At 41.4% G+C, this 57,671-nt stretch carries 58 protein-coding genes, 2 pseudogenes and 1 riboswitch (1 of these 61 running past the window's edge); of the genes and pseudogenes, 21 read left to right on the forward strand and 39 right to left on the reverse strand.

All coding sequences use genetic code 11. The features are described 5' to 3' along the window. Window positions 1-184 precede the first annotated feature (184 nt). The 10 genes and pseudogenes from V7K98_RS12105 to arsH all read left to right on the forward strand — a co-directional run. Window positions 185-580: pseudogene (locus V7K98_RS12105) on the forward strand (glycine--tRNA ligase subunit alpha); the annotation flags it as partial. Between the two features lie 603 nt (window positions 581-1,183). Continuing rightward, on the forward strand, window positions 1,184-3,001 hold the full coding sequence (gene ltrA / locus V7K98_RS12110; protein WP_335022016.1) for a group II intron reverse transcriptase/maturase: 1,818 nt from the start codon (window positions 1,184-1,186) through the stop codon (window positions 2,999-3,001). 82 nt (window positions 3,002-3,083) lie between these two features. Further along, window positions 3,084-3,599 (forward strand): annotated as a pseudogene (locus tag V7K98_RS12115) (glycine--tRNA ligase subunit alpha); the annotation flags it as partial. Between the two features lie 235 nt (window positions 3,600-3,834). Then, window positions 3,835-5,433 (forward strand): bifunctional pantoate--beta-alanine ligase/(d)CMP kinase, encoded by a 1,599-nt coding sequence (locus tag V7K98_RS12120; protein WP_335022020.1) that lies wholly within the window; start codon window positions 3,835-3,837, stop codon window positions 5,431-5,433. Window positions 5,434-5,725: 292 nt separating this feature from the next. Beyond that, a riboswitch (adenosylcobalamin-variant (AdoCbl-variant) riboswitch) is annotated at window positions 5,726-5,818 on the forward strand. Between the two features lie 5 nt (window positions 5,819-5,823). Further along, on the forward strand, window positions 5,824-7,455 hold the full coding sequence (cobG, locus tag V7K98_RS12125; protein ID WP_335022022.1) for a precorrin-3B synthase: 1,632 nt from the start codon (window positions 5,824-5,826) through the stop codon (window positions 7,453-7,455). 55 nt (window positions 7,456-7,510) lie between these two features. Further along, a complete protein-coding gene (locus V7K98_RS12130) occupies window positions 7,511-8,137 on the forward strand; it encodes a precorrin-8X methylmutase (RefSeq protein ID WP_335022024.1) in 627 nt (208 codons plus the stop codon). Window positions 8,138-8,139: 2 nt separating this feature from the next. Continuing rightward, entirely contained in the window at window positions 8,140-8,844 is a 705-nt protein-coding gene (locus V7K98_RS12135; protein ID WP_335022026.1) for a precorrin-2 C(20)-methyltransferase, read from the forward strand. 114 nt (window positions 8,845-8,958) lie between these two features. Then, entirely contained in the window at window positions 8,959-9,285 is a 327-nt protein-coding gene (locus V7K98_RS12140; protein ID WP_335022028.1) for an ArsR/SmtB family transcription factor, read from the forward strand. A 152-nt stretch (window positions 9,286-9,437) separates the two neighbouring features. Next, window positions 9,438-9,848 (forward strand): arsenate reductase, glutathione/glutaredoxin type, encoded by a 411-nt coding sequence (gene arsC / locus V7K98_RS12145; RefSeq protein ID WP_335022030.1) that lies wholly within the window; start codon window positions 9,438-9,440, stop codon window positions 9,846-9,848. A gap of 223 nt (window positions 9,849-10,071) precedes the next feature. Then, on the forward strand, window positions 10,072-10,707 hold the full coding sequence (gene arsH / locus V7K98_RS12150) for an arsenical resistance protein ArsH (RefSeq protein WP_335022032.1): 636 nt from the start codon (window positions 10,072-10,074) through the stop codon (window positions 10,705-10,707). 107 nt (window positions 10,708-10,814) lie between these two features. Here the strand turns inward: arsH and V7K98_RS12155 are convergent, their stop codons facing one another. From V7K98_RS12155 to V7K98_RS12175, 5 genes are all read right to left on the reverse strand, one after another. Next, on the reverse strand, window positions 10,815-11,501 hold the full coding sequence (locus V7K98_RS12155) for a PHP domain-containing protein (RefSeq protein ID WP_335022034.1): 687 nt from the start codon (window positions 11,499-11,501) through the stop codon (window positions 10,815-10,817). A gap of 483 nt (window positions 11,502-11,984) precedes the next feature. Next, the gene (locus tag V7K98_RS12160) at window positions 11,985-13,121 is read right to left on the reverse strand and encodes an AIR synthase related protein (protein WP_335022036.1); all 1,137 of its coding nucleotides are present in this window, start codon (window positions 13,119-13,121) and stop codon (window positions 11,985-11,987) included. A gap of 396 nt (window positions 13,122-13,517) precedes the next feature. Beyond that, complete coding sequence (locus V7K98_RS12165) at window positions 13,518-13,724, reverse strand: hypothetical protein (RefSeq protein WP_335022038.1); 207 nt, start codon at window positions 13,722-13,724, stop codon at window positions 13,518-13,520. A gap of 301 nt (window positions 13,725-14,025) precedes the next feature. Further along, window positions 14,026-16,146 carry a cytochrome-c peroxidase gene (locus tag V7K98_RS12170; protein ID WP_335022040.1) on the reverse strand — a complete coding sequence of 707 codons (2,121 nt, stop codon included), beginning with the start codon at window positions 16,144-16,146 and terminating at the stop codon, window positions 14,026-14,028. Between the two features lie 478 nt (window positions 16,147-16,624). After that, window positions 16,625-17,227, reverse strand: coding sequence for a superoxide dismutase (locus V7K98_RS12175; protein ID WP_335022042.1), 603 nt, complete (start codon window positions 17,225-17,227; stop codon window positions 16,625-16,627). A 418-nt stretch (window positions 17,228-17,645) separates the two neighbouring features. Between V7K98_RS12175 and V7K98_RS12180 the strand changes: the two genes are divergently transcribed. Further along, entirely contained in the window at window positions 17,646-18,221 is a 576-nt protein-coding gene (locus V7K98_RS12180) for a WD40 repeat domain-containing protein (protein ID WP_335022044.1), read from the forward strand. 287 nt (window positions 18,222-18,508) lie between these two features. Here the strand turns inward: V7K98_RS12180 and V7K98_RS12185 are convergent, their stop codons facing one another. From V7K98_RS12185 to V7K98_RS12200, 4 genes are all read right to left on the reverse strand, one after another. After that, entirely contained in the window at window positions 18,509-19,726 is a 1,218-nt protein-coding gene (locus V7K98_RS12185; protein WP_335022046.1) for an ABC transporter permease, read from the reverse strand. 10 nt (window positions 19,727-19,736) lie between these two features. Continuing rightward, window positions 19,737-21,206, reverse strand: a complete 1,470-nt coding sequence (locus V7K98_RS12190) for an efflux RND transporter periplasmic adaptor subunit (RefSeq protein WP_335022048.1) — start codon at window positions 21,204-21,206, stop codon at window positions 19,737-19,739. Between the two features lie 627 nt (window positions 21,207-21,833). Beyond that, window positions 21,834-22,412 (reverse strand): response regulator, encoded by a 579-nt coding sequence (locus tag V7K98_RS12195; protein WP_335022050.1) that lies wholly within the window; start codon window positions 22,410-22,412, stop codon window positions 21,834-21,836. 793 nt (window positions 22,413-23,205) lie between these two features. Further along, window positions 23,206-25,518, reverse strand: a complete 2,313-nt coding sequence (locus V7K98_RS12200) for an NACHT domain-containing protein (protein WP_335022052.1) — start codon at window positions 25,516-25,518, stop codon at window positions 23,206-23,208. Window positions 25,519-26,006: 488 nt separating this feature from the next. Between V7K98_RS12200 and V7K98_RS12205 the strand changes: the two genes are divergently transcribed. Further along, complete coding sequence (locus V7K98_RS12205) at window positions 26,007-26,411, forward strand: DUF3775 domain-containing protein (protein ID WP_335022054.1); 405 nt, start codon at window positions 26,007-26,009, stop codon at window positions 26,409-26,411. On the opposite strand, the gene V7K98_RS12210 is transcribed toward V7K98_RS12205, so the two are convergent. The 7 genes from V7K98_RS12210 to V7K98_RS12240 form a co-directional block, all read right to left on the reverse strand. Then, window positions 26,375-26,623: a DUF1816 domain-containing protein gene (locus V7K98_RS12210; RefSeq protein WP_335022056.1), complete on the reverse strand. Its 249-nt coding sequence runs from the start codon at window positions 26,621-26,623 to the stop codon at window positions 26,375-26,377. The two genes, V7K98_RS12205 and V7K98_RS12210, sit on opposite strands and share 37 nt — an antisense overlap. A gap of 876 nt (window positions 26,624-27,499) precedes the next feature. Then, window positions 27,500-27,871 carry a fasciclin domain-containing protein gene (locus tag V7K98_RS12215; RefSeq protein WP_335022058.1) on the reverse strand — a complete coding sequence of 124 codons (372 nt, stop codon included), beginning with the start codon at window positions 27,869-27,871 and terminating at the stop codon, window positions 27,500-27,502. Window positions 27,872-28,217: 346 nt separating this feature from the next. Continuing rightward, entirely contained in the window at window positions 28,218-28,820 is a 603-nt protein-coding gene (locus tag V7K98_RS12220; protein WP_335022060.1) for a hypothetical protein, read from the reverse strand. A gap of 45 nt (window positions 28,821-28,865) precedes the next feature. Then, a complete protein-coding gene (locus V7K98_RS12225; RefSeq protein WP_335022062.1) occupies window positions 28,866-29,891 on the reverse strand; it encodes a glucokinase in 1,026 nt (341 codons plus the stop codon). An 84-nt stretch (window positions 29,892-29,975) separates the two neighbouring features. Then, a complete protein-coding gene (locus V7K98_RS12230) occupies window positions 29,976-30,623 on the reverse strand; it encodes a histidine phosphatase family protein (protein WP_335022064.1) in 648 nt (215 codons plus the stop codon). Between the two features lie 713 nt (window positions 30,624-31,336). Continuing rightward, complete coding sequence (locus V7K98_RS12235) at window positions 31,337-31,900, reverse strand: Uma2 family endonuclease (protein ID WP_335022066.1); 564 nt, start codon at window positions 31,898-31,900, stop codon at window positions 31,337-31,339. Between the two features lie 105 nt (window positions 31,901-32,005). After that, the gene (locus V7K98_RS12240) at window positions 32,006-32,737 is read right to left on the reverse strand and encodes an ABC transporter ATP-binding protein (RefSeq protein WP_335022068.1); all 732 of its coding nucleotides are present in this window, start codon (window positions 32,735-32,737) and stop codon (window positions 32,006-32,008) included. Between the two features lie 161 nt (window positions 32,738-32,898). Here V7K98_RS12240 and V7K98_RS12245 point away from each other — a divergent pair, with 161 nt between their 5' ends. After that, on the forward strand, window positions 32,899-33,774 hold the full coding sequence (locus tag V7K98_RS12245; RefSeq protein ID WP_335022070.1) for a DUF4351 domain-containing protein: 876 nt from the start codon (window positions 32,899-32,901) through the stop codon (window positions 33,772-33,774). A 59-nt stretch (window positions 33,775-33,833) separates the two neighbouring features. Further along, window positions 33,834-34,703: an Rpn family recombination-promoting nuclease/putative transposase gene (locus tag V7K98_RS12250; protein WP_335022071.1), complete on the forward strand. Its 870-nt coding sequence runs from the start codon at window positions 33,834-33,836 to the stop codon at window positions 34,701-34,703. Window positions 34,704-34,726: 23 nt separating this feature from the next. On the opposite strand, the gene V7K98_RS12255 is transcribed toward V7K98_RS12250, so the two are convergent. From V7K98_RS12255 to V7K98_RS12360, 22 genes are all read right to left on the reverse strand, one after another. Next, window positions 34,727-35,491: an ABC transporter ATP-binding protein gene (locus tag V7K98_RS12255; protein ID WP_335022073.1), complete on the reverse strand. Its 765-nt coding sequence runs from the start codon at window positions 35,489-35,491 to the stop codon at window positions 34,727-34,729. 28 nt (window positions 35,492-35,519) lie between these two features. Continuing rightward, complete coding sequence (locus V7K98_RS12260) at window positions 35,520-36,482, reverse strand: branched-chain amino acid ABC transporter permease (RefSeq protein ID WP_335022075.1); 963 nt, start codon at window positions 36,480-36,482, stop codon at window positions 35,520-35,522. Between the two features lie 39 nt (window positions 36,483-36,521). After that, window positions 36,522-37,124, reverse strand: a complete 603-nt coding sequence (locus tag V7K98_RS12265) for a Uma2 family endonuclease (RefSeq protein WP_335022077.1) — start codon at window positions 37,122-37,124, stop codon at window positions 36,522-36,524. Window positions 37,125-37,138: 14 nt separating this feature from the next. Next, window positions 37,139-38,089: a branched-chain amino acid ABC transporter permease gene (locus tag V7K98_RS12270; RefSeq protein ID WP_335022079.1), complete on the reverse strand. Its 951-nt coding sequence runs from the start codon at window positions 38,087-38,089 to the stop codon at window positions 37,139-37,141. 7 nt (window positions 38,090-38,096) lie between these two features. Further along, on the reverse strand, window positions 38,097-39,344 hold the full coding sequence (locus tag V7K98_RS12275) for an ABC transporter substrate-binding protein (RefSeq protein WP_335022081.1): 1,248 nt from the start codon (window positions 39,342-39,344) through the stop codon (window positions 38,097-38,099). Window positions 39,345-39,632: 288 nt separating this feature from the next. Then, window positions 39,633-40,421 (reverse strand): WecB/TagA/CpsF family glycosyltransferase, encoded by a 789-nt coding sequence (locus V7K98_RS12280; protein ID WP_335022083.1) that lies wholly within the window; start codon window positions 40,419-40,421, stop codon window positions 39,633-39,635. Window positions 40,422-40,434: 13 nt separating this feature from the next. After that, a complete protein-coding gene (locus V7K98_RS12285) occupies window positions 40,435-41,508 on the reverse strand; it encodes a glycosyltransferase family 4 protein (protein WP_335022085.1) in 1,074 nt (357 codons plus the stop codon). A 574-nt stretch (window positions 41,509-42,082) separates the two neighbouring features. Continuing rightward, window positions 42,083-42,409 (reverse strand): DUF6464 family protein, encoded by a 327-nt coding sequence (locus V7K98_RS12290; RefSeq protein WP_335022087.1) that lies wholly within the window; start codon window positions 42,407-42,409, stop codon window positions 42,083-42,085. Window positions 42,410-42,635: 226 nt separating this feature from the next. Next, entirely contained in the window at window positions 42,636-43,142 is a 507-nt protein-coding gene (locus V7K98_RS12295; protein ID WP_335022089.1) for a hypothetical protein, read from the reverse strand. A 1,120-nt stretch (window positions 43,143-44,262) separates the two neighbouring features. Then, complete coding sequence (locus V7K98_RS12300) at window positions 44,263-44,553, reverse strand: hypothetical protein (RefSeq protein WP_335022091.1); 291 nt, start codon at window positions 44,551-44,553, stop codon at window positions 44,263-44,265. Then, the gene (locus V7K98_RS12305; RefSeq protein ID WP_335022093.1) at window positions 44,553-45,005 is read right to left on the reverse strand and encodes a hypothetical protein; all 453 of its coding nucleotides are present in this window, start codon (window positions 45,003-45,005) and stop codon (window positions 44,553-44,555) included. The genes V7K98_RS12300 and V7K98_RS12305 overlap by 1 nt, the downstream gene beginning before the upstream one ends. Then, window positions 45,002-45,253: a hypothetical protein gene (locus V7K98_RS12310; RefSeq protein ID WP_335022095.1), complete on the reverse strand. Its 252-nt coding sequence runs from the start codon at window positions 45,251-45,253 to the stop codon at window positions 45,002-45,004. The genes V7K98_RS12305 and V7K98_RS12310 overlap by 4 nt, the downstream gene beginning before the upstream one ends. Window positions 45,254-45,255: 2 nt before the next feature. Then, a complete protein-coding gene (locus V7K98_RS12315) occupies window positions 45,256-45,852 on the reverse strand; it encodes a hypothetical protein (RefSeq protein WP_335022097.1) in 597 nt (198 codons plus the stop codon). Between the two features lie 102 nt (window positions 45,853-45,954). Then, entirely contained in the window at window positions 45,955-46,824 is an 870-nt protein-coding gene (locus tag V7K98_RS12320; RefSeq protein WP_335022099.1) for a hypothetical protein, read from the reverse strand. Beyond that, window positions 46,825-49,383, reverse strand: coding sequence for a hypothetical protein (locus V7K98_RS12325; RefSeq protein ID WP_335022101.1), 2,559 nt, complete (start codon window positions 49,381-49,383; stop codon window positions 46,825-46,827). Continuing rightward, complete coding sequence (locus V7K98_RS12330; protein ID WP_335022103.1) at window positions 49,384-49,821, reverse strand: hypothetical protein; 438 nt, start codon at window positions 49,819-49,821, stop codon at window positions 49,384-49,386. After that, window positions 49,821-50,177, reverse strand: coding sequence for a hypothetical protein (locus V7K98_RS12335; protein ID WP_335022105.1), 357 nt, complete (start codon window positions 50,175-50,177; stop codon window positions 49,821-49,823). Before V7K98_RS12335 ends, V7K98_RS12330 begins: the two co-directional genes overlap by 1 nt. 369 nt (window positions 50,178-50,546) lie before the next feature. Further along, the gene (locus V7K98_RS12340; RefSeq protein WP_335022107.1) at window positions 50,547-53,507 is read right to left on the reverse strand and encodes a phage/plasmid primase, P4 family; all 2,961 of its coding nucleotides are present in this window, start codon (window positions 53,505-53,507) and stop codon (window positions 50,547-50,549) included. Between the two features lie 127 nt (window positions 53,508-53,634). Then, window positions 53,635-53,922, reverse strand: a complete 288-nt coding sequence (locus V7K98_RS12345) for a hypothetical protein (protein WP_335022109.1) — start codon at window positions 53,920-53,922, stop codon at window positions 53,635-53,637. A gap of 129 nt (window positions 53,923-54,051) precedes the next feature. Next, window positions 54,052-54,342, reverse strand: a complete 291-nt coding sequence (locus tag V7K98_RS12350) for a hypothetical protein (RefSeq protein WP_335022112.1) — start codon at window positions 54,340-54,342, stop codon at window positions 54,052-54,054. A gap of 5 nt (window positions 54,343-54,347) precedes the next feature. Beyond that, window positions 54,348-54,632, reverse strand: coding sequence for a hypothetical protein (locus tag V7K98_RS12355; RefSeq protein WP_335022114.1), 285 nt, complete (start codon window positions 54,630-54,632; stop codon window positions 54,348-54,350). Then, the gene (locus V7K98_RS12360; protein ID WP_335022115.1) at window positions 54,613-54,837 is read right to left on the reverse strand and encodes a hypothetical protein; all 225 of its coding nucleotides are present in this window, start codon (window positions 54,835-54,837) and stop codon (window positions 54,613-54,615) included. The genes V7K98_RS12355 and V7K98_RS12360 overlap by 20 nt, the downstream gene beginning before the upstream one ends. 97 nt (window positions 54,838-54,934) lie before the next feature. Between V7K98_RS12360 and V7K98_RS12365 the strand changes: the two genes are divergently transcribed. Next, window positions 54,935-55,252, forward strand: a complete 318-nt coding sequence (locus V7K98_RS12365; RefSeq protein WP_335022117.1) for a KGK domain-containing protein — start codon at window positions 54,935-54,937, stop codon at window positions 55,250-55,252. Window positions 55,253-55,330: 78 nt separating this feature from the next. Here V7K98_RS12365 and V7K98_RS12370 read toward each other — a convergent pair whose 3' ends face one another. Then, a complete protein-coding gene (locus V7K98_RS12370; RefSeq protein ID WP_335022119.1) occupies window positions 55,331-55,720 on the reverse strand; it encodes a hypothetical protein in 390 nt (129 codons plus the stop codon). 313 nt (window positions 55,721-56,033) lie between these two features. Between V7K98_RS12370 and V7K98_RS12375 the strand changes: the two genes are divergently transcribed. From V7K98_RS12375 to V7K98_RS12400, 6 genes are all read left to right on the forward strand, one after another. Then, window positions 56,034-56,384: a hypothetical protein gene (locus V7K98_RS12375; RefSeq protein ID WP_335022121.1), complete on the forward strand. Its 351-nt coding sequence runs from the start codon at window positions 56,034-56,036 to the stop codon at window positions 56,382-56,384. A gap of 6 nt (window positions 56,385-56,390) precedes the next feature. Beyond that, window positions 56,391-56,756, forward strand: coding sequence for a hypothetical protein (locus V7K98_RS12380; RefSeq protein WP_335022123.1), 366 nt, complete (start codon window positions 56,391-56,393; stop codon window positions 56,754-56,756). Window positions 56,757-56,835: 79 nt separating this feature from the next. Then, window positions 56,836-57,039 carry a hypothetical protein gene (locus tag V7K98_RS12385; protein WP_335022125.1) on the forward strand — a complete coding sequence of 68 codons (204 nt, stop codon included), beginning with the start codon at window positions 56,836-56,838 and terminating at the stop codon, window positions 57,037-57,039. Continuing rightward, the gene (locus tag V7K98_RS12390; protein WP_335022127.1) at window positions 57,039-57,161 is read left to right on the forward strand and encodes a hypothetical protein; all 123 of its coding nucleotides are present in this window, start codon (window positions 57,039-57,041) and stop codon (window positions 57,159-57,161) included. Before V7K98_RS12385 ends, V7K98_RS12390 begins: the two co-directional genes overlap by 1 nt. Further along, on the forward strand, window positions 57,151-57,513 hold the full coding sequence (locus V7K98_RS12395) for a hypothetical protein (RefSeq protein ID WP_335022129.1): 363 nt from the start codon (window positions 57,151-57,153) through the stop codon (window positions 57,511-57,513). Before V7K98_RS12390 ends, V7K98_RS12395 begins: the two co-directional genes overlap by 11 nt. Further along, window positions 57,510-57,671 carry the beginning of a hypothetical protein gene (locus V7K98_RS12400; protein ID WP_335022130.1) on the forward strand. The gene runs 1,083 nt beyond the window's last position, so 162 of the gene's 1,245 nt are visible here — the first part of the coding sequence; the start codon lies at window positions 57,510-57,512; the stop codon falls past the right edge of the window. The genes V7K98_RS12395 and V7K98_RS12400 overlap by 4 nt, the downstream gene beginning before the upstream one ends.

Here is a 57,671-nt window from a genome sequence, read left to right on the forward strand (position 1 = left end):
TTAAAGCGTCGCTTTTCAACGCTTCGCTTCAGGCACTTATTCAATATACCGAACACATCTCCTCATGTCAACTATTTTTCCAAAATTATTTTGGAATACTTTTTTGTCCCCCTCTAACTCCCCACAATCCAGGGTTCTAGGCAACAATTGTTTATGCACTGTGTTGAGTAAGAAAGGGGGAAACGTGAATTTTCAATCCGTTATAGCTTTATTGCATCAGTTTTGGGGCGATCGCGGTTGTCTTATTGCCCAGCCTTACGATATTGAGAAGGGGGCAGGTACTAAGAATCCCCAGACATTTTTAAGAGCATTAGGACCTGAACCGTGGGCTGTTGCTTATGTTGAACCGTGTCGTCGCCCGACGGATGGGCGGTACGGTGAAAATCCTAACCGTTTCCAACACTATTATCAGTACCAAGTTCTGATTAAGCCTTCGCCAGATAATATCCAGGAGATTTATCTTGATTCGCTAAGGGCTTTAGGTGTTCGTCCTGAAGATCACGATATTCGGTTTGTAGAGGATAACTGGGAAGATGCGACGGTGGGAGCTTGGGGCACTGGATGGGAAGTATGGTTAGATGTGCGATTCGTTGGCTAGAAACCAAATCCCATAAGGATTTAGAGGATTAGCCGCAAGGTAAAAACCTTGACAACTGAATGACCATGTAGGTGAGAGAAAATATCCTAGAACACTCAATTCCTACCCCGTAGGTGCAACGGTGAAAGCATCGCCCCCAGGTTCGAGACTAGCCATCAAAGCCTGAAGCGGGGTGAAAAGGTGTTAATACTGACAGCCTAAGTCGGTAAGCATCGAGCAAAGTACCCATGAGTAAAGCCTCGGCTTAAAGATGCGTTTGAATCGTCGTTAGTACTAACCAGCGAAATAAGGCTTAATGCGCTGGAGCCAAAAGGCAAAGGATATTGGAGTTGGCAAGTATCTAATTGACCAACAAGCACTTCCACAAAACCCGGCGAACAGCATCACTCTAAAGGTACATAGTATGGTCATTCGGAACGAAGTAACCACTCGTATGCTCTCAGGTGGTCGAATCCCTGAGTAGGTGCTAATCGTATGCAGCGAGTAGGAGAGATTAAGTCAGAAGCGAATGTCTGGGGTAATGCCCAGAATATGCAGACAGACTTACGGTGATTTGGATGATAAAGTTTCAAGTAGTGAGTATATATGTCTAATACACAGTCTCAACAACTGATGGTGGAATGGCACTCTATTAACTGGCGTAAGCTAGAGCGTAGCGTGTATAAGCTCCAAAAGAGAATTTATCAAGCCTCTGCCCGTGGTGATGTAAAAGCATATCGCAGACTCCAAAAGACGCTGATGAAGTCTTGGTCAGCAAGAGCTTTAGCGGTTCGTAGAGTTACCCAGGATAACCAAGGGAAAAAGACGGCAGGCATAGATGGCGTTAAGTCGTTGACTCCGAATCTTCGTCTAGAACTTACTGGAAACTTGAACCTGAGTTCAAAGGTTAGCTCAACTAGGCAGGTATGGATTCCTAAGCCGGGAACGGAAGAGAAGCGACCTTTGGGCATACTTACAATGAAAGACCGAGCCTTGCAAGCACTTGTCAAACTGGCATTAGAGCCAGAATGGGAAGCGCGATTTGAACCCAACTCATACGGGTTCAGACCAGGACGCTCATGCCAAGATGCAGTAGAGGCAATATTTAAAGCAATCTGTCGGAAACCAAAATTCGTGCTAGATGCCGATATTGCCAAATGTTTTGACTGCATCAACCAGGAAACACTGCTCAAAAAATTAAATACATTCCCCACCATTCGACGAAAAGTTCGAGATTGGCTAAAAGTGGGAGTGATGGATAACAAGCAGTTGTTCCCAACATCTGTTAGCGAAGCGGGCGCGCGTACTCGCGCGACGGGTATGCCACAAGGAGGGGTAATTTCCCCACTATTGGCAAATATTGCCCTACATGGTATGGAAGAACGGATTAAACAATACGCTGAAACGCTCCCTCGTAAAATCGGTTACGAGAAAACGGAGAATAGTAGCAACTTAAGTTTAATTCGCTATGCCGATGATTTTGTGATTCTCCACGAAAACATAACCGTAGTCCAAAGATGTAAAGAGATTATCTCTGAATGGTTACAAGGCATGGGTTTGGAATTAAAACCTAGCAAAACGAGAATTACTCACACCCTTAACAAGTATGAGCAAGAAAAACCAGGGTTTGATTTCCTTGGCTTTTCGATACAACAATTCCCCGTAGGAAAATATCACTCGAAGCAGGGTTTTAAAACAATCATCACGCCAAGCAAACAGAAGCAAAAGGTACATTACGAACAAATTGCTAGGGTTATCGTAGACCATAATGCAGCACCGCAAGCGGCGCTAATCAGTCATTTAAATCCAATCATTAAGGGATGGGTTAACTACTACGCAACTGTGGTAAGTAAGGTAGCTTACTCAGATATCGATGACCTCACGTACCAAAAGCTAAGAGCTTGGGCAAAACGCCGCCACCCCAACAAGAACGGGGAATGGGTGTCAAGTAAATATTGGCATCGCATTGGCAGCAATAACTGGGTATTCGCAACCAAGAAGTCTGGCTCAACCCCACTTCGGTTACTTAAACATACCGACACTCCAATAGTGCGGCATGTGAAAGTCAAAGGCGAATCGTCTCCATACGACGATAACTTGGTTTACTGGAGTTCAAGAATGGGTAAAAACCCTGAAACGCCTAGTAAGGTGTCCAAACTCCTGAAAAAGCAAAAAGGAAAATGCACCCACTGCGATTTATTTTTCAGTGAAAACGATGTGCTAGAAGTTGACGATAAAATTCCAACATCGAAAGGTAGTAAGGATTTATCGGATAATTTGCAACTTATGCACAGACATTGCCACGACACAAAAACTGCCAATGATGGGAGTTCCGGCGCAAAATCCGGCTGTAATAGTGCCGAGCCTAAGCCCACCAAAATACTTGAAAAAGTTGAGGATAAATGGGTAATGAGGTATGCATGACAAGCACCAAGTTACTGAGGAGCCGTGTGAAGGGAAACGTTCATGCACGGTTTTGAAGACCAACGGGGTTGGCGACAATCTCGTTGAGTTTAATGGAATGGAAATTACTCAATTTACTTACTTCCAGCAGTGTGGAGGAATTGATTGCCGCCCTGTGTCGATTGAGATTACTTATGGTTTAGAGCGGCTGACAATGTATCTCCAGCAAGTGGAAGCAATTACTAAGATTCATTGGACGGACAATATTACTTATGGTGATATTTTTCTGCAAAATGAGATTGAGCAGAGTACATACAATTTTGAAGCGTCTAATCCTGAATTATTGCTGACGCTGTTTAATTTGTATGAGCAGGAAGCTACTCAGTTAACGGAGAAGGGTTTGGTGTTACCCAGTTTGGATTATGTAATGAAGTGTTCGCACACGTTCAATTTGCTGGATGCTAGAGGTGTAATTTCGGTGACGGAGAGAACTCGATATATTGGCAGGATTCGGCATTTGGCTAGGAAGGTTGCTCATTTATATGTTGAACAAAGGGAGAAGTTAGGTTTTCCGTTGCTCAAAGATTTGAAACCAGTCATACCTGGGCGAATGGAATGATACTGTTGGCGAATTGATGAGGGGTAAAGCTCATATAGGCAGAGTAGGCGCTCGTAAATTAGGATAAATTAGTGGGAGCAAGAGCAGCAAAGCGAGATAAGCCAGTAGAAGCCCAATTCCCAATCCTCAATTCCCAGTTCATTATCACAAAAATACCCCTAGTTCAATGAACTCTTCCCTCTATTTCAGATATAAACTAACGGGGGAGGGATCGATAAGAACTAGGGGTATTTTTGTGCGCCTGCTGACAACAGTCGCAGCTTTACGCTGCTATTTAACTAAACACTGCTCAGAAAAAGCGGTTACTGAGGATTTAAGACTAGATGAGATGACTGGCTGGTATCAAACGGCAGTCGGTCTAGTGCCAACGATGGGGAATTTGCATCAAGGTCATTTAAGCTTGATTCAACGGGCGCGGCAAGAAAATTCTACGGTGATTGTGAGTATTTTTGTCAATCCCCTGCAATTTGCTCCCAACGAGGATTATCAACGCTACCCCCGCACTTTAGAGCAAGACCAACAACTTTGCAAACAAGCTGGGGTAGATGCCATTTTTGCACCGAGTCCTGAAGAGATGGCAGTTCCCCAGAAGAGTATACAAGAATCAAAGGTTACACAAGTTATACCACCATCTGCTATGATGACAGGCTTGTGTGGTCGTTCTCGGCTGGGTCACTTTCAAGGTGTCGCTACGATTGTTGCCAAGCTTTTCAACTTGGTACAGCCTGACCGTGCCTACTTTGGTCAAAAGGATGGTCAGCAACTGGCAATTATTAAACGCTTAGTAGCTGACTTAAATTTGCCAGTAGAAATTGTTGGTTGTCCAATAGTGCGAGAAGTTTCGGGTCTTGCGTTCAGTTCTCGTAATCAATATTTGACTGCAACGGCAAAAGAGCAAGCGGCTGTATTATATCGCGGCTTGCAACGGGCTGAAGCTGCTTTCATTGCAGGCGATCGCAATAGCAACAAGTTGATAGCAGTGGTACAGCAAGAAGTGGCAATGGTCAGCACAATTTTAGTGGAATATATTGAATTAGTTGAACCGACTACGTTGATGTCTTTAGAAAAAGTTGAGGAGGAAGGAATGTTGGCGATCGCAGCTTGTCTTAATTCTACACGTTTGATTGACAATATCATATTGCGCGATCGCCAACCCATTATCGCCATTGATGGCCCAGCCGGTGCTGGAAAATCTACAGTGGCGCGGCAAGTGGCAGCAAATTTGGGTTTAGTCTATTTAGATACTGGAGCAATGTACCGTGCTGTCACTTGGTTAGTATTGGAAAAAGGGATTGCTATTGATGATGAGTGTGCGATCGCGGAATTAACTAACCTGTGTAAAATTGAACTTACTCCTAATCAGGATTTACAATCATCGGTGCGGGTTTGGATTAATGGTACTGATGTTACCCAGGTAATTCGCACTGTTGAGGTAACATCTCTTGTATCTGCGATCGCAGCCCAAAGCGCTGTCCGTCAGGCACTGGTTAAACAACAGCAAAGCTGGGGTAAAAAAGGTGGTTTAGTCGCTGAAGGGCGAGACATTGGTACTCACGTGTTCCCCGATGCCGAAGTGAAAATCTTTTTAACCGCTTCTGTAAGTGAACGCGCCCGTCGCCGCCAGGAAGACTTTAACAAACAAGGTCAATCCGAAATCAATCTAGAGCAGCTAGAACGGGATATCGCCGAACGTGACTGGAAAGATAGTACACGCAAAGTTTCACCTTTGCAAAAAGCAGTAGATGCGATCGAAGTTCAAACCGATGGTTTGGATGTATCTGAAGTCACAGCACAAATTGTTGACTATTACCAGCAGCGTTTATCTCAGTGGTGATTACCGCTATTCACTGTTAGCTTTTTAGTTTCAAAGGGTGGTGGGTGAGTTCATTATTCACTTACCATCCTAAAGAACGATTAGTAGCAGAAAATGACCATATTTCCCCCAAGGGTTTTAATGATCGAATTAACTGTAACTCTACCAGAAGATGGTGTCTATTATCTGTTAGCTAACACTTTTGATGCAGGAGAATCCGCTAGTTACAGCTTACGAGCAGTGATATCTCAGAAGTAATTTATAGCAGAATAAAGTTGTCAATTAAATTTTCTGACTACCTTCTCGTGCTAAATTGTTAAAGATTGGAGTTGGGAAACTCCGGTGAAATTCCGGGACTGTGCCGCAGCTGTGATGGGATCACCCAAGTCAGAATGCCAACTCTCAATCAAGATGTCTTCAAGACACACTCACCATCTACTCCCTGCGTTGCACGGGGAAGGAGTTCTAAGTTTGCTTTCTGGATTTGCCACTTGTCCTGGCTTATTTTACGCTACACCCGCCGCCGATGGTATATTATCTCGCATTAGAATACCAGGTGGAATTATTAGTAGTCAGCAATGCTGTGCGATCGCAGATATAGCAGACCAGCATGGTGGCGGTTATGTGGATGTGACTAATCGAGCTAACCTGCAAGTTCGTGAAATCAGCACGGGAATAAATGCTAAAGTTTTGAAGCATTTACAGGATATGGGATTAGGTTCTCACAATTCTTTTGTAGACCATATCCGTAATATTATGACCAGCCCAACTGCTGGTATCGACTCGCAAGAATTAATCGACACTCGCCCTTTTGTCCAAAGTTGGGATAATTATATTGCTGCACATCCAACGCTTTCGGGACTGTCGGCAAAATTTAGCGTTTGCTTTGATGGTGGTGGAATAATTCGGGTGTGCGATCGCTTGAATGATATCCTATTTGCTGCTGTCTTAGTCAATGCTGATGTTTACTTTCGCCTCTATCTCAGTCTCGGCGCAAAGGGCCAACCGCCTAGCGATACGGGAATTTTATTAACACCAGAGCAATGTTTACCCATCTTGGCAGCTTTAACAGAGGTCTATCTAGCTCATACTAATACTAGAAATAAGCCTCGGCTACGTCTCTTAGAGTTATTGAATACTTTGGGTTGTGATAATTATCTCCAAGAAGTTCAGCAGCATTTACCTTTTTCTCTTTTATCCAGTGAAACAGGAAAAAACCTAACTCCCCGGACTCCTTCCCTGCAAGGTAAGGGGGACGAATTCTCACATCTCCTTGTAGGAGAGGGGTTGGGTGAGCGATCAGATAAGAAATATCAGCATATTGGCATCCATCCCCAACGTCAGCAAGGGTTATTTTACATTGGTGTCGTCTTACCTTTAGGACGATTGGAGAGTAGACAGATGAAGGGTTTGGCAGATTTAGCAGCAAAATATGGTAGCGGTACTCTTCGGTTAACCCCCTGGCAAAATTTGCTGCTAACAGATATTCCTCAGCAATGGGTTGGTGATGTTGAAAGTGAAATTGCTTTTTTGGGATTAGATTCTTCTGCAATTAACATAAAAAGTGCATTAGTTGCCTGTTCTGGAAACAGGGGTTGTGTCTCTTCTGCTACGGACACTAAAAGTCATGCCTTGGCATTAGCAGAGTATCTTGAAACTCGCGTTACTCTAGATTGTCCTGTTAATATCCACTTCACTGGCTGCGAAAAATCCTGCGCCCAGCATAGCAAGAGTGACATTACTCTACTTGGTGTCAACATTGAGACTGACAGTGGAAGTGTGGAGGGATATCACGTTTATGTTGGTGACAGCAAGCAGAAATTCCGACGGGAAATATATCAATATGTGAATTTTACTGAACTACCTGCATTAATAGAGCGGATGCTAGATGTATATAAAATTCAACGCTTAAATCTGAATGAATCCTTTAGAGAATTTAGCGATCGTACATCGATCGCTAAATTACAACAGTTATTTAACATTATTCCTAAATCATTTGTGAACAATAAGATTCCCAACTTTTTAGAGAAGTCAGCAATCTGAGCTTTTCGATTTTCATCGGTCAATCCAAAATTTAAAATCCCAAATCCCAAATTGAATGCCCGACTACATCCGAGATGCCAACGAAATTTACCGTAATTCTTTTGCAATTATCCGGTCAGAAGCAAACCTAGATGGGCTACCCCCGGATGTAGCAAAAGTTGCCGTGCGTCTCATTCATGCCTGTGGGATGACGGATATTGTTACTGACTTGGGATATTCACCAACAGCAGTGCAATCCGCAAGGGCAGCACTAGCAGGAGGAGCTACAATTCTATGCGATTGCAGAATGGTTGCCGATGGCATTACCAGGCGACGGTTATCTGCAAACAATCAAGTTATCTGTACCCTCAACGAGCCGGAAGTTCCAGACATTGCCCAAGGTTTGGGTACTACAAGGTCGGCGGCAGCATTGGAACTATGGCGATCGCATCTGGAAGGATCAGTAATCGCAATTGGTAATGCACCCACAGCACTATTTAGACTCTTAGAAATGCTCGATGAAGGAGTTAAGAAGCCTGCGATTATCTTAGGCTTTCCAGTTGGATTTGTCGGTGCAGCCGAATCAAAAGCAGCATTGGCAGCAGATAGCAGGGATGTACCATTTTTAACATTACATGGTCGGCGCGGTGGAAGTGCGATCGCAGCAGCAGCAGTTAATGCCCTAGCAACCGAGGAAGAATGAATATGAAAACCAAAGGTCGTCTTTATGGAATTGGTGTCGGCCCCGGCGATCCAGAACTATTGACTCTGAAAGCGCTACGGCTATTACGTGCCGCTCCTGTGGTAGCTTATCAATCAGCCACAGATAAACAAAGTTTCGCTAGAGCGATCGTGGCGCAATATCTTCCTGGCAATCAAATCGAGGTATTATTTCACCTTCCCCGCGCTTTGGAGCCGGAAAAGGCCAAGTCTATTTATGATCGGGAAATTGAACCAATCGCCGAACATTTAGCAGCAGGTCGAGATGTCGTGGTGCTATGTGAGGGAGATCCATTTTTCTATGGTTCCTTCATGTACTTGTTCACACGATTATCTGACCAGTATGAAACAGAAGTTGTCCCTGGAGTTTCTTCGCTGATGGCTTGTCCGGTAGCCTTGGGTGTGCCTTTCACCTACTACACTGATATTCTTACCGTACTACCTGCACCATTGCCACCAGAAGAACTGACTACACATCTACTGATGACTGATGCAGCAGCAATTATGAAGCTAGGTCGTCACTTTACCAAAGTACGAGATATCCTGCATAAATTAGGGCTAGCATCACGGGCAAGATATATTGAGCGGGCATCAACATCACAGCAACGCATCATACCCCTGGATGAAGTTGATCCAGATAAAGTACCCTATTTCTCAATGATTGTGATCCCAACCAAAAATCGACTATAAAATTGTGACATCCTCAACCCACTAAATCGCCGTATTGATTAGGCTGTTTTGGTGAATGTATGGTTTAACCTATGATTTCGACTTTACCATAAAGAAATACTTCAAAAAAAATTGATGCCTTTAAATAGCACCTTCACTCCTGATGCGATCGCTGCTGGCTTTCATGCCCTGTCTGATCCCCTACGAATTCAGGTCTTAGAACTTCTGCGCTCTCAAGAACTATGTGTATGTGACCTGTGCGACCACCTGGGAACCACTCAGTCTAAACTATCTTTTCACCTCAAAACCCTGAAAGAAGCTGGTTTAGTTCGCGCTCGTCAAGAAGGACGCTGGATTTATTACAGTCTCAATCTGACCCAATTTGTTGCTTTAGAGCAGTATTTAGCAGAATTCCGCCGCTTTAGCCCAATATTAGCTATTCGTCCCCCCTGCGAAACTTAAAAATTCATCAATTTTTTTTATAATGTTTTGTTTATTTTTAGATAGATACGTATTGATAAATCAACTTTTTTTGAAATGATAGGAATATACTCTTGATACAACCCAACGAATTTTAGAATAAATTTAGTCAAATTACTCTGAGGAGTTGAACTATGAAACGTGTAATGTTTGTCTGTAAAAAGAATTCTGCTCGTTCCCAAATGGCAGAAGGTTTTGCCAAAACTCTTGGTCAAGGAAAGATTGAAGTGATTAGTTCAGGATTAGAAGCAAGTCAGGTCAGACCAGAAGCGATCGCCACTATGAAAGAAATTGGTATCGACATTACCGATCAACACTCCAAACCCCTAAGTGATTTCAAAGCACAAGACTTTGATGTAGTAATTTCTTTGTGTGGCTGTGGCGTAAATTTACCGCCAGAGTGGGTTACACGGGAAGTATTTGAAGACTGGCAGTTAGACGATCCAGCAGAACAACCGGAAATTTTTCCTAGAGTCCGCGATGAGATCAAAGAACGGGTGACTCAACTAATTGAGGCTGTAAATAAAGATTTTATACCTGCCTGATCGAGATTGTAACGTTAAAGCGCTTTTCAAGTAATTTCACTACACAAATCCCGATCTCAGTTGTGGCCTAAATATCTGAAAAATTCTGTAAATCAAATCCTACTACTAATCTGTCCATAAATAATTGATGGATAAATTTCCTGTAGATACGGCAATTTATCGCGTCTCTCTAACGAACCAGTGAGAAGCGACGAAATTTCTTGGAAATCCCTAAGCAATTACCATGACGACATTTGATCATCCCCCCAGAATTTTGTTTTTGTATGGCTCCCTGCGTGAACGTTCCTATAGTCACCTTTTAGCAGAAGAAGCAGCACGCATCATTGAAGAATTTGGCGCAGAGGTGAAGTTTTTCGATCCACGCGAATTACCAATCTACGGTAGCGTACCTGACACCCACCCAAAGGTGCAGGAGTTGCGCGAATTAAGCGTATGGTCGGAAGGACAGGTATGGTCTAGCCCAGAACTGCACGGTCAGATTTCTGGCATTATGAAAAATCAGATCGACTGGATTCCGCTTACTATCGGAGCCGTTCGCCCAACTCAAGGCAGAACCTTAGCTGTCATGCAAGTAAGTGGTGGATCTCAGTCTTTCAATGCCGTCAACACATTAAGAATTCTTGGGCGCTGGATGCGGATGTTCACCATCCCCAATCAATCCTCAGTGGCTAAAGCATATCAAGAGTTTAACGAAGACGGCACAATGAAAGATTCGCCCTACCGCGATCGCGTTGTCGATGTAATGGAAGAACTTTACAAATTTACTTTACTATTGCGTGACAAAGTTGATTATCTCACAGACCGCTATAGTGAACGTAAGGAAAAAGTTGCCAAAGAGACAATCAAAATAGCTTCTTAATCTGTTGAAGTTAACTCTAATAAAACAAATTGATTATTAGACATCTCGAAAAAAAAGATAACCTCCTGGCAGATTGAACCAGGAGATTTAAAAAAATTGATTCATCTTTACAAGCGTTGTAGCAAGCTCAAACCGTGGCTGTCAGTACCACAGGTATTGAGAAGAAAGTATTCATCAGCCAACTTTTGCACTTGTTCTGATTCCAATATGCTGGGTTGCCAAGGCTTAGGGTTATTGTAGGCGTAAAAAGTTTCCACACCATCGATCCCTTTTTGGGATGCAGCTGGAATTAGCTCAAAATGCGATCGCTTATAACGGGCTGGATGAGCCAGAACAGCTAATCCCCCAGCTGCATGAATAGCGGCAATCACGTTACTTGCCTGATATTCTTGGCCTGTAGTCGGCCTTCTTTGCAGATAGGGTTTCATACTAGGGTGTTCTGGAGCAAAAGCATAAGCCAAAATGTGAACTTCTGTATCCAGAAGGTTGGCATTGATTTCCACGCCACTCCACAGGTAAGGAGTTGTTGCACCAGAATTACTCCACTTCCAATCTTCTAACCAAGCAAGGGCTGCTTGATAGCCGATAATACCATGATGGTCAGTGATCGCTAACCCTTTTAGTCCAATTGCGATCGCCTGCTCCATCAATGCACTTGGCTGCAACCTGCCATCCGAGTAGATAGTGTGCATGTGAAAGTTGAATAACCTTGGGCAACTATATGCATCAATGTTCTGGAATACTTGCTTCAAAAGTTCTGCCGAAGCAGTAGTCCGGGCCAAATTTACAGCCATAACCCCCTCTGAATAAAAATATATACTTTTAACACACTAAAACGCCCCATTTACAGATGAGAAATTTCCAACACTGTAAATTAGTATTGGTGGCTACTTTCTCAGCTTTCTCAGAAAATTTTTCAATATGTTAAGACTACGTTAGCAAATCTTAACCTCAGTAGTCATGGGTAATTTGCACTACTTTAAATGTAAGTAGTAAAAAATATTGCATATTAAATTTTATAAGTACGCCTATAATATTTTTACTAAATGGCTAATTTTCAAAGAATTAGGAGATTAATTGTCTTTAATCAGCTTAAGACTAAAGATGTATTGTGTATCAAAAAAAGCAATTATCTAGATAATTACACTAATTTTATTTAATCTAGTAATGACTTTAGCGTAAGCGTAATCCGCCGCAGGCATCGCATGAGTAACTTTACAATAGTTGTAAGAAAACTAGCGATGTCTACGATGGGCTATGCCTACGCTTGCGGCTGATTATACTCCTCGAGCAATCCCAAAAGAATCTCCCTTCAACGTCACCCCAAGCGGTTCTACCACTACCTCACGGCTAAGGGACGCTTCAACCCTTCCTGCAATCATAGCCGTTAGCTGATGTTCTCTTGCGAGAATGACAATCCTTTCTGCATCCTGCTCCGACTCTGTATAAAATGCAAACCCGGCTCCGTAATTGAACACAGAAAGCATCGTCTCTGCGCCGCCCTCTAGATGACCCTCAACAAACGTAAATATCTCCGGCACTGGGAGCATCCTTTCGATAACATACCGGAGCGGCTTCACAGACCGCATCAGCTTCTGCCAACCATGACCGGTGATATTCTCCATCGCGGTAGGGCGAATTCCCTCGGCAAGCAGCGCCTGTACAAGGGGCGTGTAGAGATACGACGCAGCATTCATCGCTTCCCAAAACTCCTGCCCACTCGGAAGTTTTGTTCTATACCCATCAGGAAGAGACTCAGCAAGCTTTCGCAGTGGAGTAAAGCCGTTTTCATGGGGGCCAGAACTCTCAACAAGAACAATAATATTTCCGGCATCCAAACGTGAGCTATCAATGGGAGCGACACCAGGCGGCATAACACCAAAAACCGAACCAGCAATGTCGAGCCGACCTGGAATCATCTTAGTTTTTAGTTGAGGAGTTTCCCCTGAGAGATAGACACACCCCACTCGTTTGCAACCCTCAACTACTCCATCCAGAAAGCCATCAAGAAAAGCGGGAGTAAAAATCGTTTCAGGAGTACTTGATGGTAGATAAAGACCAAGAAGTAGAGTCTGCATCCCTGATGTTGCCGCATCGTTTGTCAGACATGAGATGATCTTGATACCGATGTTCCACCAGAATCGCCGAAGTTCTTCTTCGGAAAGGTCATCAGGGCGGGTATCGTCTGCGGTTCCTAGTCCTTCGGGGACAAGTGTTAGAGAAAGTTCTGGAGCGCCCACTTGAATAAATGGAGCGAGGTTGAAGCTGAAAGCGTTAGCACTTGCTCCAAGACCCGATGAGGGGACAGTACCATAGGCGCTTGCAAAGGTAAGTGTGCGTTTTGCAGCATCGATGAAGCGTCTTTTTGCGGCATCGAGAGTATCGTAATCGACTTGATCGAGAGCTTGAGCCATCAGGTTGCGTTTTAAGTTAGGAGTTAGGAGTTAGGAGTTAGGAGTTTGGAAAACTCATATAGGTGCGGTTCTCGTTTACGTGAGGTACATCCGTAGGGGCACGGCAGTGCCCATTGGTGTCAACTTAACGTGAAAGCCAGTCTATAAGCAGCTTTTAGAGATTGTCTCGTTATCTCGTTCCCAGTCTCCGACTGGGAATGTCTAATGTGAGGCTCTGCCGCCAATAGCAGTATTTCCAGCAAGAGGCTGTAAACTAGGTTTGAAAAGGGTTTGAGTTTAAGTTGATACCTATGGGCAGTACTATGGCCCTGGGTTTCGTGATGTAATGTTGTACTGCATCTGAATGGGAACCGCTATAACTCCTAACTCCTAACTCCTAACTCCTAACTCCTAACTTTAAAATACCTCATCTTCAATACCGCGCCACCATTCCCCCAAATTCATCAAGTCTTTGTGAATATCTTCTAATTCTTTGGTGTAGACATCGTTTGCAAGGGTGACTCGACGCTCTTGCAATTTCTTGAGGCGCAGTTGTACCAATAGCCAAGGTTTGGTGATGCTATTAGTTGCCTCAATATATTGCGCTAGCTCTTTGCTATCCATATATTTTGATTTTAATCTTACTACTTTTAAGATACAAGGAAACAGGATTTATCCTGCCCTCACCAACAACTACTGCGACTCAAACGAGCAAGAGTTTAAGTCACTGTGCAAAATCTCAGATTTGGTGGCTTGCAATTGGGGACTGACAAATAAAAAACATCCCACAATATGGATTATTTTTTGTCAGTCCCTTAATTGAGGGTCAAGGAGGCACTTTAGAGCAAGAAAAAGTCATCAGGCAAAGTAATTGTCAACTAAGAGAGTGTTGACCAGACCATCATCGGAATGCAAGTTACCTTTGCTACGGAGTCGGAAGTAAGTTGGAAGGCGGAGTGCTGCGACCATTACGACCAACAGATGGGATCTCAAGAAGCTCATCTGTAGCTTTTCCGGTGCCATCATTGGTAACGGAGGTTTCATTTCCTGGATGTCCATTATGAACAAACAGCTGCGGATGGTCGAAGGGCGCTTTCTCATAACGAACTCGCTCGTCAGTGAGTGCTTTCAGAAAAGCTACTAGGTCATCTTTATCCTGATCGCTCAGTTTAAGGTTCTCGATATCCGCATCTAGATTGGCAATGTTCTGCTCATGAAAGTCACCACCACGATTGTAAAACTCAACCACTTGCTTGAGGGTTAACTTCCCACCATTGTGAAAGTACGGGGCGGTTAGTTCTACGTTGCGAAGTGTGGGCACCTTGAAGGCTCCATCTGCGGCTATTCTCTGGTTGGGGCTGACTGTGATATTGGGTGTTGTGCCGAGAAGCTGCTGGAATTTCCCTAGTTGAGCTACTCGTGACTCCGAAAGCGGATTACCAAAGGGGTCTTTACCACCCACACCTAAGTCGTCTGTAGTGGGTCTGACACCAATGTTGTAAAAGCCGTTGTCATAGACGGCTTGTTGTCCATCCCCCATTATCATGTATTCGAGTCGTTGATCCTGAACGTTTTTCACGGAAGCGTTGGTGAATTCTGCCCCACCGTGACAGTTGATGCATTTGGCAGCTCCCTCGAAAAGCTGTTTACCCCTCACTTGCTCAGGAGTTAAGGCGTTTTGGTTGCCATCAAAGTACTGATCTATAGGCGCATTGTCAGATACTAGTGTGGACTCGTACAGTTGAATCGCTAGCCCAAAGAAAAGCGAAAAGTTGTACTCCATCAAGGTGTATGTCTTCTTGTTTGAATCGAGAATACTTCCCAAACCCAAGAGGACGGGTTGCCGACTACCGTTATTTTTATCAACCTGAATTGACCATGTGGAATTCCACCACTGTGGATCGAAGGCAGCCTGAATTAGCTGTTTATAGCTCTGATTCAGACCTTTTCCATCAAACGATCTATAAATACCCAAAACACTGTCGTCAACAGCGACGTTCTGTTGTCCGAGTGCTTTCAGATTAGGGGAAAGTAATTTTTGACCCATATCTCTCGGAAGCTTTAAGCCTGTGGGAAGGCTTTTGAAGATATCTATGATGCCACCTAATAGGCTTGGTGTTCCACCAACCGCTTTGTTACCGACATCATCAAACGTGCGGCCATCAGCAGACATCTCAAAGGAGCTAAGTGGTGGCCCGACTGCTTGAGAAGCTAGAGATGAATTCTTAAGCTGAATGCTGACTTCTTGTGGTGGAAATAGAGGAATTGGTACTTTGTAAAGTTTAGCGTTGGGATCTCTTTTGCCAAACGGATTAACCCCATTGAAGTAGTTCTGAGCTCGTCCATCCCAGAAGTTGCGGAAATTGTACACCGCATTGACCGTGGTTGGTGTGTTGCGTGGCTCGACCCGACGGGTTTTGACACCTCCCACGTTGAAGACTGGATCGTTGAGTTGAGTCACATTGTCTTGAGGATTACCAGAAGTGATACTCAAGAACTTGGTGTTGAAGACTCCTTCAGAAGAGGCGATATCGTTGATGTCAGAAATAACAGCAGAGTTACGGTTGTTTACATCTGCCAGTTTGTGGAATGGAAAATCTGTCGGCTTCAGCGTGTAGTTTGGCCCTCCGAGACTGAAAGTATTATCAGGATTCGGATTACCACTTGCATCCACACGCAAAATCCCTGGATTCAGCTGGTTTTTAATTCTGCTGTCTACTCCGGCTTTGAAATGACAAGTAGCACACGATGTCCTACCATCGCTGCCAATCTGCATATCCCAGAAAAGAGCCTTTCCTAGAGCGATCGCTTTGCTCTTATCTTTGACATAGCCTGTATAGTCTGGCCCCGGTATCGGCACGGTTTTTAGCGAAGCTAGTGGCTGAGAGGGTGGCGTTATCTGTGCCGATACGGTGTGTCCTGCTAGCACTGCGATCGCAACTAGTGCTGCGATCGCCACACCACTTTTCATTCTCCTTGACAACCTTGATGCCAGATCAGTAAGTCTGGCTAAGACAGCAACCACAAATGTGGTGCCAATTTGCATTTTTCTCATGTGTTCACATCAGCATTGTTATTCGTTGTCAAGGGTTAAAGCATTATTGCTCCACCTACTACTCGGATTTTTTTGTATTTCATGACACATCGTTGATTATCAAATTTTTAGGCTTCAATAAATTCTTTTTTACCAATTCTTTATTAAGTAGCTCACTATAACTTTATATTCTGTCCAGAAAGCCTCTGCTCTATATGCCTAGCCAATAAAAAACAGCGATGATGCTAATGATCGCTGCTGAGAGTATTTACTATTAACTAATTATTTTTAATTTATATATTTAGTAAAATTTATTGTCACAACCAGTTCTAATAAACAGTTTTTTAGTTAGGATTAAAAAAAATAATTATCAGTTATTACTAATAACTGATAATTATTTTAAAACTCCTAGTTGATTAAGCTTCAATAAGCTTGGGTAACACGAATGTTCAACCCAACCTACGGTTATCCTTAACCCAAGCGTATTGGATTAAGCTTGAGCCAAGTTTTCAGCAGCAAAGTCCCAGTTAACTAAGTTATCTAGGAAATTCTTGATGAACGCTGGACGGGCATTTTTGTAGTCAATGTAGTAAGCGTGTTCCCAAACATCCAAGGTTAGGAGTGCCTTTTTACCATGAGCTAGAGGGTTTTCTGCATTTGGTGTTTTGATCACCTTCAGCGTACCACCATCATCAATCAGCCAAGACCAGCCACTGCCGAATTGAGTTGTAGCCGCATTAGAAAACTCTTCTTTGAATTTGTCGAAGCTACCAAAATCTTTATCAATCTTGGCTGCGAGATCGCCGGTGGGTGCGCCACCACCATTTGGTTTCAAGGAATTCCAGAAAAAGGTGTGGTTCCAAACTTGAGCAGCGTTGTTGAAGATTCCCGCCTTAGAGGAGTCTTGGAAGGAAGTTTTGATTACTTCTTCCAGAGACTTATCAGCAAGTTCTGTACCTTCAGTCAGCTTGTTGAGGTTGTCTACATAAGCTTTGTGATGCTTACCGTAGTGATACTCGAAAGTTTCAGCTTTCATGCCATAAGGCTCTAAAGCATTAATATCGAAGGGTAGTGGGGCCTGTACAAATGCCATTGTGTCAAATCCTCTCTTTACCAGTTTCCAGTTTTAAGCTATTGCAGAAGCTTGGGAAATTAACAGCTTTTATTTTTGAGGTTTTATGTCTTTAATGATGAAACATAAAACTTAACATCGTTATTCTACTACCAAAGTGAAGCTGAAAACAAAGTACTTCGGTGATAAGTTAAATTGCTAGGAGTCCACGATTATAAATAAAAATGGCTAATATCTCGTAGACAAAGGCCAATAGATATCTCCAGAAATTAGGTTTTCACCTAGACAGGATAAGGGTTTGAGATTCTTTTTCGGAGATATCTAATCAATATAGTAATTAGCATTTGGGAATTAAAGGTAGACAATAAACCTAATCCTAGTTCTACTTGACTACTTCCTTTATCTTCGATAACCGTATTAATTCCAATTACTTGTCCCAGTGAGGTTTAAAGTTAAATTGGGTTGGCTAAAAACACAAACTCATATTGTAAAAAATCAGTCTTCTTTGGGAGAATATCAAACAATAACTCTTTTGTCTGCCTTGCTGAATATTCTCGTAAATATTTATGAGTATAATCAATTTGATCGTGGGCAAACAATGGTCAAGAATCTAACTTTTAGCCCAGACGGTAAAATTATTGCTTCTGGTATTAAATTATGGCATGAAAATGGAACTGCGATCGCTACCCTTTCAGGACATAAAGATAAAGTAAAAAGTATTAGTTTTAGTCCCGATGGAAAAATAATTTCTTCGGCTAGCCAAGACGGAACTATTAAACTTTGGCAGCAAAATGGGACTCTGATGAAAACCCCGTTTGGACATCAAAATCGTGTAATAAATACTACTTCTTTATCCAATAATATACTTATCTCTATCAGTAAAGATGGGACTGTCAAATTTTGGCAGTTAGATGGTACTCATTGGTCAAAAGTTAAGCTAAAAGCACTTTTGTCAATAAGTACAAATACTCCTATTGATCTGAGTAAAAAATTAAAATGTGGCGCTATTTGTTAAGGGGAGGGTTGGAAAAAAATTCTTCATCGAACTATGTAATTAAGCCTAGAATTCCTGCTTAATTGTTTAAGTTATTTTTACAGCGTATTGCGAGTAAATGAAGTAAACGGGTAGGGGCACAACATGTTGTGCCCCTACGATGATCTGTACCTCACGCCTGTTGCAATCAGCTGTATATGACTCCTTAGCTGAGGCGCTGTTGGATTTCTCCAGTCAAAATCATTTAGTCAATTATCTTAAAAGTATGCTGTGTCAATCGAATACAGAAGGTTAAGCGATCGCTATCACTAAGCACTTCTCAAAGCTACAATGGGGTCAAGTTTAGCAGCGCGACGTGCAGGAACGACACCAAAGAATAAACCAATACCACCAGAAACACCAACTGCCATACTAATCGCTACAGGAGAAAGACTCGCTTCTAAAGGAGTCAAAGCTCCTACTAATAGGATGCCACTGATACCAACCGCAGTCCCAACTAATCCGCCAGCTGCGGAAACTATCACTGCTTCAATGATGAACTGGAGCAAAATATCTTGCTCAGTTGCACCGATTGCTTTTCGCAATCCGATTTCTTGGGTGCGTTCGGTGACGGAGACTAGCATAATATTCATAATTCCAATGCCGCCGACAAACAATGATATCCCAGCGATCGCTGCTAGCATAATTGTCAATGCACCTGTAATTTGACTGACAGTTTGCAAAGCATCCTTTTGAGAACGAAGCGTAAAATCATCTTCACCATTAATTTTGTGCCGTAGGCGCAACAAATTAGTAATTTGAAACTCTGCTGCATCCACACTCTCGGAATCACGAGCGGCTGCAACGATGTAATCTAAAGAAATACCATAGGGAGAATTCTTTCCCACAAGTCGGTTTGCCGAGGTTGTGATTGGTATTAAAGCAGCATTATCATAATCTGCTCCCACACTAGAACCTTTGGCTATTAATGTCCCAATCACTTGAAAGCTGGTATTTCCAACTCGCAATTGCTGACCGATCGGGTTACTATTACCAAATAGTTTTTCTGCCAAATCTGCACCTAGCACGACGACTTGGTTACTTCGTTTGATGTCTACCTCAGAGAAAAACCGGCCTTTATCAGTTTCAAAATCGCGCACCGATAGAAAGCTGGGAGTTGTGCCAATGATGTTGACATCAGTGTTTCTGTTGCGGTATGTAACTACCTGTCTGGTGTTTAATTCTGGTGCAACTCCTACTACTGTTGGGACTTGAGAAGCGATCGCTTCCGCATCTTGTAAAACCAGAGTTTTGGGCACTTCAAAGGAGATACGCTCAGTTTCCTGATTACCTGGCAATACAAACAGCACATTTGGCCCTAGTGACTCCAGTTGTTTATTAACGTACTTTTGCCCACCTTCACCAATGCCAATCATTGCAATTACTGAGGCGTTACCAATAACGATACCTAACATTGTTAGGGCACTACGCAATTTATTTGACAGCAGAGTTTTCCCCGCCATTTGGACACTTTCTAAAAAATTCATGTCTTAATAATTACGAATTACTCTTTTCTTTCGCCTTCTCGATTTTGTAGTCTTTGGGTGGATTAACAAAAATGCGATCGCCTTCTTTCACTCCCCCTAAAATCTGAGTTTGATCTTTGATTTGCGCCCCGATTGTGATTTCGCGGAACTGGGGTTTATTTTTTGCATCTGGTATGAGTACACCAGTTTTGCCTTTTTCGGTGACGATTGATACCGTTGGTAAGACTAAAGCATTATTAACGCGATCGCCTAAAAAAGTCAGATCGACATTTAAGCCAGAACGCAGTTTATCAGTACCAGTATCAAGAGCAACCCGCACCTGGAAGGATGTCACACCTTGTTCTACCACTGCTTCAGGAGCAATCAGGCGCACATTTCCTTTAAAAACTCGATCGGGATAAGCATCAGCGACAATTTCCACCTGCTGTCCCTGTTTAATTCTGCCAATATCGGCTTCGGGAACTTGAGCTAATATTTCTAACCCGCGTGCTACGGCGACAATTGAACTAGAAGTTGCCGATGCACTCGTAGAAGCAGAAGTTGTGGGTGTTACAAAAGCACCTGGATCGGCGTATTTTTGCGTCACAATTCCCGAAAGAGGAGCGCGAATAATAGTCTCATCTAACTGCACTTGCACACCCTTTAATTGAGCCTCAGCAATGGCAACAGCCGCTTGACGCTGGGTAATTTCTTCAGTTCGAGTTCCATCTTGCAACAGTATCAATGCTGCTCGTGCTTCATTCACAGCCGCTTGACGTTGGTCGATTTCCTCAATCCGAGTGCCACTTTGAACTAACGACAATCGTTTTTTAATTTCTTCTAAACTGGCTCTGGCACTTTTGTCTTCGCTGATAGCTTGATCGAGTAATTGTTTTTTCTCTGCTCCCTCTTTATATAAGTATTGGTAACGCTTTACCTGTTCCCCGGTGTAATTCACCTTTGCTTGAGCCGCATCCACTTGGGATTGAGATTGAGCAATCTCTTGGGGACGATTACCGGCTTTCGCTGCGGCTAGCTGGGCTTGAGCTTGTGCTAACCGCGCCTTTGCTTGAGCTATTTCTTGAGGACGACTACCAGCAAGGGCTTGGGCTAGTTGTGCTTGACTTTGGGCTAAGTTAGCACGGTACTGGCTCCTTTGGGCTTCAACGCTGGCACTATCCATGCGAGCGAGAATTTGCCCTTGTTGAATGCGATCGCCTTGTTGTACATATAATTGCGATAACACTCCAGGGTTCTTGGGACTAATATTTACGCTCTGAACTGGCACAACTTTGCCACTAGCTGTAATCCGCAAAGTAACGTTTTGCGCTGACACTGGCACTGTTAATTGAGCAATATCATCTTTGTTTGTCCCTTGATTTATCAGGGTGTACGTTGTGAGTGTGCCAACAACCAAAGCACTCCCTGCTATTACCCCAACTAACCAGCGTAATGGATACTTAACTTTGCCAATAACTGGAATTTCTATATGAGTTGCCATTTTATTATATAAATGCCTGTAAGTATTGCTACTTGAAAGTATTTTTTAGTTAAAGGAAAAGTGCAAAATACATACTTGGTAAATTTCTGAGATCAAGTTTTTAACAACTAGATGCATAATTAAGCTTCATAGCTGCTTTATATTCCTTAATACTAGGCATTAGTTTTTATGTATGACTTCACCTGAATGGATGACTTTAGCCACTAGTGTGTAACATAGTTTGATTTGCTCCCCATCAGAAGCCAAGATCCCCGACTTCTCTAAGAAGTCGGGGATCTTATTGATCGCAAATGATTTAAAAATTGCTAGAGAGAAGGGGGGAAATATCTCAGTAAGTTGGCGCGAAAAACCAATTAAGCTGTCGTGCATTTAATTTGCACAGCTAGGGCGGGCAAGATGCCCACCCCACAAGAGATTTATTTTTTTGAGGATGCAAATTAAAGTATTTTCAGCTTATCAAGGAAAAATGACAGTTTTGCCAGTTAGCTTTAATTACGCCAACCTACTTAAGTAGGTTGGCGTAATTAAATATAAGATCAAACCTCACCCTGCCTCCGGCTTCCCTCTCCGATACTTTGGAGAGGGATTGAGGGTGAGGTTTTATATTTAATTTTATCCACCTACTTACTAGTACATGACGGCGGCAATAAACCACCCATTTAAAATCGCTAGACATCTTGCAAAATAAGCGTTCTTTCTTTTTACTTTTGCCTTTTGACCTTTGCATTGTTGTACTAGTGTAAAACTACTAGATTCAGAGCAAGAATTTTTCGCCATAGTTTTCTCTACTTGATTGCCAATCATAGAAACCAATCTCTCAAGATCGAATGGTTTTAGTAAATATTCTTCAAACTCTACATCTGGAATTAGGTCATGTGTACCTGCGGTAGATGTTGAAGTTACAATGATTGGGATATGATTTCCATTATCTGATTCCATCACACTCAATGTATTTAATAATGTATAAATACTTTCACCCAAGAACCTAATTTCACAGATTAGGATATTTGGTCTGAACCAACTGAGAATTTCTAAAGCTTCTTTTACTGAACCAGCAGTAATTACATTGGCACTTAGACCTTCAAGTAAAATTGCGTACAAATCTCTACTATCGCGATCGTTGTCTACAACGAGTACTTGTACACCTTTGAGTATGCCAACTGCCAAGCAAAAGCCATTGATTAAATTCATAAAAAGACCTGCCATTAGGCATTTCAGTGCAAAGTGGGCTAAAAAATCTGTAGTGGAAATGCAAATTTTCGCGTCTCTACATTAGGTCAAAAGGCATATTCTTTGAAAATGGGGCATGGGGTATTGGGAATTAGGTATTGCAAAAGAGATTTTGATCTTTCGTTGTAAGTAGGACTCATGGAGACTCTTGCAAAAGTAGCTTTTGTATTTTATTGCCCCTTCGCTTTACCCGACTTCTGCAAGAAGTCTATTGGAAACGTTTCCGTACCAATGGAAGCAAGCGACACGTCAGCAGAAGAGTAATCAACAAGGGAAAGTACCGAAAGAATTATTTTTGCTAGAAATCAAACTGAAACACTTTCTTTCTGTAATATCGCAAAGCGTTGTTTGATTTTGTAAACTATTTGATTAACTACGATACAAAACGTAATAAGATTATAAGGGTAAATGCTGAAAACCGTTGAGGAACTTCTTGGAGTGCAATTGCTCGGTTTTACGACAACTGCAAGAAGAAGGTTAAAGTTGACATCCTCACCGACCTAAAGGCGCGGTGATTCTGGAGTAATGAGTAAATACCCATTTTTCATCCACTCATTACTCCTTACTCATTACTTTAAAGCATTGCGTGAAGCACGGGGCTTCACGCAATGCTTTCGTGAGGTTTTATATTTAACTTGACCCACTTAGGAATAAGAATTTAGGACTAGTTTATGTTTCTGGCTTACCTCACCCTCAATCCCTCTCCTTATAAAGGAGAGGGAAGCCGGAGGTAGGATAAAATTCTCCTAGAAGTCCTTAATCAAAATAATTATTGCCATTCCCTATCCTCAATTTCCTTTTGAGGTAATAATAAAGTGGCTTCAATTTCCTGCCTGATAGCAGCCGTCACTTCACAATTGCTACGTAGACAATCGAGTAGTAACTGATTGGCATCGTAGTAGCGTTGAAGTACTTGCTCTTGTTCAGGGCTAAACTCCCACTGGTGATTAATGTTGCGATAATTAATCACCGTCATATTTAACTGTTTAGCCCAGGCTGAATAGTTTGTCTGCCACCATAGCTGTAGCCGTTCTTGACTTTGGCGAGAATTTGGCAATTGGTCAGAGAGTTGTTCCAGGGATTTATGGAGTCCTATATCTAGAACTATGCCCAAAATGTTAGACAGAGCATCTCCACAGGCGTGGATGTGGGCAAAGTCTTGGCTCCCATCAATTGCACACTCTATCAGCAGGTCATCTAAAGCTGCATCCAGAAACATTCCCTGGTCGAGGCTGCTGGCTAGGGCAAAGTGAGGAGCTATGTGAGGAGTCCGACTCAAGGCAAGGTAAAATGCTCGAGTTGTCGCATCTTTTGATTGGTTTGGAATACTGCGAGATTTTTGGCTAGCCCAGGTCAAAAATTCTTGTAAATATGGGTCTTGTCCAACCAGTGCATCAATCTGTTGCTTCATTAACTGTACCAGAGAGTCTGCACTTCTCAGCATGGTAGCTGTTAACAAAAAAATTTCGTGCCAATGCGGGTCAGTAATGTGACTAACTAATCCTTCTAGAGCTTGCTCAAATGCGTCTAGGTTGTAGCTGGCAACAATTTTTCTTGCTGTGAAGTATTCTTGAAATGCCAGATAGGAGAAAGAGAAAATTCCCCGCGCCCGTTCTGCTAGTAGCCCATGTTGAGCCTCGATTGCCCTTAGCGCTGCTTCGCTTTCTATTTCTAGTTCCTCTGCATCCATTGGCATGTTGGTCAGATTTTGAATATAGTCAGCAATGTATTGCTCAACCATGCGTTGCTCAAAAAAGTACTGACCTTTCTCAAATGTCGCTGCTGCAATCTGACTCAATAACTTGAGCTTTTGTGGTAACAAAAACCCTCGATAAACATTATCCCGTTCAATGCCTCTGGCTTCATCCCATTTGCCCAATAGAAGGTCTAGACCTTGCTTATAAAAGTCAGTCCGCTTAGTCGGAAATTTTTCTTGTCTGTGGAACACCCAGCAGGCAAGATGCAGAAATAGGGGCGTGACTATGAGTTGGCGAAATTGCCAGTTTTCATCTAAGTCCAACTTCTGAATAAACTGAACCGACTGCGCCTGACCATCTTGATTGTTGCTTTTGCTGAATGTCACAAACCATTTTTCGGCGAAGGCTCGGATTTGTTCTGAGGTAAATGGCGCAATCTCAACATCGGTAAAGCCTCGGAGTCTGAGCTTTTGAGATGCTGTTCGACAGGCGGCCACAAACTGATTTTTGTGATACTTTTCTGAAAACCTGCGAATTTCGCCTAAGACAACATTGCTCTGTTGATTAAGAATTTCATCCATGCCATCAAGCAAGAGTAACACTCTACCTGCACTAAGCAAGGTTTCTATGACTGACTGATCTGATATTCCAGATGTGAGAAATTCTTGATGGATGTAATTTAATAGGCTAAACTCGTTGGTGACTTTAGATACTTCAGCAAAATTTCTCAGTGTAATGAAAATAGGAACCTGATTTGCTGTAGATGCAGCTTGGTTACACTGAATGGCGAGATGTTGCAAAAAGGTGGTTTTACCTACGCCTGGTTTGCCTAGCACCCTGAGCTTGGAGTATTTTTCAACTGCCTGTATACCTGGTATTTGTTTCAGGGATACTTCACCTATTCCAAAGCGATCAAATTCTTCTCGTTCAAGGCTTTGGATGTCAGCGATTTCTAACCACTGTTGACTGACAATTTCCTCCAAAATATTCACATCTATATATATGTCATCGATCGCAACAGGACGGCTGATATCCAATAACTGCAAAATCCCACACTGGTCTTGAATTTTGTCGTAGCGTTGCGATCGCACTTTTTCCACTAATTTATCAATATCCACCACCGGGGGGCGGCTGTATTCTTCTAGTTCCATGAACTCAGCCGGCGGATTAGTAGCAATATCCCGCCAATTCAGATCCAACACCGAACAAATTTCAATAAATGTATGACGCTCAACCGCACGACCACTGAAAAACCGCCAAATCGGTTGTCTAGTCTTGAGATTGACTTCCCCTGCTAGATTCTCTTGTGTCCATCCCTTCAGAGCAAATGCTTTTTTAGCTTCTTGAATGCCAGAGAGTGATGCTTGGAGCGATCGCTTGACCATAGGACAATAACCCTGCTCCTCAAATCATGGACTTTAACTTTTCTTAATATCTGCGATCTTATAGCTTTTATTCTGATATCAACATTCTACTGCCTTAAAATTATACAAAATCTGAGCGTATGCTCTCAAATTTTTAAATTTTTATGACAAAATCAAACGTTATACCTTTACCTTATACATTTGAATCTTTCTACAATACCTGAATTCAAACACTCGCCTGTAAAGCTTAAATACAGTTGAAGTGTTACTTGCCAAATTATAGCCTGATAATAATATGGTGTCATTATATTTTTGTATCTATTAAAGTCTTCTTGATTAAAATTACTGAGTTACAGCACTTCCGCCTGCTATGAGGTACGCACACAGTCTCAAAAGTTAGGATAGGAAAGGGATATGGGGAAAATTGTGCTTCATAATAGCCGGAAGCGCTGTATCTCTATTCCTATTCATTGATTTATAGTTATTCACTCTAAAATCAATATAAAAATATGAGTTTCTTATCAATCAACAAAATAGATAACGTTATTGAAATTGCTGAATTGGTTTATGGAACAATGGAATCTGGTAGAAAAAATCAACCAGAAACATTTATAGATAAATTGTCTAATTATTTAGAGGATTTCAGCATTACAGAAATATATTCGGTAAAGACATTACACAAATATATTGAGGAGTTTTCCCAGGAAGAAAAAGCAGAGCTAATAGCTCTGATGTGGGTTGGCCGAGGTATAGCAGATGGACAGTTAGAAGACTTCCTAAATTTGGTTAAGCAAGTAATAGAGCTTATACCTCGAAATTATGCAACCAGTTATATTATCGAAAAACCCCTTTTAGCAAAATATCTAAGAAACGGGCTTCAAAAACTAGATATTTGGACTTCTGCTTTATCGTGAAAAATTGTCAGGACATCAGGCTGACATTGCTTGACTAGCGCAATGATATCTCTAGCTTCTTCTTGATATAAGTCTTCGACATAGCCACTTCTAGAAAGTTGTGCCTCTTTTTCACTATCAAAAGGGCCAAAGTAATAAGTACAGCGCGGAACAGTGGTATTAACTTCTACCCACCAGGCGAACTCTAATTGATTAGATTGAAGTAAATTCATGATAGATACCAATTATTAATTTAACTTGATTAAGGACATTCTTGATTTTGTTTTCTACACTGGCATTTCTTGATAGCAGTAGCTACAACGCCAGTAAGCTCTCCCTAAACTCGCGTGACGGAGTAAAACATTTGAACAGCAAACACAAATATACTTTACCTTCATAGATTGACTGATTTCTGTAAATATATGATTCTGAGTAGAAACATATATCAAATTATTTTGATGTGTAAATAAACGTTTCATTTTCAAAGCCTCATCTGTTAAATTTATGTAGCTGATATTGTTTTTACTTTGCGTGCAACTTTGAAGAAAAATATAGTGTTTCCTAATCATCCGAGATACATCATAGTCCCTTCTCTTTGAGTGGGGGGTGGGTTTCTTGTACTTCACTCAACCGAGAAAGGCTATTATAATGAATATTTAAATACTACTAAGTAGAGCAGCGTAAATAATTAAAAGTTTGTAGTGAGGACTTTAGTCCTCAGATGAGGGCTTCAGCCCTCACTACAAACTAATTTCAATATTTTTTATATTACTTAATCTAGTTTGATTTATTCTCGGCTACTTACTTAAGTTAATCCTAAAAATAAAATCTATAATTGGGTTTAGGAACGAAAACTAACCTATTAATATTCTTAAATAGGTAGTATTGAATAATGTTATTGTCTTGAATATTGCGTAAGTTAAACAACCTTAGAAAATATTAAATCTAGCTACCCAGTCTTGCTTACAGATAATTCAAAGCCTCTCTCCCAAGAGGAGAGAGGTCTAATATTTAAGAACAGTTAAGCTGCTTCAAATATATATAAACAGTAATGAGGTAATGACTATAAATAGTTTCTACCCAACAGATGTTATTCACTATCTATATATTTACCGAGGAATCAACAATGATGTGGATGACACCGTTATCATCAGCAGCATCGGATTTTGACGCTCTGGTTTATCATCTACATTGAAGTTATTGAAAGGATTAATTTTAAAACTTGAACCTTCAATCGGCTTTATGGGTATTATCTTGCCGGAAACAATGTGATATGTCAGCAGTTCCTGGATCTTATTAATATTGTTAAGCAATGTTTGTACAGTACCTGCTGGAAGGTTGTCAAATGCTTGACTTGTGGATGCAGAGGCAATAAACGAGTCAACCCCTTTGAGAGTATCTATCAGATTGGCAGCCTTGATCGCATCAACTAGGGTGCTAAAAGAACCGACGTTAACGGCAGTATCAATAATATCAGCCATTCATTTAACTTGCTTGTGTAATTTGCTTATTATTTTTAGTATGACATCCTAGTGTTACAAATCATGTTTGAGTAAGTGGTTGAGTACCGTATAAATTGTATGATTTTAGCTAAAAAAATTAAATAATTAAAATACAGCAGAATTTAGGAGGCAATGGAAAAATCTTGTTACCGACAATCTAAGATATTTTATCTAGTTTACGGTGCATTACATAATTTGTAAGAAGATTATACATTATTTTTAATTATTTGCATCTACCTGTTTATATAACAGTCCTAAATCACTCGTGAAAAGTTAGATCCCCGACTTCTCAAAGAAGTCGGGGATCTGGAGACTGCGAATTATTTCACTTTTTGAAAACTACATTGAAGGAATTTAAATACCCAGTAATAGTTTTAGCTAATGTCTTTTGCTGTTTTTTTGTAGTTATTGCCATTACTTGATATAGCCTTCCTTGGGCAATATACATTCTATTTATAGTGATTTTCCCTCCAGAATTGATGTACTCAATTTCTTTGCCAGGATGGTTGTTATAACTACGAATATTTCTTTGACTGATTAAATTACTTTTCGTAGTCTTTAAAGCCATATCTCGCGCATTATTAAGTACAGCTTGGGGATCAGTTATTTGACCATAACTATAAGGAAAATCATTGTAAGCAACTATGTATGCTACTTCCTGTTTTGGTGGTTGAGCAACAAATATTTCTAACATAATTTCCCCCATATAAGTTTTTTGGTATTCGGTGTTTCTGTTGGGGTTTCCCGGCATCAAAATACTAAAGCGCCCATCTGGGGCGGTGTATACCTTCCATTTTGGCTGCAATATTTTAGCAACGGTTGGCTTGACAACAGCCGTCGGGGTTTTGGGTTGACGTGCTTCCACTAAAATAGAACCACCACAGATAAAGGTGGCGGCGATTAGTGGCAACAGACTTTTAACTGTCATAAATTTTGCCTTTTGAGATGCTGATCTCACTGATGATGCTAGCTGTTATAACCTAGCAGCGCATAAAGCAGCACCTATTAGTCCCACTTGCGGGTTGAGGATAATATACACGGGGATCTCTTCGAGGAGGCGGCGCATCCTGCCTTTTTGGGTGAAGTTTAATAAGAAACCGCTATTTTGGATTAAGGGGAGAATTTTGGGCGCAATCCCACCAGCGATATATAAGCCACCATAAGGTAGGAGTTTCAGGGCGAGATTACCAGCTTCTGCACCATAAGCCTCTATAAATAATTGCAAGGTTTGTTCGGAAAGGCGATCGCGTCCTTCTAGTGCGGCTGTACCAATAACAGCACCAGGATCGACACTTTTCTCTTCTTGTCCGGCTTCTTGTTCCCAAGTTCTGACGACTTGGGCAATATCTGGTGATTCAGTCGCAAATTTGCGATCGCGCAGAAATTGATAAATTGCCACAATTCCCATTCCCGAAACCACCCGTTCCACAGAAAGGCGCTGGATATCATGTTTACCCAGCAGGTATTTCAACAGTTGAAATTCCATCTCGTTCCGAGGAGCAAAGTCAGCGTGTCCACCTTCTGAGGGAAAAATTTGATAGTCATTTCCCTGTTTAATTAAAAATCCTTGCCCTAACCCAGTACCAGCACCAATAATCCCAATCGGGGCTTCTGGCTGAGATTTGCCAACCTGCAACGTCAGCAAGTCTTGTTTTTGTAAACCTACAATGCCATAGCCAACGGCGGCGAAGTCGTTAATCAAAGAAATATGCGGGATACCCAACTCTTCTTGTAGACGTTCGGTATCCAAGAACCAAGCTAAATTGGTTAGCTTGGCAGTATTTTTGACAATGGGGCCTGCGATCGCAAAACAAGCCTTTTCTGGTATTGCTGTATTAGCTTTGACCAAAAACTGCTGCACTATGGGTACTAAATCGGGAAAATCAGCACTGTGGTAACTTTCCTGATAAATAGTATGTGGACTTGGCGAATCTGATGTTTCAACCAATCGAAGAATAGTTTTCGTACCGCCGATATCTCCTGCTAGTAATAAAGTCATAGAACTTATTCGGGGATTAATTACTTTTTTTGTAGGATATACCCAACGTAGCAGAAGCTATGAACACAAATATCTATCAGAGGTTTAAGCAAATCGAATCACTTCCTCTATATGGGTTAAATGGGAAGTATCTCCAGTTAGTTCTAGTAACCATTCTGGATCTTCGCGTACCACTTTTACCAAGGAACATAGAGAAGCCTTGACTTCTGTTTTAGCAATTTCCCCCACTAGCCCCATTGCTCCCCCCAACACAGATGCCCCATGTGCTACAAGCAGGATATCCTTTGGGAAGAACTCAGTAGCTAAACATCTAGCAGTTTGCCCAGAACGTTCTCGCACTTTTTCGTGAGTTTCAGGATATTTGGCAGCGATACGCGAAGTATAACTGGTGTCAATCCTGGGGAATAATTTTTCTAATGCTGGAGTTGAGAGTCTTTCGGGTTCTTCCGTCATCCAAGCTGGATTTAGCCATTCACTCAAACCTGTTTCGAGTTTGATCGGCAAGTTGAGCATTTCTGCAACTGCGTTTGCCGTTTGTACAGTTCGCAGGAAAGGGGAAGCGAAAATATGGGAAATCTTTTCTTTTTTCAATCGTCTAGCTAACTGCCGTGCCTGTATCATCCCATCATCAGACAAGGGTGGATCGTAGCGTCGTTCGGCGGTGAGAAACCAATCAGGGTTTACGAAATCGAGGCGGTTAGCGTGTCTTGCTATCCAGACTATTTGACTCATGGGTTTAATTATTCCGGTGAATAGAATTCCCCGCTAAACAAATATATAGATATCTGCAAGGAGGGCTGCAAATATTAATATAAGACATTATTTGTAATAATTTGTAATAATATCATGTATAAGCAAAACTTATTTTAGATGTCAATGTAGCTTTTATTAAAGCCTTTTGAGCCATTTTTCTAAAGCTACATCAACAAATCCATTTAGAGGTTCATATTCACCAAAATCAAATACAACATATCATTTCATTCCAACAGCATATCTTTCAATATCAACTCAGCTTCATTTGCAAATTCACAACTATTGCCTATTTTTATTAAATTCACAAAATCCATTATCTAACTCTGACTTCAGTAAATTAACACCTTTAGTATTCCTAAAGCTAGATATAAATCTATATAGCAGATTGCAACAAGCGTGAGGTACAGATCATCGTAGGCGCACAACATGTTCATTGGTGTCAACTTAAGCTCAAAGCTTTGTCCCATAGCCGTTTTACCCCCCTTAATCCTCCCTTATAAAGGGGGGTAACAGTAAATCCGGTTCCCTCCCCTTTATAAGGGGAGGGTTAGGGTGGGGTAAAGCGGATCGTCATAGGAAGTGAGTCAACTCAAGATCGTTTCTTCACAAGGGTTTCACGTTAAGTTGACACCAATGCAACATGTTGTGCCCCTACCCGTGTACTTCATTTACCCGCAATACGCTGTAATTGCTTATAACTTTAACCATCCAAATAGTTGCCCTACAGTTAGTTGAAGATCGCTAACTAAATCGGGAACTGGTAATATTTCTTGTTCTTCTTGTAAAAGTTCTGGTTGCTGCTTTGGTGGATAGACTAAAACAGAACGCTCATCTAGATCGATCAGCCAACCAAAGCGACTACCATGTTTTAAACAATGTAGAATATTTCCGGTTACTTTAGTCTGGCTTTGATCTGGCGAAAGAATCTCAATCGTCCAGTCTGGATAAGTATTGAAGACATTAGCGACATCTCCCCGTTCATCTAAAGGAATCCGTTCCCAAGCAAACACTGTTAGATCAGGTACAATTGAACGTCCGCCAAATGTACACCGTAACTCTGGAAATGCAAGGGTAATTTTTCGACTTTCAACTACTGCATTTATACCTGTGACTAAGTTACCCTGTAATTTACTATGTTTTCCCTGTGGCATTGGTTTTTGAGTAATTTGACCGTTGATGTATTCACTAGCTGGTTTTGTTTCTGGTAGTTTCAAAAACTCTTCTAAACTTAGGGATTTAGTTAGCGATTTTACCATTTACTTTTGCCTTACAATTATTCATATATAACAATAAATCATCTATAGCTTAAAAGCTCAGATCCCCGACTTCTTTAAGAAGTCGGGGATCTTGTTTTTCACGATTTACCCTAAATAAGCTTTTTTAACTCGCTCATCACTAATTAATTCTGATGCTGCACCTGATAAAGTGATAGAACCAGCTTCCAAAACATAACCGCGATCGGCAATTTGTAGCGCCAGATTAGCATTTTGTTCAACTAACAATATAGTTACGCCTGTAGCCCGGAGATTTTCAATAATCGAGAAGATTTCCCGGACGATCGCAGGGGCTAAACCTAAGCTAGGCTCGTCTAAAAGTAAGAGTTGTGGTCTACTCATTACAGCCCTTGCGATCGCTAACATTTGTTGTTCGCCACCACTGAGGGTTCCTGCTAGTTGATTGCGTCTTTGAGACAAACGTGGAAATAAGTCAAATTGACGCTGAATATCTGCTTTTATCTCCGCTTGATTGGAACGAATATAAGCACCCAAAAGTAAATTATCAAATACTGTTTGTCGCGCTAATACTCTACGTCCTTCAGGACAATGGGCGATACCAAGTTGTACGAGTTCGTGAGTTTGGCGGCGGTTAATATTATGTCCATTATAGATAATTCCGCCACTCTTAGGATTAACTACTTTAGATATGGCGCGAAGTGTAGTAGTTTTACCAGCACCATTAGCACCAATTAGAGTTACTACTTCACCTTTTTTAATAATTAAATTAATCTTTTTTAGAGCTTGAATACCGCCATAATTAACATCAAGCTCTTGAAGTTCTAGAATTGTATAATCTGGTCTACTTTCGGATTTCATCGGCGGTTTACATCCAGAAATGTTGATTCAAAATCTAAGATACATCAATCATACATTTCTTAAAACAGTGCGTAGACATTGCTTAAACTTAAAAACTAACGTCAGAATACTGCAATCTTTATGATGTACCATTAATTACTGAGAAATATATCAAGCGTCCTGTGGCAAAAGCAGCAGATATTGGTAGCAAACGATTAATTAATTTAGCTCCTGATGCATGGGTACAGTGGGTTACACAACTTCCTGAAGTTGTGGCTAAAGAAATTATCGGTTCTGAGTTTCAGTGGATTAGCCGGGAAACAGATGTGTTGGTGAAAGCATACAGTCCCACTCACGGAGATTTTCTAGTACTAAATGAACTACAACTGCGTTATACAACACACATGCCTCTACGCATGAGAGCATACGCAGCATTAGCACAAGAACGCTATCGATTGCCAACTTACCCAGTCCTCATTAACATTTTACCGCCTCCATCCACCTTAACTATTGTCAATAGTTACGAGCAGGAATTTCTGGGATTACGTGCCATCCAAGATTATCGCGTAATTAATTTGTGGGAAATCGATGCTGAAATAGCGTTTGAGCAACCACTACCATCGTTGTTACCCTTTGTGCCAATCCTGCGAGGAGGGGGAGAGGTATTAGTCGTACAACGCGCATTACAGGCGCTACAAGCAGACCCACAGTTGAACCAATTAGAATCATTGCTAGCATTTTTTGCTAGCTTTGTCTTAGACACGCCTTTAGTGCAACAAATCATGAGGTGGGATATGACAGTATTGCGAGAATCGCCTTGGTATCAGGAAATTCTTAACGAAGGTGAGGAACGTGGTCTTCAGCAAGGTCTTCAGCAAGGTCTTCAGCAGGGTGGACGACAACAGTTAATCCGAGTATTGCGACGACGTTTTGGCGAAATTCCTCATGAAGTAGAAGCAAGGCTTGAGGGTGAAAGTGTCGAACAATTAGAAATTTTAATGGATAGCGCGATCGCTATAAATTCTTTAGACGAATTTGTGAAAATTTTGTTTACATGAATTATATAGGAGATTTCAAGTTACCATAAATCTTACTTACTGAGTGTATCTATACCTTGATGACAAAGCCTGCTGATGTCAGTACCAAAAAATTAATCAGCCTCGCACCCAACAACTGGGCAAGATGGGTAACGCAGATTCCTGATATTGTCGCTGGAGAAATTCTAAATAGTGAATTTCAGTGGATTAGCCGGGAAAGTGATGTTTTAATCCGTGTCAATAGTCCGCAACATGGAGAATTTTTGCTTCTCAACGAATTGCAATTACGCTATAAATCCCAAATGCCGCGTCGGATGCGTGCTTATACTGCGCTTGCGGAAGAAAAATATAACTTACCAACATATCCCGTCCTCATCAATATTCTGAAAACTGGTAACAACGAAATACCCACAAGCTTTACATCAAATATTGCCGGATTACGGGCAATACAAGATTATCGGGTGATTAATCTGTGGGAAATTGATGTCAATATTGCTTTTCAACAACCCTTACCATCCTTACTGCCATTTGTACCCATTCTCAAAGGTGGTGAAAATGAATCTATTATTAGAGAAGCATTGCAAATTCTCCGTGCTGATGAACAACTAAACCAACTGGAAACAGTTCTAGCTTTTTTTGCTACGTTTGTTTTAGAGAATACGCTCGTTCAAGAAATCATGAGGTGGGATATGACCGTATTACGTGAGTCACCTTGGTATCAAGAAATTTTACGCGAAGGGGAAGCACGCGGAGAAGAACGCGGGGAAGCACGCGGGGAAATGCAAGGAATACTTTCTGCGATTGAAATTAATTTAGAGTTGAAATTCGGCGATCGCAGCTTAAACTTAATCCCACAAATTAAGCAGATTCAGGATTTAGAGCGTTTGAAGACAATTTTACGGAATATTGTCACTGCAAATACTATTGAGGAATTGCAACAGATTTTGTAATTCTCAAGTTAAGTTATCATTCATTATCCCAAATATGCTTCAATTACAGCTGGATCGTTCCTAACTACAGATGGTTCACCCAAGGCAATCAACTGCCCAAAATCTAACACGGCAATGCGATCGCACAAACCCATAACCAAGGGTACATGGTGTTCAATCAGAACGATCGTCAAATTAAACTGTTCTCGCAGACTGCGGATAAATTCGCTCAGTTGCTGCTTTTCATTGGGGTTCATCCCCGCCGCCGGTTCATCAAGGAGTAAGATTTGCGGTTCTAGGGCTAAAGCGCGGGCAATTTCTAGCCGACGCTGATCGCCGTAAGCAAAGTTTTTGGCTTTTTCGTCAGCGCGATCGCTCAAGCCTACCATTTCTAATAATTGTAAAGCTTTTCGCCGGCTTTTTTTCTCTTCCCGACGGGCTGGTGGTAATCCCAAAAGTCCTGTTAATAGATTACTTTTATTATCCAAATGTCGGGCAATTATGATATTTTCTAATGCTGATAATTCACCAAATAAGCGAATATTTTGAAAAGTCCGAGCAATACCTAAACCTGCAATTTGATGCGGGCGTAGTTGGGAAATATTAGTATCTTGATAACGTAATTCTCCACTCGAAAGGGGAATAAAAGCTGTAATCAAATTAAACAGTGTTGTTTTCCCAGCGCCATTAGGGCCAATTAATCCAAAAATCTCATGTTGATTAACTGTAAAAGATACATTATTCACTGCCACTAAACCTCCAAAGCGGCGAGTCAGTGATTTGGCTTCTAAAATAATTTTATTTGTCATTTGCCATTTGACTACTCCATTCTGTTTATTAACTTGTCTGCTTGGATGTTTTAGAAATTAACTTTATGAATAACCTTTTACACTGTTTTAAAATATCTGGAGTTATAAATCCTTGGGGGAAAAATATAGTTCCTAAGACGATTAATATACCATAAATAATTAATCTCCCATCTCGTAAAAATTGGGCTAACCAATTGGGTAATCCGGCTATATCGGCTATTCTTCGTAAAATAATTTCTAATAAAACTTTCAATACAATAGCACCGACAACCGAACCTAAAAAAGTTCTAGAACCCCCAATTAATACAATCGTTAAATAGGTAATACTAGCATCAAAAGTACCTTGTCGAGCATTCCAGGTATTGAGAAAATGAGCGCTGATTACACCTACAATTCCGGCAAGAATCGCTCCGAGAGTAAAAGCTAAAACTTTGTAATAAGTGGGGTTAATTCCCATTGCACTGGCGGCTAATTCATCTTCGCGGATGGCGATGAATGCTCTACCTGTACGAATGCGTTCTAATCGGTAAAATAATACCATACTAATTAACAGTAATGGTATGGCAATCCACAAATATTCTATTTGGCTTTGGAATGGTTGAGGAATACCAAAAATCCCGACAGCACCACCTGTAATATCTAAATTTAAGGATACAACTCGTAAAACTTCTACAAAAGCGATAGTTGCGATCGCTAAATAAATACCCCGCAACCTTAATGCCGGAATTCCAACTATTACAGCTAATATGCCGGAAACCAAACCAGCAATTAACATTTCTAATAAAAGTAATGGAATCGGAAATAAATTATTACTAGATGGGAAAACTTTTGTAGATAAAATCGCGGCAATATATCCACCTAAAGCATAAAATCCAGGACTAGCTAAAGACAATTGTCCAGCCATTAGTGGTAAGTAAAGCGATAATCCTAATAAAGCCTCCAATACCATGTAGACTATTGATGATTCATAAGTAGAGAAAAATTCAGCCATTTTTAGATTTTTTGATTAAGCTATCACTTTTATCAATTCTTAAGCTGTTAATATTTCCTCTGCTGTTAGCGCCAGTTCAGGAAAAGTCCGTGACACAATTCTTTCTGAACCTCTAAACTGTGTACGTTGATATTTACCCTCAGCATCTAGTAGAAAAACAAACACAGCCGGAACTTTGGGATTTCCCAAATACTCTCTTAAACCAATTGCCAAATAATCTACAATCCAATATTCTGTAATCCCTAAGCGTTGATATTCATCCAATTTATCAATGTAGTCATCTTCCCAATTAGTTGATGTTACCTCGATAGCTAACTGAATGGGTTCTTCAAGTGCAGAATAAGCAGAACGATTTGAACGCCATACATCTTTATCTATAACACTGACATCAGGTTTGCGTCCTTGTTCTATTCCATTGACAGTTATAGTTCTAAAGACTGCTGTATTTTTTACTACGTAATTCAGATTTAGACGTTTAATTTCATCTTTGAAAGAGTCAGCCGCAAAATCAGCTACATCATCATGATTTCTAGTTGCACGCACTTCTACAATTTCTCCATCCACAAGTTCATATAAGCCTTCCTCTGGACACTGTTCTAAAAAATCATCGAAAGTTAATTTTTGTTTAGTGTATGTTTTCATCGCGCTACGTCTCTTTAAACTTTCTGAATAAACCGACGACCTAGCAAACCTTGCGGTCTAACTAACAACATGATAAATAATATTCCATAAGCTACAGCTTCTTTGTAACCAGAATATTCCGCCGGCACAAAAGCTTCAACTAACCCAATGAGTAATCCTCCTAAAACTGCGCCGGGAATACTACCCAAACCACCTAAGACAATTACTGCTAAACCCCGCAATCCAAAAGCAATCCCGAAATATGGGCCAGCAATACTAACACTAGAAGCGACTAAAGTTCCTGCTAATCCTGCTAGAAAACTGCTGATGAAGAATGTTAAGATGATAAAACGATCGCTATTAATCCCTAACAAACTAGCTGTAGTAGGATCTTCTGCGATCGCTTGCATTGCCTTACCATACTTAGTCCGATTGATAAAATAGGTAATAATTGCCACAATCACAACTGATACAGCAAAAATTATTATCTGAACAGTACGAATGGGAATTTCCTTTTCTTGAGTACCAAAGTTAATCGAAGGTGGTAAATTCCCATAAGTATCTGCGGGATATGTGTAACTTTCTGCGCCTATTAAATACTGAATTAAGTTCACAATTACCACTGCTACCCCCAAGCTGGAAACAACAGTTAGTAAAGGATCAGATCCTTGACGGCGCAAAGGTTGAAAAGCAACCCGTTCCATCACAACCCCTATCAATCCTGCTAAGGTACTTCCTAAAATCAAAGCTACAGCAAATGGTAATTTGATTGGCAAGGCTGCATTAGCTAGTAAGCCATTAAATCCAAAGCTACCACCCATAAAAGCATAGGTGAAATATGCGCCCAAGGTGAAAATCGCACCATGAGCTAAATTAATGATGCCCAAAATCGAATACACTAAGGTATACCCTAATGCAAAAATTGCATAGATACTACCAATAGATAATCCGTTCAAAAATTGTTGCAAAAATAGAGTGATATCCATGTTGCAACTATTTTATAAATACGAATTTTCCAGTGTTTCCATCTTTATCCATCTTAATTCGGGCGACATAAAATTCGCTTTGAACCACATCGCCTATTGGTGTAAAACCGATCTTACCTAATGGAGTATCATACTCTCCAGTGAGTATTTCCTGGTTCAATTCTGTCCGCAATTTATCAAGAGGTAATGTGCTGATTTTAGACTTTTTATCCAACTTTTTAAGAGCTTCAACATACACCTGCACTGCCGTAAAAGCTTGACCAGTAAATTGGGCTGGTTCTTTCTTGTATTGCTCAATATAGGCTTGGCGAAATACTTTATTAATCTCACCAGGATATTCAGGACTGTAAGCTTGAGCAATCAGCACACCATCGCAAAGGGCTTTACACACCGATAAAACATTGGGTGTATTCAGACCATTACCACCAATAATTATACCTTTATAACCTAGTTCTCGTAGTTGCCGCACTAAGTTACCACCATCAGCAGCTAGTCCCGAAATAATTACTAAATCTGGTTTTAAGTTAATTGCATTAGTAGCTTGGGCTTGAAAGTCTGTATCAGTAGTTTGGAACTTTTGAACTGTTACTAATTCTAGCCCTTGTTCTCTAACTGTTTGTTGAAAAATTTCTGTTTCTGATTTGTTAAATGCATCATTTTGGGCGTAAAAAACTGCCACTTTTTTAATTCGAGGATTCTGCTTGAGTGCAGCTTTAACCGAATTAGGGGCAACTATAGAAACAGGCGCAGATACGCGAGCTACATAATTACCAATTTCTGGAATCCCTTTTGCGGTATTTGATGCTCCAATAACTGGAACTTTAGCACGTTCGGCTATGGGATCAGCGCTAAAAGCTTGCTGTGATAAAGTAGGGCCAACAATACCAACAACTTTATCTTTGTTAATTAAAGTTTGAAAAGCGTTAATTGCTCCAGCTTCATCACCGCTAGTATCTTGGGCTATTAATTTAATAGGAGTGCCATTAATACCACCTTTACTATTGAAATATTTCTCAGCAATTCTAGCTCCCACAAATCCCTCTTGACCGAGTAATGCTACGTTGCTAGTTTGTGCTAAAGCGATACCGATGGGAATAGCACCCGATATAGTCGTTGTCTGGGCAGTGTTAGTAGTAGTGTTATTTATACTACTGTTTGGAGTATTAGTTACAGAGCTACTGCCACCACCACAGCCTGTTAGTAGCAAAGCGCAAGTTGATAAGAATGCTGTTGTCTGAGCGATCGCGTTATTCATCGTTAAATAATCATGTAGTTATTAGATATTCTGCAAAAGTCAATAAGGTCTGCAAACTAATTAGGCAGTTTATATTTTTGCAAGAATTTTATTTTATTAAATCATTTTTATTTGCATAATCAAATAAAAACATTCCAAGTATTTGTCATTCAATTTATTAGAATTAATATAGCCTTTATTAGGTACGTCATAGCCCCCTCTTCGCTTGCGGAGAGGGGGTTGGGGTTCTTATCTACACTTTAAAACTTTTCAAACACCGCCTTATGACTACTTAACTTGTGTGTAATTTCATTTATCGTTCACACCGTCAAGGTTTCCGTATTGGCTATTAAATAATCCTAAACGCTGTTTGACTACCAAGTAAATCAAAGCAGGATTACCAAAGATATAACGCTTCCATAAGCGTCGAGGCTCTGTTAAAAGCCTAAATAACCACTCCAGCCCTAATTTTTGCATCCAAAGTGGCGATCTTCTCACCATGTTGCTAACTAATTCAAAGCTGACACCAATACCGACAGAAATCGGTACACCTAAATGCAAATAATTGGCAGCGATCCATTTTTCTTGTTTTGGTGCTCCCAAACCAACAAATAGGATATCGGGAGATGTTGCTGTAATTTTTGAATTGATTGAAGCTAATATTGTTGGCTGAGATTCAAACCCGTAGGGAGGACAATAAGTACCTACAATCTGCAAGCCTGGATGTCTGGATACAAGAATCTCTTGAGCTTTTTCGGCAGCACCAGGGCGACCTCCTAATAAAAAGACCTTCAATCCTTTTTCAGCAGCAATGGCGCATATTTTCTCGAACAAATCTGTACCATTAACTCTACCATTAAGGGGAGTTTGTAAGAACTTGGCCGCCCACAGCAGCGACACCCCATCTGGTACTACTAAAAAAGCCTTGCGATAAATTTCTCGGAAATTGGCATCCTTTTGCAATGATAAAATATGCATAGCATTAGGAGTAACTACATATTCTGGCTTACCCTTATAGACTACATGTTTCACGATTCTATCTACAACTTCATCAAAATTGTAGTTATCAATTTCAACTCTGCAAATGTTGATTTTCATTAGTAGTTCCAGCTTAATTCAATTTTGATAACGAACGATAGATATCTGCTAAACGAATAGAATAGTTTTTAATATCAAATGGTTCAACACTTTTTCTAGCAGCGCTTCCCAGAGAGAGCCTTAAAGTTTCATTTTCAATCAGTAATTGTATAGCTTCTGATAATTCCTCAATCTTTCCTTCTGTAACTAGCAGACCATTTTGATTTGAAATCACTAATTCAGGAATACCTCCTACAGGGGTTGAAATTACGGGTAATCCCCAGCCCATAGCTTCTAGAATCGCCATAGGCAGACCTTCATTGTAAGAAGGCAAAATAAATACATCTGCTTTTGACAACACTTCATCCCGTTTTTCGGAATTAATCCAGCCCAAAAAAGTTACATTGTTTATCAGGTTGAGACTAACTGCTAATTGCTGCGCTTTTTCGATTTCACCATCTCCTGCCAGAATTAGGTGGGCAGATTTTTTTTGAGAATCTGGTAAGTTAGCAAATGCCTGAATTAAATCAAATGCACCTTTCCGTTGACCGACTCGCCCACAAAAAACCAAAATGACTTGAGTCCGATTTTGGCGGTCAGGAACCTGTATAGGTAATTCGCAAGGATTAGGCAAGATAATAACTTGCTTCGGATTTAAACCTAGATTTAAGACATAGTAGTCATGCCAAGTTTTTGAAAGAACGATAAACCCTTGGCAACGCTGAAATACTGTATTTAAAACTTTTTGTGCTAATTCAGGTAGTTTAGCATAGGTTACTTGAAATTCTGCACCATGAGCATGTATCAAGAAGGGCTTATTAAATATAAAGGCAAAAACACAAAAAATAGCTTTTCGCACAACACTACCACCATCAGACATGTGAATGTGTACAGCATCTATTTTTTGAGTAAACATTATCTTTAAGAATTTTGCTAAAGCTTTAGCAAAAACAATTATTCTGTGATATGCTGTTCCCTCATCATGAGTGGTTATATGCTGAATTTCAATATCATCAACTACATGCTGAATTATCAGTTTTTCAACTGATGCTATTCCTCCATTTTGTTCTAGACTAGCCCCTAACATCAATATCTGCATTTGGTTCATTCACATCAACCTATGTAATTCTTAAGTAATAATTCAGGTCTAAAGCAAAAGAATTCAAAATGTAGCATGTTAAAAATCGCTAATAATGTCTTAAATAGCTTGTTAAAACAAGTCAATGATGTAACCTAGTTGATGACATAGCCGGGTAGTACCCTAAATAACTCAGTATAATGGCTGTAAGACCTTAAGAATTTTACTCTTTTTCCCAAATTTCTACAAGTTTTTACTCAAGTAACATCCACTCTTCATTTTTTGCCTGTATAAATTTGTCAGTAATGGCTCTTTTTTATATATCTCTGAGAAAAGAAAAATAAGATTCTGGGCTTGAATATTTTTTAAAGCCTTGCTCGATTGGCAAAGTTAAAGAAATCTTGTTTGGAGCCAAGCAGGGAGAAACAAGGTTAAACCCCTCCAAAATTATAGTAGAGCCTTTTTAGCTTGCTTCAATTGACATCTGCGATATAAGCACAGAAAAAGCTATCAAATCGAGAGCCTAACTAAACTTGGGATTTTTTCAATCCACAATAATTGGTTGCAAGAGGTATATTATTTAATGGGAGTAATATAAAGAGCGTTAAAGCTTATTTTCATTGCGAGCTAATTCTTTTGGTTCGTAGTGACGGCAACCGTTACATGGTCCGTCAGGATTGACAGCACAACGCATGTAGCCAGATCGAGCATTAAATTTGCAGCTGATGTCGCCAATCAGATAACCCACCCCTTCTAAATAATAGCGATCGCTCTCAACTGGTATAAGGTTTTGCCGTCCCTGCACCACTGACAAATTCATGGCTGCTTGCCTCATTCGTAAGCGCGATCGCGTATGGGTTTTACGGATCGCCCACAGAGAAATCAGGGACGGTAAAAAACCAACGGCAATTACTAAAAGTGTCTTTAACACCTTCTTTTTACCTCTTCTGTGCGCTGATTGATTGTGCCTGATGTTGCACTCTGCTTTACCGAAGTGCAAATATTAGGGCAGTTTTGTCTAATTGCAACCATAGTTGGCGGCCATTAGCAATGGCAGTGTAATATCTAGCAATTTTAACGAAGAAGTTCCTTCTGCCACTTCAATCAGCATAACTGTTACAACCCCAGACGTGAACTGCCGTTGAATGTTGATAATTTTAAGATTTGTTGACTAGTGCCTTTTTGCATAAGTGTCTTGTGTCAACCTCCGCCCCACTCTTGTTTTTTCTGTGTCGCTGCGATGCTAATCTTTTTTTGGTTTGCTGACGAAGTTGCTGTGCTAGCAGTGCAGCTTCCCTTTCAGCTCGGAATAAATCAATTTTTCGCGTTGTCAAAATAAATGATTCATCAGGCTTTCGTTTTACCCAAGGGACGCTAACTGCGAAATACTGACAAATGTGTTTGCCTATCTCTTTCTTCAATAGTGGGTAACATTTTTGACTATTCAGTGTGTTAGCGATCGCTTTCAACTCCAATATGGCTGCTTCTAACTCTCGCGCCATCTGATTGATGCGCTCAACTTGTGTTATCAAACGCTCCCGTTCACTGATGATTTTTTCCTGTTGCGGTTGCAATGGAACTATTGCAGTAGTTACAGATAGAGGCTGCAATAGCGAAACTTTCAGCAAAATGGGCTTTTTGTCCGTGTCTAGAATTTTTTTCATACTACCTCAAGTAAGGCTAGCTGACTTTTAAGGCATTTTAGCAGCAATTTAGTATATTTGTACTATGTATTCGATATGAGGTTTAATATGACGAATTATGCGGGCAATTAATGAAGAGTGCTGAGTTCCGAGTGCTGAGTTAAAAGATCGCCCACAAGGGGCGGGGTATAAACCATTGGTGTCAACTTAACGTGAAACCCTTGTGAAAACTGAATATTGAGTTCACTCACTTACCATCACGATCCGCGTTACCCCACCCTATCCCTCCCCTTATAAAGGGGAGGGAACTGGAAATATCATTTCCCCCTTGTAAAGGTAATTTATTCTTTCGACAGATTCAGTACGGCTACTCATGAGGGAACTGGAAATATCATTTCCCCCCTTGTAAAGGGGGGATTAAGGGGGGTAAAACGGCTGTGGGACAAAGCTTTGAGCTTAAGTTGACACCAATGGGTATCAACCTTCTCCCGGATACAAAGTCAATTCATAGTCAAAGTCAAGTTAAAAAATGTAAAAACCACCGCTAGTTTTTCTACAGTTACTAAGGTGGTTTTCTTCAATCCTTGATATATCAAGGCTTTTTACCTATTTAAATATGCCAGGAACCGGACTTGAACCGGTGACACGAGGATTTTCAGTCCGAAAGAATTTTGGCTTTGAGTCCCTGCTAGTAATCACTTCTTAGATTTTTATCCCGAAATTTTGCCTAAACCTTGCCTAATAAGGCTGCGATCTCACTACCAAGTCGTCTGATCAATGGACTCTTAATCTATTGGTTCTGAGTTCGAATCTCAGGTCACCCACTACTTCCAGCACTCTAAAATCATCCTTGACTAATTCTTGACTAAATCAAGTTTGCGGCACGCTCCAAAAGCCCCATTCATCAAGGGTAAATGCCACTAAAGCTTTGACTAGTTTGAATAAAAACGCCTACTAGAGTGAATCCCCAGTGAGTAAAATTAGTTAGCCCAGTAGTCTAAGGTAGGACGGCTTGTAGCGGGTTAACCGGTTCCGAGAAATCCTGGTTCAAATCCAGGCTGGGCTATAAATCCCCAATGCCCAATGCCCAATTTGTCTAGAGTCCCCATAAAAGTTTCAGTTACCCTGAATCCCCAGAGGATTACTCGCTTGCCTTGCCACGAATTAACCAAGCCTTGATTTCTCTAAGTTCATTATTCTGATCCGCCATTTGCTCATCTATGTCCTTGAAGCCGTAGGCGATATTTTTGGAAATCTCTGACTGATTTCTAACCAGGTGATCAAAATTGCGCTTATCGTTAAGGGCTTTCTCGGCATCAGTAACAGCTTTCTGAATTGTTTGCTGCCGTTTGCCGTTCCACCAAGCGACCCAGCCAGACAGAGAACCCACAAGAGCTAGTAAAAAGCCTGCCATAGCAGGATCAAATTTCATTATATTCCTAGTGCTATTTTTATCGCTGTTACATCATTTTCTAGCGTTGACGTATCTATTCCTTCATATTGATAAATAGCGACGTTTGCGCTAGTAAACCATTTAGGAACTTGAAGAGATAAGAAATAATTAATATTCAAGTCACTAAAAAATATTAAATTAAATTTGCCTAAGAATAAACTTTCTGGTTCACCTACAAAACTTGCACCCAAACCAGTTGTTAAACTACGGCGCAAATATCCGGCATACTTCCAAATCTTGCCTACAGGAACAGCAGTATTGACAGAGACGGCAATGATAGATTTATCGAAAACTACAGGAATATTTATTTCAGTTATTCTTTGATAAATTGGCTTTCCTGATGAATCGTTGAGGTAACTTACAGCAGGGAAAGACTCACTGTATTGCAAATGCCAATTACTTTCTATCCCTAGCTGTAAATTGCGTGTCATCTCATCAATAAAGCCATGTGTTCTTCAACTTCACCAACAAAACGAAAAGGGTCAATTCCAAAATGGTTCAGTAATTCAAAATAGCTGTAATCATCCAACGTGCCGTTTAGCCATTGACTAGCAGCACCATTGATAATAAGCATTCCTTGAACAGTATTATCATCAGCATCTCCCTGAACAGATACAGTTAATAAATCGCTGATGTCTGGCGGAACCCACAGCAAATTATTGTCAGATGCAATTGACATTTTTATACACCTTCTGGGACGAAGCGATATTTGCTAGCTAAAGCATTTTCGCTTCCAGTAAATAATGCATTAAATGCGGATTTGGCTTTAATAGCTGTAACTACACTGTCATAGGTATCAGCAGCTATTTTTTTTCCAAAATGGGCAGTAACAGAATCATTTTCATGTCTGTAATATTGTCTGCCTGTAATCCGAGAAGCTTCTTTAGTTGTTGATGTTTGTACCCGTTGGATAACCGTAAGCTTTGCAAACTTGAATTTTTTGACACTATCAAGAACGTCAGGAGTTGTTAAGGCTGCAACTTCAGTAGTACTGAAAGTAAATTCATCAACTATTCCTTTTATAGTTGTAGCAAGAGCCGATCCTCTGCCAGCTTGGGTGGCTGAAATTAATCTTGTAGGAAGATAAACAAGTCCCGATCCATTTTGATCGAATGGAATAATATAGCCAGGAACTCGTTCAGTTTTTACTCGATTGGCAGGGGTTGTAATAGCTGCATACGATGCCTGCCGCTCTCCTGTATTTTTGTTAAGCCACACTATATAATTTGCATGGTCTTTAGCTAAACTAACACCACGACTAATGTCTTTATAAGCCATTTTTTTTTCAATAAAACCCGACTGCAAATCAACTATAGCAACAGTTTTCGCATGGTTTGTTTTTCGGAAACATATATGTTTCCTTTAGTTTTTAGCGTGGTTTTAAATTTTAACTAAGGGAGTATATCTAGATGTCGTATCTATTAAAAATACTGGTTGTGGTTCGCCTGGAATTAATGCGTAGGCATACCGAAATCTCACATTTACTACACGTCGATAAGCACGTTTTTTACGGGTTTTACCCATAATTACTTGAGTTTGGGTAACAGCACCTACAGTACTTGGTTTTTTCGGATTACTTACAGTAATTTTTTCCTCATCAAAAGGGACATCAATTACATTGCACATTCTCCTATAAATATCAATTGCATCAGCTTCTGTACTACTTAATACTCTCCGCCCTATAGAGAATCCATGTTTTGGGTCTTTGTAGCCAACTGCCAAATTACCTTTAGTAAGGATAATTCCTTGTTTAGCATCTACAAATTGTGTTTTTATTTCAGTCGCTATCTCTACTAATTTAGAATGCAAGTTAGTAGAGGTATTTTCTAAATCCATTAATCTAACGCTGTATTCAGCATCAGCTTTATAATCTTGAGTAGCTGGTACAGACGCAGAATCTTGGGAAAAATAAAATACTATTTTTGGATGTCCTTCAACTGGCGGCTCAATATTTTCTATAGAGCCATAGTAGATAGCTAAATTTTTTCTGCCATATCCCAACAAATCAAACAATAAATGATGCCGCAAGTTCATCATTAATTGATTATCAGAGTCCTGCATTGTGCAGGCAACTCTTAAACTACTTCTAGCGGTTGCAATATTTGGTTTCCAATCTTCTCCCAAATCAGAGAAGTATCGACTTACTAAAATATTGTGTTGAGGTATGTAAATTTTTTGTAAATGTTCAAATGGATCGAAGCCATCGGGAAGAGAATCTTCTGGTGGCGACTTTGGTACGATTTCTGTCATCTAATCGCCTCCATCAAAAATATCTTCTAGCACTAGCTCAAGGAAATTAGTGCTGTCAGCTTTAGATTGATTTTCTTTCGCCTCTACAACAATTGGAACTGGTATCTCTAAACCTGGTTTGTAATGAACAACTTTACCCTCTGAGTCCAAGATTGGTCGTCCATATTCATCTTTAGGGTCAGTCTGTGAAATCTCTCGTTTGAGGTCAGCGACACTAGTATTAATTCCTCCAAGAGCTTCTTTAATAGCAATTGGTATTGCAACTACCATAGCAATAGCTTGGGCTTTTTCATTAGCATTGTTCAAGAAAGTAAAAAACTTCCCTTTTAAATTTGGTTGTGGGTTCATAAAGTTATAGGCTTTTTCGCCGACAGCACCCCACTTTTTAAGTGCATTACCAATCTGTGCGACATTACCAGCAACAACTTCTAAACCAGCCGTAATAATTCCACCAAGGTTAGTAATCTGATTAAATACATTTGACGCAGCTTGGTAAATTCTGTTTGCCTTTTGGAAATCTTCACTCAATTCTCTGTAATTAGCTTCACCAATAGTATCTGCAATTATTTCATGCGCTGCTTTACCTAGTACAGTGCTAAGGCTTATTGGTGTACCATCAATTCCTTTCGGCAACAAGAAGCCCGTCACTTGATCAATAATACTAATTAATGTTTGCCCAAGATTATTACTAAGCATCAAAGCATTGTGAATTGTTGCAGCAAATGTCATTACATTTAATGCTGCACTGAAAACTACACTACTACCTATCGCTGTAGTTAGTGCTGTCAGCGCTGTGAAACCAGTACCAACAAATGTTTTCAATCCTCCTATAGCACTTGCTGCACTTGCACGAGTTGTTGTATGTTGTGCTGCAATAAATCCACGTAATGAAGCTAAATCTGCTGGATTCATATTTCCGTCTCTTCCATTTACCCCATTCCTGCCAGGGAATCCTTGCCTTCCTGGTGCGCCGTCTCTACCAGGTTGCCCAGGCACTTGAACAACAGTTGTTATACCGTCTCTACCTGGAATGCCTTGTCTCCCATCAATCCCATTTCGCCCGTCCCTGCCGGGTATTCCAGGTATGCCCTGTAATCCGCGCAGTGCTTTGAATCCTTGGTAAAGTGCGATCGCTGTTAGTGCTGTAGTTAGTGCTGTACCTGCTTTACCCAGGGCATCACCAGCAATACTTTTGGCTTGTTCACCAATACCTTGGGCTTCAGTAGCTTTTTTGTATGCGGTTGTGGCGTTAGCGTTGGCTGTCGCTGCATTACGTACTGCGCCATCGGCTGTTAGTTGAGCTTGCAAAGCGTTGCTGTTTGCGGTGGTTCCAATCGCCTCTGCTCTTGTCGCTGTTACTTGCGCCGCACCTGCTTGCAATCGTGCAGCTTCACCAATGCCTTTAGCATCAAGGGCAATATTTTTTACTTCTCCGATTGTTGCTTCATTTCTTGAGATGCGATTTTGTAAACCAAGTAATTTACCGAGAATACCAGAGACATCATTCCCAAGCCTGACTATTGCATTTTCAATTGCATCAATACGATCGCCAAGTATTAACAAAGTTTGTAGTTGCTCTATGAGAGTGGCAATGGCCGCGAGAGCATTAAATATTTCAAGTACTTTTCCTGCCAATCTACCTGTAGCAGCTAATGCTTCACTACTTATACCAACCGCTTTTGCGGCTTTGGTAATTGCATCACCAGCCAGTTTTTCAACTTTGCCGATTAGTTCTCCTAGTTGATTTACTTTAGCGCCTATACCATTAATTATTCCCTTCAAACCCCCTACTGCATTACTAGCGTCAAGAGCTTCCTTCGATGCCCTGGCTGCCGTAGATATGGCAGTTGTGGACTGATTCACTGCATTGCCTGCCTTAAAATCTGCTTGATTAGCAATACCTTTTGCAAGTTCTGATTCCAGTGAAGCCGCTCTGGATATTTCTAGTGAGCTAGTTGACACTCTTTCAGCATTTAAGCTTTTATTTATAGCTGCATGTGATTCATCAAAGGCATGATTGGCGATAGTTTTGGCAGTACCTGCGACAGATGAAGCTTGATTAGCTGTAGATTCAGCAGATACTGCTTTTGTATTTGCTCCTCGTGCTGTAGCTGTGGCAGTTCCTGCTTCATTTTTGGCGGATAGCGCCTCATTTTTAGCCTTAACTGCTTCTGATATAGATTCTTCTGCTTTTCGCTTGGCTGCAAGTGAATTACTTTCAGCGTTTGTAGAGGCACTTTCAGCGCTAAATGCTTTTGCGAGCGCCGTCCTTGCTGTAGAAATTCCATTATCTATCTGTGGCTGTAGTTTCGTTGTTACTACTACAATTCCACCTGCTACTGCTGCGCTAATATCTGGCTGTAATGCTAATTTTGTAGTTTGTACAATTGTTGGTTTACTTTCATCAACTACATTTTGAGCTATTAATCTTACCTTCCCTTCAGTAATCAGCTTTGCATTGATAGCATCAATTTGAGCCTGTAATTTTGCACAACAATCACACTTACCAGCACAATTAAGTGCGCTTTGCAGATTACCTATAGTGCTAGAAGCGCTCACTTATCCACACTCCTTACTTCTAATTTGTGAAGCTAAACCTTCAATTTGCGACCAATCACTATTGCTGATACACTGACCACTACACCCAGTGCCGCAAGCTAATTCACAATCGCTCAAGGAAGCGTACAAACCAGGGGTATTGTATGCACTATTTTTTATGCAACCTCCATTTATGCAGTCGTATTTAGATGTGTCTGCTTGTCCGGCATCGGGTGTAAAAACAGAGCTTGTAATGTTTACAGTGCTAAACTGACCAGCAAAATAAGGCGGCTCCATATTGCGCCCATCACATGCAGATCGCAATATCGCTTGACCTCCTTCATTGCTAAAGAATGGGCTATCATCTTCAGTTGAATTTGGATATATAGCATCAGGCCGAGGGCTATCCCGAAAAGTATATGAGATTGTCCATCTACCTTTCCGCCCGGTGCAAGTCATTAGTAATCACCTGGGTTGATAGTCGAACCAGTGTCAATTTTGGCGAGTGATATTGTCTTTTGATCTTGCCGATAAGCAGTGTTATCAGTTCCTCTAGTTGTGAAGCTGGAAAAGCCATCTGTAACTATTAAAGATTGGTCGATGTTTGCATCGAAGTTAGTTTGAGTTAAATAAGATTCAGCATTTTTTACAATCGCTACTAAATGCCCTTCTGCTGTTGCAGTTGATGGTGTAGCTAACCCGGCTGCTGTCAGTGCGCTATCAGGAATAAATAACCCAGAGGTAGAAGTAGTAGCACCATTTGCTAATCTCGTTGCACCAGTTCCGAAGACTTGCACTAAACTTGGTTCTGACATTTCAAATAAAAGCGGATTTTATGAAGTGAATAAATCCGTTGTATTCGGTTTACAAATTCATGTAAATGTTCCAGTTTTATGTAGAAGTGGAACATCGAAGTATTCCACAAGCCTTACCTAGAGACAATTACAGCGAAATCACTTATGTAAGCATCAAAAATGTACCTGTTTTACCTTGTTGGGAGGCAAAACAGGAAGTTCAAATCAATAGTTGATTTTTAAAAACAGTACTTATTCGTAGTTAATTTTTATTGCAAATAGCGATCGCTTTTGACTTATCGTTTCAGGGCGAATACCCTAAAGTTCAAGTATTCACATGTTTTCGGCGATCGCACTCAAGAGAGAAGGGCGATCGCTTTTCATTGGGCATCAGGTATTGGGTTCACTGAGCTTACTGGACTTAACATAGTCAAACCTGCCAGACGCATACTCTATCTGCAATTCCCTGCCATTGTTTCTGAAACCGACAATCTTCACCAGTTCTCCGCCGTACATAGCAGTTCTTCCCGGTTCCGGCTTCCATGACAATGCCGTAAGGTCAGACAGCTTAACGCGGATTACTTCTATGTCGCCAGCAAGAATGACTTTAGCCTCTGCTTTGGTGACGATTATTTCTTGGATTTTCGCTTTTTTATTGTGCAGTGAGCAGTGACAGATATCACCTTTCAGTAAGACGGTAAAAGTAGGACTGGTTTTTGATGGTGAACATTTCTCAAATTCTCCAGCTAAAAAGCGTAATCCCGATTCAGTCTTGATAACTCTATCGGCAAGTCTATCAATAGTTTCTTCCCTTCCAATTAGTTCGGGTCTGCCAGGGCAGGCGGTGATACGGATTGTGTCTCTAGTTTTAAAACCAAGTTCCGCTAGTTTGGGCTGACGTACTACATCGCAGTTGTCCTCGATGGGAAAGTGAACTTCAATTTCAGATTTTTCCTCTATATAAGTTGGGGTTACATCAGCACTATCCGTCATCTCTTTATCTGGCAGGGGTTCTGACCCGTCACCTGACCCGTCACCTGACCCGTCACCATCCGTCACCCGTTTCATGAGTAAGTAATCGTATGTTGGGATGTGTTCATCTAAACAAGTCCTTAACCGTAGTCCCCTGAGAAACTTGCCAGTCTTGGTATGCTCTTTTTGGACTGGCCACTTCAGAATTGTCTGGCAAAGCTCTATTAAATCGGGGCTAAAAACCTTGATACTCTTGGGCGAATCGCCAGAAGCCTGACAATGGCGGTTATAAGATCCAAACAAGGTCTGAGTTTGTTCGCCATTTGCACCTTCGTTTCTGTCGTTCCCGATCGCAGTCACCGCGTTTGCATCATAAATAACTTTGTCATTGATCCAGGCGGCGACTGAATCACCCTTCATTTGGTTGTTCCAGAATTCTAAGGTACATTCTGGGATTTCTTTCTTGCCTCTGAGGACTGCGGTAACGCGATCGTCACTGATTGACAGCAAGTAGTTGGTAAATGCTGCTAATTCCGGCTCGAATATGTTAGATAACTGTTGGCGCTTCGCTTCGGGAACAGTGTTGTTACAGGGAACGGTGATGGTTCGACGTTTAGCTCGGCTGCTACTGCCACCACTGAAAACGGGGAAATTGGAGACTACTAAGGTCATTCCCTGGTAGTCAAAGTTGAAAGATTTCTGTCTCTTCTCTTCAGCCCTAACCTGGTCTTCACCAGTCAAACTGAGGAATCTGCCTATGCTTCCCCTGTAAGGATCTTCGTCTGGGAATATCACCAGTCGCTTACCGAAAGCATTCGCTCCCTCAAATTGATTGGTACACCAGATGGGGAGATTAGTTACCAAAACATTTTGCTTACCAACTAATTCAGTCAGTAATCTGGTGAATGTTCCCTTACCCGTTCCACCCAATCCAATGAGGTGAAGAAATTTCTGTAAGTCGTATCGACCTTTGATTACTGCGTTACAGTAACAAATCAGTAATTCCTTGATGTCAGCATTGCCAGCCGCCAGGTGTTCTAGGAATGTGTTGATACTTTCCCAGGTTCCACCAAGAGCAGAATAATCTCTTGGCAAGCACCAAGTCAGCCGATATTTAGGGTCGTGTGGCAATAGTTCACCCGTTTTAACTTCTGCCACGCCATTGAGGAACGGTAGAAATTCGCGGGATGAGACTTGGTTCCACTGACGCTCGACAAGCTCGTGCCGAAGGATTTTTACAATACCTGTGACATAATCGGGACCAAAATTGTAAGCTCCTTCCTCCACAATAATTTTATAGATTAGGGATTCCATGTATTCGGGGGATTCGTTAGACCAAACCCCGTCAAAGTCAGCTGCGTATCTGCGCCATTGCTTTGTTTCGTTGTCGAATGCGAACTTCTCGCGGTGATACGCGGCTATTCTTTTCGCCATCTGGTCAGGGGGCGGGTTTTTGTGTTTCTCTTCTTTTTCAGATGAGACATGACCACCTGGCTTGAATTGCTTCTCCAATCTGGCGATCGCTCGATTGTAAGCTGAGTCAAAAGCACCAAATCCTTTGTTAACCATCAGGTCGTCTACTCCTTTGCCATCTTCTGATGACCAGACAATATCTTCTCTGTAGGTCTTAAATCCATCCCTCTCCAAGACATTTCCTAAATCTCGTTTGGCAGCATTAACCCGATGTCTGGTTTTTTCTTTGCTGTCACGGTCTAGGGCAAACAGCCAAATTGCACTCTCTTGGTTGAATCGTCTCAGATCCGGAATTAGTTCTTGCCGTCCACCGGAGCTACAGCCATAGAGTGGGAGCGGGACATATCCCTGACTGAGCATGGATAGCCCCTTCTTACCACCTTCGCCAATAATACGGGGAAGGGGAGCGGTTTCAACCCATTCCCAGAAACTGCCGTCCATTGGCACTTCTACCCCATACCGGGAAGCAATGCGTTTTCTCGTAGATGGGGGAACTGGTGGGAGATAAACGCGATCGCCATTGCCTTTGGGAGCTAAATAACTGTAAGGTCGCTGACGGTCTTCGTCCCAGAGGGAGACAACGGCTTGCCAGACCGTACCATCTTCGTTCATAAAGAAAGCGGCGTACATTGGCTCTTTGACTTGTTGGGTAAATCGGGTAAACGTCCAATTTAATGCCTCATGAATGGGGGTAGTAACTTCTCCGCCATAGTCAAATTCTTGGTCTTCATGAAATTCAATGCAATATTTAAATAGCTCTGAATCAATGCCACTGCCGTCTATAAAGTTAGTTTCGACGAACTCTTTAAACTCGTTAAAGGATTGGAATCTGTTTCTGGGATTAGGCTGTTGATATTCAGCACTTAGCGCCGGAGATGCTTGCTGTGAGAGAGTTACGTTAATCATTTCTCCCTCCAAATATGCTATAATTTAATGAAATTGATGTTTTATTTGGCTGAGGAATGCTGTTACATTCACTCAGCTTTTTATGTCTGTTTTTCATGTCTTTCTCCTGGTAAAAATAGCTGTTTACTTAAAAAGGGATGCCATCAATGATGCCGTGGTCTACTTCAATTCCTTGTGTTTTCATGTAATTTATAAATCCCTGAACAGCAGCATGAGGAGCATTTGTAGCTACCCTTGTGGGGTAAACAAAGGACAATCTGATTACGAATAATTCATGTGCCCATTTTGGCAAGCGAATCACTAGGTTAAGGCGTACTGTTTCAATCTCGAATATGAAGCGATTGAAGTGGGGTGAGTGCATAGCACCCCACTGCCAAAATCTAAAAATTATCGCTGTTGGGTTCGGCTTTTTCATTGGTGACGGGTTGGTGACGGGTGAGGTGACGGGTGAGGTGACGGGTCAGAATCGTTGCTGTGTAAGGTGGTGACGGGTGAGGTCATTATTAGCCAATTTTTTAGGCAACTGCGATCGCACTTTACAAGTTCAAAATCCATCGGGACAATTGAGCTTGCGTTGCTCTTGCTCCTCTAGCAATTTGAGAATCTGTTCTGCTGCAAAGGAGCGATCGTAGTGTGGCAGCCCAGGGCTGGACATCGCCGCGAGCAAAAACTTAACCTGTTCCGGTTTGTCAATGTCTAAGAACGGAACCATGTTTAGAATTAACCTGGCATAAGCTCGTACTTCTCCGTGGGTAAGCTTTGCAGCTTCTTTGTTATCTTTGATTTTTCCAAGAAAATGAACGATCGCCTTATTAGAGTTGTCGAAGCCAAACATTTTGGTTAACTAGGGATTGGGGAATCGGTCAGTTGCAGGTAAAGCAGAAAGTTGTCTAACTCCTCTTCGGTCAGCATCAACCGCGATCGCTTCCCGTAATACTTCACCAAATGCTCTCGCCCCTGTTCTGTTGTCCAGCCCAATCGCTGCATTTCGGCATCTGTCTTGTTTATGAGGTTGTCGAAGTTTGGGTATGGTGGTTTAAAGGGCATAGGGCATTGGGCATTGGGCATTGGGCATTGGGCATTGGGTAAGAGCGATCGCACTCCCTTAAACAGCAGTGAAGTCAACGTAATAGTCAGTCCCTACAGAAAACTGAGCAGATGCCTCTGGGTTGGTAATTTGAAGTTCAATCCAACCGGCTGGTGTCGCTTTCCAAAAGGTCAGGTTTTCTTCGTTGGGTGGGTTGCTGGTTACTGGGGTGAGGATAACTGTTTCTGTCTGGGTTTCGTGGTTGAGAGTCTTTTGCTGACAGGTGAATTTAGCTCTGATCATTGGTTTTATTCCTTGGTGGTCTGGGAAAGATTAGGGAAGGCGGATCAAGTTTGCAGCTTGAGCCGCCATGTTGTTAACCGAAAGAGAAAATCTAAAAATGGAACTAAATCAAAATGACGTTGTGACGATGCACAGCGCATTCACTTTTAAGGCTGGAGAAACCTTGAAAGTAAGTCAGTTGCACGCAGCTATCAAAACTCATCTTGGCGACCCCCTTTGCATGTGGTTTCATGGAACAGGAATTCAGTGTGAGGTACTTCAAATTGAAGGTGGCGGCTGGCAGAAAGGTAAAATTCAGTTTCGGCTGGAGTTTATCCCGGATAACCCAAAAGTCCCTCAGCATAATCCTTCTGTAGTTTCTGGTGAGCCACGATCGCCGTTAGATGATCTCCGATCGCAACTCAATCCCGAATAATCACAGATGCGTCGCCTGCTGATGGCAGTAGGCGACATATCCATGAATAAAGCCGTCTACCTGGATAGGTAAACGGCTTTACTCTTGATTTTGAAGTTCCTCAGTAGAAACTAAATCATATATTTCTTGTTTCAGCGCTTGAACTGCTAGCTTAAAGACTTCTTTCTGCTTCTTAGCCTGAACTAAACGATCTTCTAAATGCTGCTGCTGATCGTCAACATAGTCAAGATAAGCATTCTCGATAAGCTCAAGACGCTCTAAGACTTTGCCAGAAGTAGTTTCTCCTTGTTTTCCTGACCTAGTGGTATTTCCCCTCTGCCTATCTTCGCTACCAGTTCCGATCTGCTCAATCCCATTGATTTGGCTTTGAACAGAAACAAATCCCAATCTTTCTCGCTCAGGTTCAGAGACACATTCTTTGCGTCCTCTGCTAACTTCCGTGGTCTTGCCATTTTCTTGTGTTTTCACAACAGTAAGCCTATTTTACATACCTCAAACTGAATTTCATACCGAAAACTATTGACTTTAGTTTTCGGTATGTTTAATATATCATTAGTTTCCGGTATGTAAAACTTTTTCATACAAGCCCCACCCCAAACCAGGCAGAGATAGCAGCCTGCCAGCACTGAGCAAATACCAAAGACCTGCTAGGGGAAACAGACAACCGATAACTGACAACTGCATTCACCCATAAGTCGTAGCGTCGCTGGGTTAGCAGCCATTAAAAATCCAGAGCAAACTGCCCTGGAGAACCCGATACGAAAATAAATCACATTGAAAGATGGACGAAATGAATCTAACAAAAATGAAGCGACTTGAGATCATTAAGTACAGCAAGAACTTTGACCGCGCCCAATCTTTGGGCTTGAACAGCCTAATTTTCCTAGCGCTGCGGGAACAGACCAGCGTTGCACACCAGTATGAAGAATGCGGATTCCAGGATATTCCCGAAGAACTTATTGCGGGCTGCGACGCACTCGAAAACGATGAGCTACTGGATCTAGCGGGGGAGATTACATTTCATTTATTAGGGGAGAAAATCACCGCGGCGGTAGAGGACGAAAACGCCCAATACCTTGCTGCACAAGCAATCCACGACCAAAATCAGCCCACATTATTGAGCGACTATTAACGCACTATGACCGACCAACAGACCACAGACAAACCCCTTAACGGGCGACTGACAAGCACCGTTAACAGCCGCAAAGGGCGAAAGAAGGAATGGAAGGACTTAACTATTGACCCACTCTCCGAAGGGTATGACAGCCATCAAGCCGACTATGTAGTGGGTAAAGCACCGATTACTTGGGCCTTGCTTGAAGTCGGTCAACTATTCTCGCGTTCCAAATCTGGAAAGAACTTACACGTCAAATTAAACGAAGGTCGGGCCATGTGTTTGGATACCCGACGACCAATTGAATTCAAACCGGCAATTCGCCAGTCTCAACAGGTTTGGGTCGTGACTAATTTCAACTCGACCAGTGCAAGTAAAACGGATTTTTAAAGGCGATCGCATTTTCCCAAGAAGCACGATCGCCGTTGTCATGCGGCCACATCAATGAAAACCACACACATTCAAGATTATGACAGAAGACATCAACAAATCCTACGTCCAGCGCTATGTTGCTAAAGCCAGGTCAACAGACGACGAAAACTTGCAAAATAATGCCCTCTACCGTGCCGGGACGCAGATGGAGGTTATCCCCTGTGACGGTAACGACAAACTGACCCCAGAACAGAGACAGACAGTACTAGATGCCGCCGACAAATTGCTAGGGGGGCAGTAGTGAATCAAGCAATGATATTAATTTGCACTGCTTCGGCTTTAGTAATTGCGATCGCTGCACTTCTGAAGCAGGAGAGTAATCGCCCTTTCTACTTCAAAATCGAGGTGCAGTGTGGCAGATGAGCAAAAAATAGTAGTAGAGGTTCCGAGCGAACGAGGGTATTCCCCAGTCGCTAGTGCAGTCGAACTATCCAGGCTAGAGGAATTCAAAAAAGGGTGGGTGAATGCGATCGCGCTGCCAGACAATCTGCCAGATTTAGTTTATGAACTTGCCTCTACCGTGGCGATTCCTGCTTTATTAAGCAGCTGTTGGGTAAGTATACCCATGCCTAATTTTATTCGCCTGGGGGTATTGGGGATTTTGGCGATCGCTGGGATTGTCCTGCTTTACTTGCGCCAAATCATCCCAGAGGTCAAAGATATTTTGCTGCTGCGAGTTGGGTTAGTCGCTGTGGGGGTACTGCTGGGAATATGAGCGGCGATTTACACCCTTCCCAATTGCATCAACACTTGCAAATGTACGCCTGTGCCAAGTGGTCGTTTTGGGGGAGCTTGGCTGTTAGCTGTGGACTGTTGTTTTTGGGAGCGAGTCAAAAGCCTGAATCAAAGCCGTGGATACTAGCGGCCTCCGTT

Origin of the sequence: Nostoc sp. (assembly GCF_036917435.1) — a bacterium.
In the GTDB taxonomy this organism is placed as follows: Bacteria; Cyanobacteriota; Cyanobacteriia; order Cyanobacteriales; family Nostocaceae; genus Nostoc.

What these genes read in the sequence shown, in the direction of transcription:
- V7K98_RS12375 (WP_335022121.1), top strand. Translation starts at nt 56,034, where the DNA reads ATGGACGAAATGAATCTAACAAAAATGAAGCGACTTGAGATCATTAAG.
- V7K98_RS12205 (WP_335022054.1), top strand. Translation starts at nt 26,007, where the DNA reads ATGAGTTTCTTATCAATCAACAAAATAGATAACGTTATTGAAATTGCT.
- V7K98_RS12235 (WP_335022066.1), bottom strand. Translation starts at nt 31,900, where the DNA reads ATGGTAAAATCGCTAACTAAATCCCTAAGTTTAGAAGAGTTTTTGAAA.
- V7K98_RS12260 (WP_335022075.1), bottom strand. Translation starts at nt 36,482, where the DNA reads ATGGCTGAATTTTTCTCTACTTATGAATCATCAATAGTCTACATGGTA.
- V7K98_RS12380 (WP_335022123.1), top strand. Translation starts at nt 56,391, where the DNA reads ATGACCGACCAACAGACCACAGACAAACCCCTTAACGGGCGACTGACA.
- V7K98_RS12330 (WP_335022103.1), bottom strand. Translation starts at nt 49,821, where the DNA reads ATGACTTGCACCGGGCGGAAAGGTAGATGGACAATCTCATATACTTTT.
- arsH (WP_335022032.1), top strand. Translation starts at nt 10,072, where the DNA reads ATGACGACATTTGATCATCCCCCCAGAATTTTGTTTTTGTATGGCTCC.
- V7K98_RS12295 (WP_335022089.1), bottom strand. Translation starts at nt 43,142, where the DNA reads ATGAAAAAAATTCTAGACACGGACAAAAAGCCCATTTTGCTGAAAGTT.
- V7K98_RS12160 (WP_335022036.1), bottom strand. Translation starts at nt 13,121, where the DNA reads ATGGCTCAAGCTCTCGATCAAGTCGATTACGATACTCTCGATGCCGCA.
- V7K98_RS12190 (WP_335022048.1), bottom strand. Translation starts at nt 21,206, where the DNA reads ATGGCAACTCATATAGAAATTCCAGTTATTGGCAAAGTTAAGTATCCA.
- cobG (WP_335022022.1), top strand. Translation starts at nt 5,824, where the DNA reads ATGTCTTCAAGACACACTCACCATCTACTCCCTGCGTTGCACGGGGAA.
- V7K98_RS12240 (WP_335022068.1), bottom strand. Translation starts at nt 32,737, where the DNA reads ATGAAATCCGAAAGTAGACCAGATTATACAATTCTAGAACTTCAAGAG.
- ltrA (WP_335022016.1), top strand. Translation starts at nt 1,184, where the DNA reads ATGTCTAATACACAGTCTCAACAACTGATGGTGGAATGGCACTCTATT.
- V7K98_RS12280 (WP_335022083.1), bottom strand. Translation starts at nt 40,421, where the DNA reads ATGAAAATCAACATTTGCAGAGTTGAAATTGATAACTACAATTTTGAT.
- V7K98_RS12225 (WP_335022062.1), bottom strand. Translation starts at nt 29,891, where the DNA reads ATGACTTTATTACTAGCAGGAGATATCGGCGGTACGAAAACTATTCTT.
- V7K98_RS12230 (WP_335022064.1), bottom strand. Translation starts at nt 30,623, where the DNA reads ATGAGTCAAATAGTCTGGATAGCAAGACACGCTAACCGCCTCGATTTC.
- V7K98_RS12140 (WP_335022028.1), top strand. Translation starts at nt 8,959, where the DNA reads ATGCCTTTAAATAGCACCTTCACTCCTGATGCGATCGCTGCTGGCTTT.
- V7K98_RS12130 (WP_335022024.1), top strand. Translation starts at nt 7,511, where the DNA reads ATGCCCGACTACATCCGAGATGCCAACGAAATTTACCGTAATTCTTTT.
- V7K98_RS12135 (WP_335022026.1), top strand. Translation starts at nt 8,140, where the DNA reads ATGAAAACCAAAGGTCGTCTTTATGGAATTGGTGTCGGCCCCGGCGAT.
- V7K98_RS12270 (WP_335022079.1), bottom strand. Translation starts at nt 38,089, where the DNA reads ATGGATATCACTCTATTTTTGCAACAATTTTTGAACGGATTATCTATT.
- V7K98_RS12310 (WP_335022095.1), bottom strand. Translation starts at nt 45,253, where the DNA reads ATGTCAATTGCATCTGACAATAATTTGCTGTGGGTTCCGCCAGACATC.
- V7K98_RS12155 (WP_335022034.1), bottom strand. Translation starts at nt 11,501, where the DNA reads ATGGCTGTAAATTTGGCCCGGACTACTGCTTCGGCAGAACTTTTGAAG.
- V7K98_RS12275 (WP_335022081.1), bottom strand. Translation starts at nt 39,344, where the DNA reads ATGAATAACGCGATCGCTCAGACAACAGCATTCTTATCAACTTGCGCT.
- V7K98_RS12360 (WP_335022115.1), bottom strand. Translation starts at nt 54,837, where the DNA reads ATGATCAGAGCTAAATTCACCTGTCAGCAAAAGACTCTCAACCACGAA.
- V7K98_RS12340 (WP_335022107.1), bottom strand. Translation starts at nt 53,507, where the DNA reads ATGATTAACGTAACTCTCTCACAGCAAGCATCTCCGGCGCTAAGTGCT.
- V7K98_RS12305 (WP_335022093.1), bottom strand. Translation starts at nt 45,005, where the DNA reads ATGACACGCAATTTACAGCTAGGGATAGAAAGTAATTGGCATTTGCAA.
- V7K98_RS12215 (WP_335022058.1), bottom strand. Translation starts at nt 27,871, where the DNA reads ATGGCTGATATTATTGATACTGCCGTTAACGTCGGTTCTTTTAGCACC.
- V7K98_RS12250 (WP_335022071.1), top strand. Translation starts at nt 33,834, where the DNA reads ATGACAAAGCCTGCTGATGTCAGTACCAAAAAATTAATCAGCCTCGCA.
- V7K98_RS12200 (WP_335022052.1), bottom strand. Translation starts at nt 25,518, where the DNA reads ATGGTCAAGCGATCGCTCCAAGCATCACTCTCTGGCATTCAAGAAGCT.
- V7K98_RS12210 (WP_335022056.1), bottom strand. Translation starts at nt 26,623, where the DNA reads ATGAATTTACTTCAATCTAATCAATTAGAGTTCGCCTGGTGGGTAGAA.
- V7K98_RS12170 (WP_335022040.1), bottom strand. Translation starts at nt 16,146, where the DNA reads ATGCAAATTGGCACCACATTTGTGGTTGCTGTCTTAGCCAGACTTACT.
- V7K98_RS12265 (WP_335022077.1), bottom strand. Translation starts at nt 37,124, where the DNA reads ATGAAAACATACACTAAACAAAAATTAACTTTCGATGATTTTTTAGAA.
- V7K98_RS12185 (WP_335022046.1), bottom strand. Translation starts at nt 19,726, where the DNA reads ATGAATTTTTTAGAAAGTGTCCAAATGGCGGGGAAAACTCTGCTGTCA.
- V7K98_RS12365 (WP_335022117.1), top strand. Translation starts at nt 54,935, where the DNA reads ATGGAACTAAATCAAAATGACGTTGTGACGATGCACAGCGCATTCACT.
- arsC (WP_335022030.1), top strand. Translation starts at nt 9,438, where the DNA reads ATGAAACGTGTAATGTTTGTCTGTAAAAAGAATTCTGCTCGTTCCCAA.
- V7K98_RS12285 (WP_335022085.1), bottom strand. Translation starts at nt 41,508, where the DNA reads ATGAACCAAATGCAGATATTGATGTTAGGGGCTAGTCTAGAACAAAAT.
- V7K98_RS12320 (WP_335022099.1), bottom strand. Translation starts at nt 46,824, where the DNA reads ATGACAGAAATCGTACCAAAGTCGCCACCAGAAGATTCTCTTCCCGAT.
- V7K98_RS12220 (WP_335022060.1), bottom strand. Translation starts at nt 28,820, where the DNA reads ATGACAGTTAAAAGTCTGTTGCCACTAATCGCCGCCACCTTTATCTGT.
- V7K98_RS12315 (WP_335022097.1), bottom strand. Translation starts at nt 45,852, where the DNA reads ATGGCTTATAAAGACATTAGTCGTGGTGTTAGTTTAGCTAAAGACCAT.
- V7K98_RS12350 (WP_335022112.1), bottom strand. Translation starts at nt 54,342, where the DNA reads ATGTTTGGCTTCGACAACTCTAATAAGGCGATCGTTCATTTTCTTGGA.
- V7K98_RS12255 (WP_335022073.1), bottom strand. Translation starts at nt 35,491, where the DNA reads ATGACAAATAAAATTATTTTAGAAGCCAAATCACTGACTCGCCGCTTT.
- V7K98_RS12345 (WP_335022109.1), bottom strand. Translation starts at nt 53,922, where the DNA reads ATGAAAAAGCCGAACCCAACAGCGATAATTTTTAGATTTTGGCAGTGG.
- V7K98_RS12300 (WP_335022091.1), bottom strand. Translation starts at nt 44,553, where the DNA reads ATGAAATTTGATCCTGCTATGGCAGGCTTTTTACTAGCTCTTGTGGGT.
- V7K98_RS12175 (WP_335022042.1), bottom strand. Translation starts at nt 17,227, where the DNA reads ATGGCATTTGTACAGGCCCCACTACCCTTCGATATTAATGCTTTAGAG.
- V7K98_RS12385 (WP_335022125.1), top strand. Translation starts at nt 56,836, where the DNA reads ATGACAGAAGACATCAACAAATCCTACGTCCAGCGCTATGTTGCTAAA.
- V7K98_RS12335 (WP_335022105.1), bottom strand. Translation starts at nt 50,177, where the DNA reads ATGTCAGAACCAAGTTTAGTGCAAGTCTTCGGAACTGGTGCAACGAGA.
- V7K98_RS12165 (WP_335022038.1), bottom strand. Translation starts at nt 13,724, where the DNA reads ATGGATAGCAAAGAGCTAGCGCAATATATTGAGGCAACTAATAGCATC.
- V7K98_RS12195 (WP_335022050.1), bottom strand. Translation starts at nt 22,412, where the DNA reads ATGGCAGGTCTTTTTATGAATTTAATCAATGGCTTTTGCTTGGCAGTT.